51 protein-coding genes and 1 pseudogene (2 of these 52 cut by a window edge) are annotated in these 56235 nt (G+C 64.1%); 34 read left to right on the forward strand and 18 right to left on the reverse strand.

The features are described from left to right. Positions 1–921, forward strand: the 3' portion of a protein-coding gene (locus tag J8G26_RS03175) for a hypothetical protein (RefSeq protein WP_087747703.1). Its footprint begins 279 nt before the window's first position; the window shows 921 of its 1200 coding nt (coding positions 280–1200); its start codon lies off the left edge, out of view; it ends in the stop codon at positions 919–921. A gap of 48 nt (positions 922–969) precedes the next feature. On the opposite strand, the gene J8G26_RS03180 is transcribed toward J8G26_RS03175, so the two are convergent. Continuing rightward, positions 970–1542 (reverse strand): 5-formyltetrahydrofolate cyclo-ligase, encoded by a 573-nt coding sequence (locus J8G26_RS03180; protein ID WP_210567891.1) that lies wholly within the window; start codon positions 1540–1542, stop codon positions 970–972. Positions 1543–1556: 14 nt separating this feature from the next. Here J8G26_RS03180 and J8G26_RS03185 point away from each other — a divergent pair, with 14 nt between their 5' ends. Further along, a complete protein-coding gene (locus J8G26_RS03185) occupies positions 1557–3542 on the forward strand; it encodes a lytic transglycosylase domain-containing protein (RefSeq protein ID WP_210567892.1) in 1986 nt (661 codons plus the stop codon). Positions 3543–3666: 124 nt separating this feature from the next. Here the strand turns inward: J8G26_RS03185 and J8G26_RS03190 are convergent, their stop codons facing one another. Together J8G26_RS03190 and J8G26_RS03195 are read right to left on the reverse strand one after the other, a co-directional pair. Next, complete coding sequence (locus J8G26_RS03190; protein WP_210567893.1) at positions 3667–4593, reverse strand: MBL fold metallo-hydrolase; 927 nt, start codon at positions 4591–4593, stop codon at positions 3667–3669. Positions 4594–4619: 26 nt separating this feature from the next. After that, complete coding sequence (locus tag J8G26_RS03195; protein ID WP_210567894.1) at positions 4620–6305, reverse strand: AMP-binding protein; 1686 nt, start codon at positions 6303–6305, stop codon at positions 4620–4622. A gap of 269 nt (positions 6306–6574) precedes the next feature. Between J8G26_RS03195 and J8G26_RS03200 the strand changes: the two genes are divergently transcribed. After that, entirely contained in the window at positions 6575–7492 is a 918-nt protein-coding gene (locus tag J8G26_RS03200) for an alpha/beta fold hydrolase (protein ID WP_087747698.1), read from the forward strand. Positions 7493–7562: 70 nt separating this feature from the next. Here J8G26_RS03200 and phhA read toward each other — a convergent pair whose 3' ends face one another. Together phhA and hppD are read right to left on the reverse strand one after the other, a co-directional pair. Next, positions 7563–8414 carry a phenylalanine 4-monooxygenase gene (phhA, locus tag J8G26_RS03205; protein ID WP_210567895.1) on the reverse strand — a complete coding sequence of 284 codons (852 nt, stop codon included), beginning with the start codon at positions 8412–8414 and terminating at the stop codon, positions 7563–7565. Between the two features lie 13 nt (positions 8415–8427). Beyond that, positions 8428–9549, reverse strand: coding sequence for a 4-hydroxyphenylpyruvate dioxygenase (hppD, locus tag J8G26_RS03210; RefSeq protein WP_210567896.1), 1122 nt, complete (start codon positions 9547–9549; stop codon positions 8428–8430). A 252-nt stretch (positions 9550–9801) separates the two neighbouring features. On the opposite strand from hppD, the gene J8G26_RS03215 reads away from it, so the two are divergent. The 6 genes from J8G26_RS03215 (at position 9802) to fabB (ending at position 15733) form a co-directional block, all read left to right on the forward strand. Beyond that, positions 9802–10284, forward strand: coding sequence for an Lrp/AsnC family transcriptional regulator (locus J8G26_RS03215; RefSeq protein WP_087747695.1), 483 nt, complete (start codon positions 9802–9804; stop codon positions 10282–10284). 180 nt (positions 10285–10464) lie between these two features. Beyond that, a complete protein-coding gene (locus J8G26_RS03220) occupies positions 10465–11193 on the forward strand; it encodes a GNAT family N-acetyltransferase (RefSeq protein WP_210567897.1) in 729 nt (242 codons plus the stop codon). A gap of 100 nt (positions 11194–11293) precedes the next feature. Continuing rightward, positions 11294–12169 (forward strand): transporter associated domain-containing protein, encoded by an 876-nt coding sequence (locus J8G26_RS03225; protein ID WP_210567898.1) that lies wholly within the window; start codon positions 11294–11296, stop codon positions 12167–12169. Further along, entirely contained in the window at positions 12169–13761 is a 1593-nt protein-coding gene (gene lnt, locus J8G26_RS03230) for an apolipoprotein N-acyltransferase (protein ID WP_210567899.1), read from the forward strand. The genes J8G26_RS03225 and lnt overlap by 1 nt, the downstream gene beginning before the upstream one ends. 215 nt (positions 13762–13976) lie before the next feature. Further along, positions 13977–14519, forward strand: a complete 543-nt coding sequence (gene fabA, locus J8G26_RS03235) for a 3-hydroxyacyl-[acyl-carrier-protein] dehydratase FabA (protein WP_210567900.1) — start codon at positions 13977–13979, stop codon at positions 14517–14519. Continuing rightward, on the forward strand, positions 14516–15733 hold the full coding sequence (gene fabB / locus J8G26_RS03240) for a beta-ketoacyl-ACP synthase I (protein WP_210567901.1): 1218 nt from the start codon (positions 14516–14518) through the stop codon (positions 15731–15733). The genes fabA and fabB overlap by 4 nt, the downstream gene beginning before the upstream one ends. 107 nt (positions 15734–15840) lie before the next feature. Here fabB and J8G26_RS03245 read toward each other — a convergent pair whose 3' ends face one another. The 5 genes from J8G26_RS03245 to J8G26_RS03260 all read right to left on the reverse strand — a co-directional run bounded on the left by J8G26_RS03245 (position 15841) and on the right by J8G26_RS03260 (position 20294). Then, positions 15841–16794 (reverse strand): N-carbamoyl-D-amino-acid hydrolase, encoded by a 954-nt coding sequence (locus J8G26_RS03245; RefSeq protein ID WP_210567902.1) that lies wholly within the window; start codon positions 16792–16794, stop codon positions 15841–15843. Between the two features lie 92 nt (positions 16795–16886). Then, positions 16887–17894, reverse strand: a complete 1008-nt coding sequence (locus tag J8G26_RS03250; RefSeq protein WP_349238298.1) for a hydantoinase/carbamoylase family amidase — start codon at positions 17892–17894, stop codon at positions 16887–16889. After that, positions 17794–18126, reverse strand: coding sequence for a hypothetical protein (locus J8G26_RS19620; protein WP_349238299.1), 333 nt, complete (start codon positions 18124–18126; stop codon positions 17794–17796). The genes J8G26_RS03250 and J8G26_RS19620 overlap by 101 nt, the downstream gene beginning before the upstream one ends. Continuing rightward, the gene (locus tag J8G26_RS03255; protein ID WP_210567903.1) at positions 18123–19355 is read right to left on the reverse strand and encodes a diaminopropionate ammonia-lyase; all 1233 of its coding nucleotides are present in this window, start codon (positions 19353–19355) and stop codon (positions 18123–18125) included. The genes J8G26_RS19620 and J8G26_RS03255 overlap by 4 nt, the downstream gene beginning before the upstream one ends. Positions 19356–19421: 66 nt before the next feature. After that, positions 19422–20294, reverse strand: a complete 873-nt coding sequence (locus J8G26_RS03260; protein WP_210567904.1) for a MurR/RpiR family transcriptional regulator — start codon at positions 20292–20294, stop codon at positions 19422–19424. A 334-nt stretch (positions 20295–20628) separates the two neighbouring features. On the opposite strand from J8G26_RS03260, the gene J8G26_RS03265 reads away from it, so the two are divergent. The 4 genes from J8G26_RS03265 (at position 20629) to J8G26_RS03280 (ending at position 23718) form a co-directional block, all read left to right on the forward strand. After that, positions 20629–21429, forward strand: a complete 801-nt coding sequence (locus tag J8G26_RS03265) for a transporter substrate-binding domain-containing protein (RefSeq protein ID WP_210567905.1) — start codon at positions 20629–20631, stop codon at positions 21427–21429. A 111-nt stretch (positions 21430–21540) separates the two neighbouring features. Beyond that, positions 21541–22203, forward strand: a complete 663-nt coding sequence (locus J8G26_RS03270) for an amino acid ABC transporter permease (RefSeq protein WP_210567906.1) — start codon at positions 21541–21543, stop codon at positions 22201–22203. Positions 22204–22217: 14 nt separating this feature from the next. Then, entirely contained in the window at positions 22218–22868 is a 651-nt protein-coding gene (locus J8G26_RS03275; RefSeq protein ID WP_087747686.1) for an amino acid ABC transporter permease, read from the forward strand. Positions 22869–22926: 58 nt separating this feature from the next. Beyond that, positions 22927–23718 (forward strand): amino acid ABC transporter ATP-binding protein, encoded by a 792-nt coding sequence (locus tag J8G26_RS03280; protein ID WP_282598122.1) that lies wholly within the window; start codon positions 22927–22929, stop codon positions 23716–23718. Positions 23719–23913: 195 nt separating this feature from the next. Here the strand turns inward: J8G26_RS03280 and J8G26_RS03285 are convergent, their stop codons facing one another. Together J8G26_RS03285 and J8G26_RS03290 are read right to left on the reverse strand one after the other, a co-directional pair. After that, complete coding sequence (locus J8G26_RS03285) at positions 23914–25833, reverse strand: choice-of-anchor I family protein (RefSeq protein ID WP_210567907.1); 1920 nt, start codon at positions 25831–25833, stop codon at positions 23914–23916. Positions 25834–25881: 48 nt separating this feature from the next. Continuing rightward, on the reverse strand, positions 25882–26091 hold the full coding sequence (locus J8G26_RS03290) for a hypothetical protein (protein ID WP_143218318.1): 210 nt from the start codon (positions 26089–26091) through the stop codon (positions 25882–25884). Here J8G26_RS03290 and glyQ point away from each other — a divergent pair. The 8 genes and pseudogenes from glyQ to J8G26_RS03325 all read left to right on the forward strand — a co-directional run bounded on the left by glyQ (position 26090) and on the right by J8G26_RS03325 (position 33725). After that, complete coding sequence (gene glyQ / locus J8G26_RS03295) at positions 26090–27010, forward strand: glycine--tRNA ligase subunit alpha (protein WP_210567908.1); 921 nt, start codon at positions 26090–26092, stop codon at positions 27008–27010. The genes J8G26_RS03290 and glyQ overlap by 2 nt on opposite strands. 20 nt (positions 27011–27030) lie before the next feature. Then, on the forward strand, positions 27031–29172 hold the full coding sequence (gene glyS / locus J8G26_RS03300; RefSeq protein WP_210567909.1) for a glycine--tRNA ligase subunit beta: 2142 nt from the start codon (positions 27031–27033) through the stop codon (positions 29170–29172). 42 nt (positions 29173–29214) lie between these two features. Continuing rightward, entirely contained in the window at positions 29215–29832 is a 618-nt protein-coding gene (gene gmhB / locus J8G26_RS03305; RefSeq protein ID WP_210567910.1) for a D-glycero-beta-D-manno-heptose 1,7-bisphosphate 7-phosphatase, read from the forward strand. Positions 29833–29899: 67 nt separating this feature from the next. Continuing rightward, the gene (locus tag J8G26_RS03310; RefSeq protein ID WP_210567911.1) at positions 29900–30646 is read left to right on the forward strand and encodes a lysophospholipid acyltransferase family protein; all 747 of its coding nucleotides are present in this window, start codon (positions 29900–29902) and stop codon (positions 30644–30646) included. 10 nt (positions 30647–30656) lie between these two features. Then, positions 30657–31643, forward strand: a complete 987-nt coding sequence (locus tag J8G26_RS03315; RefSeq protein ID WP_210568038.1) for a SprT family zinc-dependent metalloprotease — start codon at positions 30657–30659, stop codon at positions 31641–31643. Positions 31644–31728: 85 nt separating this feature from the next. Next, positions 31729–32442: pseudogene (locus tag J8G26_RS19285) on the forward strand (MBL fold metallo-hydrolase); the annotation flags it as partial. Further along, positions 32440–32850: a rhodanese-like domain-containing protein gene (locus tag J8G26_RS19290; protein ID WP_349238302.1), complete on the forward strand. Its 411-nt coding sequence runs from the start codon at positions 32440–32442 to the stop codon at positions 32848–32850. The pseudogene J8G26_RS19285 and the gene J8G26_RS19290, both read left to right, overlap by 3 nt. A gap of 110 nt (positions 32851–32960) precedes the next feature. Then, entirely contained in the window at positions 32961–33725 is a 765-nt protein-coding gene (locus tag J8G26_RS03325) for a type III pantothenate kinase (RefSeq protein WP_210567913.1), read from the forward strand. Between the two features lie 33 nt (positions 33726–33758). Here the strand turns inward: J8G26_RS03325 and J8G26_RS03330 are convergent, their stop codons facing one another. The 3 genes from J8G26_RS03330 to J8G26_RS03340 all read right to left on the reverse strand — a co-directional run bounded on the left by J8G26_RS03330 (position 33759) and on the right by J8G26_RS03340 (position 36111). After that, the gene (locus J8G26_RS03330; protein ID WP_210567914.1) at positions 33759–34541 is read right to left on the reverse strand and encodes a hypothetical protein; all 783 of its coding nucleotides are present in this window, start codon (positions 34539–34541) and stop codon (positions 33759–33761) included. 39 nt (positions 34542–34580) lie between these two features. After that, positions 34581–35243 (reverse strand): TetR/AcrR family transcriptional regulator, encoded by a 663-nt coding sequence (locus tag J8G26_RS03335; protein ID WP_210567915.1) that lies wholly within the window; start codon positions 35241–35243, stop codon positions 34581–34583. A gap of 277 nt (positions 35244–35520) precedes the next feature. After that, positions 35521–36111, reverse strand: a complete 591-nt coding sequence (locus J8G26_RS03340; RefSeq protein ID WP_210567916.1) for a phasin family protein — start codon at positions 36109–36111, stop codon at positions 35521–35523. 224 nt (positions 36112–36335) lie between these two features. Here J8G26_RS03340 and J8G26_RS03345 point away from each other — a divergent pair, with 224 nt between their 5' ends. The 7 genes from J8G26_RS03345 (at position 36336) to J8G26_RS03375 (ending at position 44329) form a co-directional block, all read left to right on the forward strand. Next, complete coding sequence (locus J8G26_RS03345; RefSeq protein WP_210567917.1) at positions 36336–38321, forward strand: SDR family oxidoreductase; 1986 nt, start codon at positions 36336–36338, stop codon at positions 38319–38321. Between the two features lie 111 nt (positions 38322–38432). After that, positions 38433–39521 (forward strand): dTDP-glucose 4,6-dehydratase, encoded by a 1089-nt coding sequence (gene rfbB, locus J8G26_RS03350; RefSeq protein WP_210567918.1) that lies wholly within the window; start codon positions 38433–38435, stop codon positions 39519–39521. Then, positions 39518–40408: a dTDP-4-dehydrorhamnose reductase gene (gene rfbD / locus J8G26_RS03355; protein ID WP_210567919.1), complete on the forward strand. Its 891-nt coding sequence runs from the start codon at positions 39518–39520 to the stop codon at positions 40406–40408. The genes rfbB and rfbD overlap by 4 nt, the downstream gene beginning before the upstream one ends. A 10-nt stretch (positions 40409–40418) precedes the next feature. Then, complete coding sequence (gene rfbA / locus J8G26_RS03360; RefSeq protein ID WP_210567920.1) at positions 40419–41303, forward strand: glucose-1-phosphate thymidylyltransferase RfbA; 885 nt, start codon at positions 40419–40421, stop codon at positions 41301–41303. A gap of 2 nt (positions 41304–41305) precedes the next feature. Continuing rightward, on the forward strand, positions 41306–41860 hold the full coding sequence (rfbC, locus tag J8G26_RS03365) for a dTDP-4-dehydrorhamnose 3,5-epimerase (RefSeq protein WP_210567921.1): 555 nt from the start codon (positions 41306–41308) through the stop codon (positions 41858–41860). 178 nt (positions 41861–42038) lie between these two features. Further along, positions 42039–43202, forward strand: a complete 1164-nt coding sequence (locus J8G26_RS03370) for a glycosyltransferase family 1 protein (protein WP_210567922.1) — start codon at positions 42039–42041, stop codon at positions 43200–43202. Then, the gene (locus tag J8G26_RS03375; RefSeq protein ID WP_210567923.1) at positions 43199–44329 is read left to right on the forward strand and encodes a glycosyltransferase; all 1131 of its coding nucleotides are present in this window, start codon (positions 43199–43201) and stop codon (positions 44327–44329) included. Before J8G26_RS03370 ends, J8G26_RS03375 begins: the two co-directional genes overlap by 4 nt. 181 nt (positions 44330–44510) lie before the next feature. On the opposite strand, the gene J8G26_RS03380 is transcribed toward J8G26_RS03375, so the two are convergent. The 3 genes from J8G26_RS03380 to gmd are packed head-to-tail and all read right to left on the reverse strand — an operon-like array spanning position 44511 to position 47991. Beyond that, a complete protein-coding gene (locus J8G26_RS03380) occupies positions 44511–45986 on the reverse strand; it encodes a mannose-1-phosphate guanylyltransferase/mannose-6-phosphate isomerase (protein ID WP_210567924.1) in 1476 nt (491 codons plus the stop codon). A 30-nt stretch (positions 45987–46016) separates the two neighbouring features. After that, positions 46017–46961 carry a GDP-mannose 4,6-dehydratase gene (locus J8G26_RS03385; RefSeq protein WP_210567925.1) on the reverse strand — a complete coding sequence of 315 codons (945 nt, stop codon included), beginning with the start codon at positions 46959–46961 and terminating at the stop codon, positions 46017–46019. After that, positions 46939–47991, reverse strand: coding sequence for a GDP-mannose 4,6-dehydratase (gene gmd, locus J8G26_RS03390; RefSeq protein ID WP_210568039.1), 1053 nt, complete (start codon positions 47989–47991; stop codon positions 46939–46941). The genes J8G26_RS03385 and gmd overlap by 23 nt, the downstream gene beginning before the upstream one ends. A gap of 82 nt (positions 47992–48073) precedes the next feature. On the opposite strand from gmd, the gene J8G26_RS03395 reads away from it, so the two are divergent. The 6 genes from J8G26_RS03395 to J8G26_RS03420 form a co-directional block, all read left to right on the forward strand. Beyond that, a complete protein-coding gene (locus J8G26_RS03395) occupies positions 48074–49426 on the forward strand; it encodes a glycosyltransferase family 1 protein (protein WP_210567926.1) in 1353 nt (450 codons plus the stop codon). 23 nt (positions 49427–49449) lie between these two features. Then, positions 49450–50244 carry an ABC transporter permease gene (locus J8G26_RS03400; protein WP_210567927.1) on the forward strand — a complete coding sequence of 265 codons (795 nt, stop codon included), beginning with the start codon at positions 49450–49452 and terminating at the stop codon, positions 50242–50244. Positions 50245–50269: 25 nt separating this feature from the next. Beyond that, entirely contained in the window at positions 50270–51517 is a 1248-nt protein-coding gene (locus J8G26_RS03405) for an ABC transporter ATP-binding protein (protein ID WP_210567928.1), read from the forward strand. Beyond that, positions 51514–52551 carry a class I SAM-dependent methyltransferase gene (locus tag J8G26_RS03410; protein WP_210567929.1) on the forward strand — a complete coding sequence of 346 codons (1038 nt, stop codon included), beginning with the start codon at positions 51514–51516 and terminating at the stop codon, positions 52549–52551. Before J8G26_RS03405 ends, J8G26_RS03410 begins: the two co-directional genes overlap by 4 nt. Continuing rightward, the gene (locus tag J8G26_RS03415; RefSeq protein ID WP_210567930.1) at positions 52548–55118 is read left to right on the forward strand and encodes a glycosyltransferase; all 2571 of its coding nucleotides are present in this window, start codon (positions 52548–52550) and stop codon (positions 55116–55118) included. The genes J8G26_RS03410 and J8G26_RS03415 overlap by 4 nt, the downstream gene beginning before the upstream one ends. 145 nt (positions 55119–55263) lie before the next feature. After that, positions 55264–56235, forward strand: the beginning of a protein-coding gene (locus J8G26_RS03420; RefSeq protein ID WP_210567931.1) for a DUF4214 domain-containing protein. It continues 10890 nt past the right edge of the window; the window shows 972 of its 11862 coding nt (coding positions 1–972); the start codon lies at positions 55264–55266; the stop codon falls past the right edge of the window.

The raw sequence follows: 56235 nt of genomic DNA on the forward strand, positions 1-56235 counted from the left end.
TATCTGCACGAGCGGCTGCAGCGCAAGGGCTTGTCGGCGGCCCAGCAAAAATCGGTGCGCGGCCTGGTGCAGAGCCTGTTGCTGGTCGTGCAGCAGGAAATGGACGAGGCGCAGTGGACGGCGTTGCATGCGCAGTACTTTCCGCCCGAGGCCCAGGCGCAGCAGGCGCAGGAACTTCAGGACGCCAAGCAGCAGGTGCTGAATGCAATGGAGCAGTTTCTGGGGCGACCGCTGGATCTGGATGGCGTTGACGACCTGGATTCGCCCCAAGACTTGCTCGAAGCCGTGATGCGCCAGGTGCAGGCCGACCGGGAGGCCGAGCAAGCGCGCCAGGCCGAGCGCAAAGCCAAGCGCCCGCCCACTGAAAAGCAGCGCAAGGCCGAGCAGCACGCGCTGGATGCCAAGGCCGCCATGCGCGCCATTTACCGGCAACTGGCCAGCGCCTTGCACCCGGACCGCGAGACCGACCCCGCAGAGCGCCAGCGCAAGAGCGCGCTGATGGCCCAGGCCAACGCCGCCAACGAGCGTGGCGACCTGGTCACGCTGCTGCGCCTGCAACTGCAGGCCGAGCAGGTGGACGAGGCCCACATTGCCCGCATGGCCGACGAAAAGCTGGCGGCGCTGTCGCTGCTCTTGAAGGAGCAAGTGGCGGTGCTGGAGTACGAGGTGGCCGAGGCGGAAATGCGGCTCAGCGATGAATTGGGCGTGATGGTGACCGCCACCACGAAGGCGCCTGTGCTGGCAGCGCATCTGCAACAGCTGCAGCATGAGATGGCCCACACCGCACAGACCATGCAGCAGGATCTGGAGCGCGTGCGCGACGACGCCGAACTCAAGCGCTGGTTGCGCGAACAGGCGGCCCTGGCCCGACAGCAAGAGCGCGAAGAGGCCATGCTCATGCGTTTTGGCGGGTTGTATTGAACCTGGGTTTGAACCGGCTTGCGCCGCGCCCGCGTGCTGCGGCGCCGGCTACACCGGCCAGACCACGCCGTTGTCGTTCAGGATGGCGTCGAGCGGCAGGTCGAACGCTTCGGGCTCGAAGTCGTCCAGGTAGCCGTGCGTGTACCCCAGGCCCACGGTGAAGGGCCTGGGTTGCAGCGTGGCCAGCGTGCGGTCGTAAAAGCCGCCGCCATAGCCCAGGCGGTAGCCGCCGGGGGCATAGCCCACGCAGGGCACAAACAGCAGCGTGGGCACGATGACCTCGGTGTCCTTGGGCTTGGGGATGCCATAGGCGTCTTCTTCCATGGGGCAGCCGGGGTGCCAGGCATGAAAGGTGAGTGTTTTGTGCTGCTTGTTGACCACCGGCAGGCCGATGCGCCGACGCAGGGGCTCGTCCAGCAGTTCGCCGTCTTCCTTCCAGCGGTGCAGGGCGGGCAGGGGGTCGAACTCGCCCTTGATGGGCCAGTAGGCGCCGATCACGGTGTCGGGCCGGTTCACCAGCCAGATGCGCATCACCTGCTGTAACAGGTCGGCGCGCTGTAGGCGATCGGGCAGGTTGAGGCGTTCTTCTATCAATGCGCGCCGAAGGGCTGCTTTGTCCATCAGATAATTCCCCCATGCAATTACTCAGAGCCATTCTGACACCCCTTGTCGCCGCCGCCGTGCTGGCCACTGCTGCGCCCCTTGTCCAGGCGCAAAACCGGGGCGACGACACCCTGCTGGAGATGCAGCAGGCGTTCCGCAAGGGCGACCGCAACAAGCTCGCGCAGCTGCTGCCCGCCGCGCGCGGCCACGCGCTCGAGCCCTGGGCCGCCTATTGGGAGCTGAAACTGCGCCTGGACGAGGCCCCGCCGCAGGAAGTGCAGGCGTTTTTGCAACGCTACGCCGGCACCTACCAGGAAGACCGCCTGCGCAACGACTGGCTGCTGCTGCTGGGCCAGCGGCGCGACTGGGCGCAGTTTGCCGAGCAGCACCCCAGCTACCGCATGTCGGACGACCGCGAGGTGCACTGCTACGCCCTGCTGATCGACCAGATCAAAGGCACGGCCCCCGCCAGCGCCGCCGCCGATGTGCGCCGCAACTGGTATGCGCAGCGCGATGCGGACGACGGCTGCACCCACGCGGCCAGCGAGTTCTACGGCGACAAGAAGCTCTCGGCCCTGGACGTCTGGCGCAAGGCTCGCCTGGGCGCCGAGGCCAACCGCCCGCGCGTGGTGCGGGCCGCGGTGGAGATCGTTGCGCCCGAGGCGCTGGGGCAGCTCAAGGAGGCGCTGGACGCGCCCAGCAAATACCTGCTGTCGCGCAACACGGCCGGTAGCCGGGTGCGCCAGGAGCTGGTGCTGCTCGCACTGATCAGGCTGGCCGCCGCCGACCCCGACGGTGCGGCGTACCAGCTCGACAGCAAATGGAGCGAGTACTTCTCGGCCGAAGAACGCAACTGGGCCTGGGGTGTCATTGGCAAATCCGCCGCGCAAAAGCTCTCGGGCAGCGCACATGGTTATTTCTCCAACGTGACGCGCAACAGCCACCTGAACGACGACCTGCTGGGCTGGAAGGTGCGCGCCGCGTTGCGCGCCGGCCAGTGGAAAGCTGTGGGCAACACCGTGGACGCCATGAGCGACGAGGCCCGTCAGGAAAGCACCTGGGTGTACTGGAAAGCCCGCGCCCTGCTGGCCGCCAAGCCCAGCGAGGCCGAGCGCGCCCAAGCGCGGCAATGGCTGGAGGGCATTGCCGGAACGCGTGGCTTTTATGAACAGCTGGCGCTGGAAGAGCTGGGCCAGCGCATCACAACGCCGCCCGCGCCCGCGCCGCTGACCGCCGAGGAAAAGGCCGCGGCCCGCGCCAACCCCGGCCTTAACCGCGGCCTTTACGCCATTGTGCTGGGCCTGCGCAGCGAAGGCGTGCGTGAGTGGAACTACACCACCAACCTGCACACCCCCGGCGGCATGGCCGACCGCGAGCTGCTGGCCGCCGCCGACCTGGCCTGCCAGCGCGAGGTGTGGGACCGCTGCATCAACACCAGCGAGCGCACCAAGGCCGTCACCGACACCGCGCAGCGCTTTCCCACGCCGTTTCGCAACGCCGTGGTCGAGCGCGCCCAGGGCATCGGGCTCGACCCGGCTTACGTCTATGGCCTGATCCGCCAGGAAAGCCGCTTCGTGATGGATGCGCGCTCGGGCGTGGGCGCTTCGGGCCTCATGCAGGTGATGCCGGCCACGGCCCGCTGGACGGCCCGCAAGATCGGGCTGACCGGCTTCACGCCCGACCAGATCACCGACCGCGACACCAACATCACCATCGGCACGGCCTACCTCAAGCTGGCGCTCGATGATTTCGCCGGCTCCATGCCCATGGCCGCCGCGGCCTACAACGCCGGCCCCGGCCGCCCGCGCAGCTGGCGCAACGGCCCGGTGCTCGACGCGGCCATCTGGGCCGAAAACGTGCCCTTTGCCGAAACGCGCGACTACGTGAAAAAGGTGCTGGCCAACACCACCAATTACGCCGCCATGCTGACGGGCCAGCCGCAGTCGCTCAAAAGCCGCCTGGGCACGGTCGGCCCGCGCGAAGCCGCTGCACCTGAAGTCAACAAGGATCTGCCGTGATGCCCCGCGCGCTGGCATGTGGCGGTTGTTTGCTATTGATTAAATAGCTGCTGGCGCTTTCTGTATAAGCGCTAGCGCCTGTTTTGGCGTGCAAAGCGGATATGGATGAAAGACTTTCAGTCTCTCAGGCGTTGTGCAGCCACTCGCCCTGGCGCACGGCAGCACCAGACCGCACCAGATCGTCGGCCAGGCTGTGCAGCCACGGGGCCTCGGCCTGGTCGGCAAAGTAGCGGGCGTGCAGCATGCCGAAATATGGCGTGGTCTGCGCCCAGGCGAGCAAGTCTGCCAGGGCAATTTTCTGCCACTCCAGCAGCTTGTATTTGAGCAGCACCTTGGCGGCGTAGAGCGCATGTTTGGCTGGGTTGCGGGCGAAGCCGTCCAGGCGGCGGCGGGCGCCTTCCAGGGCGTGGTCCGCGTCGGTAAACACCGGCCCGTGGCCCGGGATCACCACCTTGGGCGCGAGCTTCTCGATCACATCCAGCGTGGCGGCCACGTCGGCAAAGGCGCTTTCGCCCTCCAGCTCGGGGAACACCACGCCAAAGCCGTTTTCCCACAGCGCATCGGCCGAGATCAGGATGCCGTTGTGCGGCTCGAACAGCACCACCGAGTGCGGGTCGTGCCCCGGCGCGGCGTGCACCTGCCAGGCCCTGTCGCCCAGCAGCGTGGTGGTGCCGGGCTGCAGCAGGGTGTCGCAGCGAAAGGGTGGGCATTGCTGGCCGGTGGGGGTGTAGCTCAGCGCGTAGGCATCCCAGTGGCGCACATGGGCGGCCTGCCCTGGCGGGATGGCGGTTTCTGCGCCCGGCCAGGCCTGCTGCAGAGCGGCGTTGCCGCCGCAGTGGTCGCTGTGCAGGTGGGTGTTGAGGATGCGGTCGAGCGCGCGGCCCGCCAGCGCGCCGTGCACCAGCGCCACCGTCTGGTCGGCGTGGCTGCAGTAACCCGTGTCCACCACCGCCGTGCCGTGCCGGCCGCTGAAAACAATGTTGTTGGCCGACAGCCAGCCGCGCTCCAGCACTGTGATATCTGGCGGTAGCGCAGGCTGGGTGTGCGGCATCTGCTATGGATAAATGAGTGAGCGAATTATTTGGCCGTGCGCAGCTCGCGCCGCAGGATTTTGCCCACATTGGTCTTGGGCAGGTCGTCGCGGAACTCGATGTACTTCGGCCGTTTGTAGCCGGTGAGGTTGGCGTGGCAGTAGTTGGCCACCTCGTCCTCGGTCAGTGCCGGGTCGCTCCTCACGACGAAGACCTTGATCGCCTCGCCCTGCTTCTCGTCGGCCACGCCCACGGCCGCGCATTCCACCACGCCGGGGCACAGCGAGATGACTTGCTCCAGTTCGTTGGGGAACACGTTGAAGCCGCTCACCAGAATCATGTCCTTTTTGCGGTCGATGATGCGCGTGTAGCCCTGCGCATCCATGATGCCGATGTCGCCCGTGCGCATGAAGCGGTCGGCCGTGAAGGCCAGGGCGTTTTCGGCGGGCTGGTTGTAGTAGCCCGTCATCACGTTGGGGCCGCGGATGCAGATCTCGCCCGATTCGCCGAGCGGCAGATTGCAGCCCGCGTCGTCCTTGATGGCGATGTCGATGCCCGGCAGCGGCAGGCCGATGGTGCCGCTGAACCCGGTGTTGGTCACGGGGTTGTTGGTGCCGATGGCGCAGGTCTCGCTCATGCCCCAGCCCTCGATCATGGTGCTGCCCGTGACCTTTTGCCATTGCTTGGCCGTGCCTTCGCTGGCGGCCATGCCCCCGGCCTGCGATACGCACAGGTGAGAGCAGTCGATCGACTTGAACTGCGGGTTTTGCAGCAGCGCGTTGAACAGCGTGTTGACGGCCGGCAGCATGTGAAAGGGGCGCTTCTTGAGCACCTCGATGAATTTCGGAATGTCGCGCGGGTTGGGAATCAGCGTGAGGCTGGAGCCCTGGCGGATGGCCAGCAGACACAGCGTGAGCGCGAAGATGTGATACAGCGGCAGCGCGGCAATGCTGTTCGCCTTACTCAGGTCGCCCACCTTCGACAAAGCGGGTGTGAACCAGGCCTCGGCCTGCAGCGTGGCGGCCACGATATTGCGGTGGGTCAGCACTGCGCCTTTGGACAGGCCCGTGGTGCCGCCCGTGTATTGCAAGAAGGCGGTGGAATCGAGCGTGGCCTGGCTGGGCGCCAGCGTGCGGCGCTCGCCCAGCGCCAGCGCCTTCTTGAAAGAGACGACCTTGCGCCCGTTGGACAGGGGCAGCTCGTAGGTGGGCACCATCTTGGCCAGATGGCGCACGGCAAAGGTGATCCACGGGCCATACACCGCGCCCAGCAGGTCGCCCATGGACGCCATCACCACCTGCTGTACGGCGGTGTGCTCGATGATCTCGCTCAGGGTGTGGGCAAAGTTCTCCAGGATCACGATGGCCGTGGCGCCCGAGTCCTTGAGCTGGTGCTCCAGCTCGCGGGCGGTGTAGAGCGGGTTCACGTTGACGCAGGTGTAGCCGGCGCGCAGCACGGCGGCCATGGTCACGCCAAACTGGGGCACGTTGGGCAGCATGATCGCCACGCGCGCGCCAGGCTCCAGCCCCAGGCCCTGCAGGTAGGCGCCCAGGGCCGCCGACAGGCGATCGAGTTCGCCGTAGGACATCCACTGGTCCATGCAGACCGAAAACGGGCTCGAGGCGTGCTTGCGAAAGGATTCTTCCAGCAGGTGCGCCACCGAGCGGTATTGCTCGGGCTGCACATCGTGGGGAACCCCCGGGGGGTAGCTTTTGAGCCAAATCTTTTCCATGCGGTGTCCTCGGGTGTTCCGGTGGGCAGGTTCTCGGAACGTGTTCACGATCTAAGGTGTGTGGGCCCAGATTGTCGGAGCAGGGGCGCGGGCTCGGCTACCGGGCTTGTCCTAGGGTGCGCGCCAGTTCCGTCTCGCAGGCGACAGCGCTGGCGCAGGGCGTTCACAGCGGCAATGCCGCCGCGGATGGTGTGGGCGACGTCCATCGCAAGTCCTCCTGGGGCTGGCCGCACAATGCGGACTGTTTCATTGCTACACCCCCTGAATCCATGAACGCACGCTGGCAGCAAGCCGTGGTCCTCTTCAACCTATTGGCCACGATCGCCTGGCTGGCATGGCAATGGCCCCGCTCGCCGCTGATGGCGCTGGCGGGCGTGGCCGTCGCGCTGGCATTGTTCGGGCTGGTGCTGGGGCTGCAGTTCGTGACCATGCTGCGTGTGAACCGCGCTGACCCCGCGCCACGGCCGTCATGGCGGCAGCTGGCATCGGCCTGGTGGGCCGAGGCACGGTTGGCGCTGGCGGTGTTCGGCTGGCGCCAGCCCTTTCGCCACAGCGCCGTGCCCGACTGGCTGCCGCCCCTGGCGCCCGGCCAGCGGGCCACGCGCCGGGGCGTGGTGCTGGTGCATGGCTTTCTGTGCAACCGGGGGTTCTGGTTGCCGTGGCTGGCTGCGCTGCGCGAGCGCGGCCATGCCTATGTGGCGGTCACGCTGGAGCCCGCCTTTGGCTCGATGGACGACTACGCGGCCACCATCGACGCCGCAGTGCAGCGCGTGACCGAGGTCACCGGCATGGCGCCGGTGGTGGTGGGCCACAGCATGGGCGGGCTGGTGGCCCGCGCCTGGCTGCGCTCCTTGCCTGCGGACCGCGCTGCGGCGCGCGTGCACCGGGTCATTACGCTGGGCACACCGCATGGCGGCACCTGGGCCGGGCGCTTCAGTCGCTCGGTCAATGGCCAGCAGATGGCGTTGGGGAGTGACTGGGTGCAGCAGCTACAGCAGGACGAGCCCGCTGCCCGAGCGGCCCGGTTTATTTGCTGGTATTCGAACTGCGACAACATCGTTTTTCCTGCGGGTACGGCGATGTTGATGGGCGCGGATAACCGGTTGGTGGAGGGGGTGGCGCATATGCAGATGGCGTTTGATCCTGCGGTGATGCGGGCGTGTCTGAAGGAGATGGCGCGGGGGTGAGGGTGGTTTTTGGTGTTTTTAGGCTCTAGCGCTTGATGGATATGCGCTCGCAGTCAATTTCATTCAAAATTCAACCCGCAACCACCTCCCGCTCATCCGCCGCAAACTCCGGCAACCCCCGCAGTCGCTCATAGATCGGCGCAAAGTCCGCCGCTGTCATGTCAAACAGCTGCTCAAAACTGTCGATCACAAAATACGTCTGCTGGTAGGTATCGATCTTGTAGCGCGTGCGCATCGTGCGCTCCAGCGCCAGTGGAATGCGCTGCGGCTCCGGGCTCTGCACCGAATACGCCAACTCCCCCGACGAACTCAAAATCCCCGCGCCATACGCCCGCAACCCGCCCGCCTCGCGGATCAAGCCAAACTCGATGGTGTACCAATACAATCGCGAGAGCATCTCGCACGCGCCCAGGCCCTGCGCCTTCAGACCGCCCTGGCCGTAGCGCTGCACGTAGTCCGCAAACACCGGGTTGAACAGCAGCGGCACATGGCCGAACAGGTCGTGGAAGATGTCGGGCTCGACGATGTAGTCAAACTCTGCGGGCGTGCGAATCCAGTCCGTCACCGGGAACTTGCGGTTGGCCAGCAGGGTGAAAAAAGGCACTTCGGGGATCAGGCCCGGCACGCCCACGATCTCCCAGCCTGTGGCCTTGACCAGGCGCTCGTTGATCTCTTCAAAACGCGGAATGTGGTCCTGAATGCCCAGTGCGGGCAGTGCTGCGATGAACGCCTCGCTCGCGAGGCCCGGCAACAGGGCCAACTGGCGTTCGTACAGGCGCCGATAGGTGTCGTGGTCGGCGGCGGTGTAGGCGGCAATGTTCTGCGGACAGGTGTAGTCGGCGCCCGCGCGGCTGTAGTCGCCGCGCGGCGGGCGGGTGCTGGCGCCATACACAACAGGTGTGACAACGGATTCGACGGCCATGGCCTTCTACCGCTCAGGGCTTTTTGGCTTCGAGCACGCCGCGCTCGATCTGGTCGCGCTCCAGCGACTCGAACAGCGCCTTGAAGTTGCCTTCGCCAAAACCGTCGCGGTAGTCGCCCTTGCGCTGGATGAACTCGAAGAACACCGGGCCCAGCATGGGCGTGGAGAATATCTGCAGCAGCAGGCGCGGCGTGCCGTCGGCCGTGGTGCCGTCCAGCAGGATGCCGCGCGCCTGCAGTTCACTGACCCGCTGGCCGTGGCCGGGCAGGCGGGTGTCGAGCATCTGGTAGTAAATGTCGTTGGGGGCGGGCGCCATGGGCACGCCGGCCAGCCCGAGCTTGTCCACCGTGGCCAGGATGTCGTCGCAGATCAGCGCGATGTGCTGGATGCCCTCGCCGTTGAACTGCATCAAAAATTCTTCGATCTGTCCGCCGCCTTGCTTGGATTCTTCGTTGAGCGGGATGCGGATCTTGCCGTCGGGCGCGGTCATGGCCTTGGAGGTCAGGCCGGTGTATTCGCCCTGGATGTCGAAGTAGCGGATCTCGCGGAAGCCAAACAGCTTTTCGTAGAAATTGGCCCAGAAGCCCATCCGGCCGCGGTACACGTTGTGCGTGAGGTGATCGATCTCGTTGAGGCCATGGCCCACGGGGCGGCGGTCCACGCCGTCGATGAATTCAAAGTCGATGTCGTAGATCGACTTGCCGTCTTCAAAGCGGTCGATCAGGTACAGCGGCGCGCCGCCGATGCCCTTGATGGCGGGCAGGCGCAGCTCCATCGGGCCGGTGGGAATCTCGATAGGCTGGGCGCCCAGTTCCAGCGCGCGGTTGTAGGCCTTGTGCGCATCCTTGACGCGAAACGCCAGGCCGCAGGCCGAGGGGCCGTGCTCGGCGCCGAAGTAGGCCGCCTGGCTCTGGGGCTCGCGGTTGAGGATGAAGTTGATGCCGTTCTGGCGGTACAGCACCACGTCCTTGGAGCGGTGCTTGGCCACCAGCGTGAAGCCGAGCTTTTCAAACACTGCCTCCAGCACGCCCGGGGTGGGCGAGGTGAACTCGACGAACTCGAACCCCATCAGGCCCATGGGGTTGTCCCAGGCTTCGATTTGGGCGGCTGTTGGTTGCGGCAGGGCGGCGTTCATGGGGTGTCTCCGGCATTCGTTGTGGATGAATGTCATGGACTTTAGGTGCGGACTGGCTCATGTTTCTGGCGAAATCAAGAGGCTTTTGCCTTTGGTTTGCAGAAATTGTGCGAATGATCAAATGGTGGTGCAGGTTGCCAGCGTTGGGTGGCCTGGCTGTCCACTAGCAGCCGGGGCGTCCAATTCAGGGCATGCCTGGTACCCCGCGCCCTGGGGCGCCGGGCGCAAGCCTTGTTCGTAGAATCCTGCGCAATGAACGACGCCAATGCCCTCGACAAGCTGGACAAGGCCATCCTGCGCCGCTTGCAGGACAACGGGCGCGAAACCTACGACGTGATTGGCGAGCAGGTCGGGTTGTCCCCGAGTGCGGTGCTGCGGCGCGTGAAACGCCTGGAAGACAGCGGCGTGATCGCCCGCTATGTGGCCCTGGTGAAGCCCGAGGCCGTGGGGCTGGGGCTGACGGCCTACCTCAATGTGCGGCTCGAAAAACACACCGAAAGCCATAAGCGCAATCCCATGGACCTGTTTCGTGCCAGCGTGCAGACCTGGCCAGAAGTGGTGGAGTGCGCCGCGCTCACGGGCGAGATGGACTATCTGTTGCGCGTGGTGGTGGCAGACATGGCGCACTACAGCCGCTTCATCATGGACACACTGCTCAAACATCCCAGCGTGCAGGACTGCAAGACGAGCTTTGTGTTGGACCGGGTGAAAGCCACCACCGCAGTGCCGGTGTGAGGGCTGTGGGCGACTGGCTAGACACAATTTTGTAACAAACACTATTGAAACAATAGCATCAAGCGCTTTGTTTAAAAGGGCTAGAGCCTGTTTTGTTTGTTTTTGGTGTGCGCACCCAATTTTGTTGCAGCGCAGCAAATTCGCGGGAAAATATAAGGGATAACCCTTAAGGTGACTTCCATGATCGCAACCAAAGACTGGCTCAAAGCTTCGTGGGACGCAGGCAAGGACATGCTGACGCCCTTTGCCGGCCATTCGCCGGACGATGCCGCCGCGCCCACGCCACTGATGGTGCCCATCCGTGCCTTGGGCCCCTCTTACCGTGAGCGCATCACGCAGCACCTGCTGCAGCTCGATCCGGCAGACCGGTATCTGCGTTTTGGCTATTCGGCCACGGATGAGCAGATCCGGCGCTACACCGAGCAGCTCGATTTTGATCGCGACGAGATCTTCGGCATCTACAACCGCCACCTGGAGCTGATTGCCATGGCCCACCTGGCGTTTGCCGAGCATCCCGAACACCAGCAATGTGCCGAGTTTGGCGTGTCGGTGCTCAAGAAGGCCCGGGGGCGTGGCTTTGGTGCGCGTCTGTTTGACCGGGCCATCATGCATGCCCGCAATGAGGGGGTGAACATGGTGTTCATCCATGCGCTGTCGGAAAACGCGGCCATGCTCAAGATCGCGCGCAAGGCCGGCGCCACGGTGCAGCGCGACGGCTCGGAATCGGAAGCCTATCTACAGATTCCGCCGGCCAGCTTTGACACCCGCATGGCCGAGATCGTCGAGCAGCAATTTGCCGAAATGGACTACCGCCTCAAGCGCCAGGCCAAGCAGTTCTGGGACTTTCTGGCCGGCGTGCAGGAAGTGCGCCAGGGCGTGCGGCACGCCCGCCACCAGTCAGCCGAATAGCGCCAGCATCGCGGTCACGGGCCTGCAATGCAAGCGTTGTCACGACAATCCGCTATCCTAGAGGGCTGTTTCACTACCGCACGTCCTGCACTCCAAGACAGTGTCTGACCCGCACCCCCAGCGCTTGCCCGAAAAGGAAGACAAGCGCACCTTCCTGCAAAAAGTGGCCGAGTTCATCCACCCCGGACCGGATTCCACCGAAGAGCTCATCGAAACCCTGGCCGAGGCCGAAGACAACCAGGTCATCGGCGCCGACTCCCGCGTGATGCTTGAACGCGTCATCCGCATGGCCGACATGACCGCCGGCGATGTGATGGTGGCCGCTCCGCGCATGGACCTCGTCAACATCGAAGCGCCCTTTGACGAGTTGCTGCGCCAGGTGATCAGCACCGCGCACTCGCGCTTTCCGGTGTACCAGGGCGAGCGCGAGAACATCATTGGCATCCTCATGGCCAAAGACCTGCTCAAGCTGCAGCGGGCACCTGAGCTGAACATCCGCGCCTTGCTGCGCCCGGCCGCTTTTGTGCCGGAAACCAAGGGCCTGAATGATCTGCTGCGCGAGTTTCGCGGCAACCGCAACCACCTGGCCATCGTGATCGACGAGTTTGGCCGCGTGGCCGGCCTGGTCACCATCGAGGACGTGCTGGAGCAGATCGTGGGCGAGATCGAAGACGAGTTCGATATCCCCGAAGACGAAGGCGACATTTTCGGCCTGGCAGACCAGACCTTCCGCGTGAGCGGCGACACCCCCATCGAGCGCGTGGCCGAGGCCTTTGGCGTGGCCGTGCAGGGCAGCGATCCCGACGAATCCTTTGACACCATCGGCGGCTTGATCGCCCACGAAATGGGCCATGTTCCCAAGCGGGGCGAGCACCTGCAGCTGTGCGGACTGCACTTTGTGGTGCTGCACACCAAGGGCGGCGCAGTGCGCTGGTTCAAGGTGTCGCGCGTCGATGAAAACAGCGCCGCCGACTGATGGCCCGGCTGCCACGCCTGCCTGGGGCTGCGTTCGCCGTGCGCGCCTGCCTGGCCGCTGCGGCGGGTGTGGCGCAGGCGTTGTCACTGGCATGGCCCGGGAGTGGCGCGCCGCAGTGGTGGCTGCAAATCCTGTCGCTGGCGGTGCTGGCCTGGCTGGTGCGCGGCCCAACGCCCTGGCGCCGCGCAGCCGGCCTGGGCTGGGTGTTTGCCACCGCCTGGCTGGCGGCCACCTTCTGGTGGCTTTTCATCTCCATGCACACCTATGGCGGCCTGGCGGCGCCGCTCGCGGTGGTCGCCGTGCTGGGGTTGGCGGGCTTTCTGGGCAGCTATTACGCTGTCGGTTTGGTGCTTTTTTCGCGTTTTGCGCCCGCCCACCGTGCGCTGGTAGCTATGCTTTTCGGAGCAGTCTGGTTGCTGGCCGAGCTGGCCCGCGGCACGCTGTGGACGGGTTTTCCCTGGGGCGCTGGCGGCTATGCACATGTGCAAGGGCCCTTGAGTGCGCTGGCGCGCACCGTGGGGGTGTATGGCGTCGGGTTCGTGGCCGCGGTGCTGGCCATGCTGCTGGCGCAGGCGCGCACCAGCGATTGGCGCAGCCTGCGCGCCTGGGCACTCGTGTCGGGGGGCGCGCTGGTGCTGGTGGGCGCGGGGCTGCAGCGCCAATGCGCCATCGAGTGGTGCCACACACCGGCGGCGGCGCAGCCTGCCCCCATCAGCCTGGCACTGCTGCAGGGCAATATTCCGCAGGACGAAAAGTTCCAGCCCGGCAGCGGCGTGCCGCTGGCGCTGCGGTGGTATGCCGATGCACTGCTCGCGGCCAAGGCAACCCTCGTCGTGGCGCCTGAAACCGCCATCCCGCTGCTGCCGCAGCAACTCATGCCGGGGTATCTGGAGGGGCTGGCGGCGCATTTCGGCCAAGGGGATCGGGCGGCGCTGCTGGGCATTCCGCTGGGAGACCAGGAGCGCGGCTACACCAATTCGGTGCTGGGCCTGAAGCCCGCCCAGCAGGTGCCGTACCAGTATGACAAGCACCATCTGGTGCCGTTCGGCGAGTTCATCCCGCCGTTCTTCAAGTGGTTCACGGCCATGATGAACATTCCCCTGGGCGACTTCAATCGCGGTGCCGTTGGGCAGCCCTCGTTTGCCTGGGCGGGGCAGCGCATTGCCCCCAACATCTGCTACGAGGACTTGTTTGGCGAAGAGCTGGGCGCACGGTTTGCGGACCCGGCCACCGCCCCCACGCTGTTTGTCAATTTCAGCAACATTGGCTGGTTTGGCGACACCGTCGCCATCGACCAGCATCTGCAGATCAGCCGCATGCGTGCGCTGGAGTTCGAGCGCCCCATGGTGCGCGCAACCAACACCGGGGCCACCGCCATCATCGACCATCGGGGCGTGGTCACCCATGCGCTGGCACGCCACACCCGTGGCGTGCTGACCGGCGAGGTGCACGGGCGCGGGCTCAGCGCACAGCAGGGCTGGGGCATCACGCCGTATGCCTGGTGGGTGGCGCGCTGGGGCCTGGCGCCCTTGTGGGTGGTGGGCGTGTGCGTGGTTGCCGGTGCGGCGTTCGCGCGGCGCTGGCGGCGCTAAACCCAACACCACGGCACGCGGCCGCACGGCATGGCAGGCATTGATCCAGGTCATGCCGTGCGGGGGAGTGGTGGTCGGTCGGCAGGCCAATCGGCGGCTGTGCGGTCGGTCGGCCTGGATGTGCCTTGATAATGGAGCCCTGCAACCGGTAGCAGGGGGTTGCAAATGGTGAATTTTTGAAGCGGCACGGCCGCTGTTCTGGAGCACGACTGAAAATGGCAGATTCCTTTTCCTATGAACAACTGATTGCCTCGGGCGAGGGCCGGCTGTGCGGCGCTGACAGCGGGCGTCTGCCGCTGCCACCCATGCTGATGTTTGACCGCATCACCCACATCGACAGCGATGGCGGCGCCCACGGGCTGGGAAAAATCCGGGCCGAGCTCGATGTGCGTCCTGACCTGTGGTTTTTTGCCTGCCACTTCCAGGGCGATCCGGTCATGCCCGGCTGCCTGGGGCTTGATGCCATGTGGCAGCTCATCGGCTTTTACCTGACCTGGCTGCAGCTGCCCGGTCGCGGCCGCGCCCTGGGTGCGGGCGAGGTCAAGTTCACCGGCGAAGTGGGGCCTGACGTCAAACTCGTCACCTACGAAATCGACATCAAGCGCGTCATCAAGCGCAAGCTGGTCATGGCCATTGGCGATGCCCGCCTGCTGGCCGATGGCAAAGAGATTTACGTGGCCAACGACCTGCGCGTGGGCTTGTTCAAGCGCGAGGAAGACGCGGCAAAAGACGGAGCACCGCAAGGAGAGGCCGCATGAAACGCGTGGTGATCACGGGCTCGGGCATCGTCTCGTGCATTGGCAACGACATGGCGACCGTCACCGCGTCGCTGCGCGAAGGCAAGTCCGGCATCGTGGCCATGCCCGAATTTGCCGAAATGGGCCTGCGCAGCCAGGTGGCTGGAAAACCGCAGGTTGACCTTGACGCACTGATCGACCGCAAACTGCGCCGCTTCATGGGTGACGCGGCCGCCTATGCCTACCTGTCGCTCAAGGACGCGATTGCCCAGGCCGGCCTGACACCTGAACAGGTCTCCAACCCACGCACCGGCCTCATCATGGGTTCGGGCGGGGCATCGTCCGCGAACCAGGTTGAAGCCGCCGACATCCTGCGCAGCAAGGGCATCCGCCGTGTCGGGCCGTACCAGGTCACGCGCTGCATGGGCTCCACCGTGTCGGCCAATTTGTCCACCGCGTTTGCGGTCAAGGGCATCAATTTCTCCATCACCTCGGCCTGCAGCACGTCGGCCCATTGCATCGGCATGGCGGCGCAGCAGATTGCTTTTGGCCTGCAAGACGTGATGTTTGCAGGCGGTGGTGAAGAGTTGAGCTGGCAATTGGCCATGCTGTTTGACGCCATGGGCGCCATGTCCAGCGCCTACAACGATACCCCCGAGACGGCGTCCCGCCCCTACGACGCCAACCGCGACGGTTTTGTGATCGCTGGTGGTGGTGGTGCCATGGTGCTGGAAAGCCTGGAACATGCCCAGGCCCGTGGTGCCACCATCCTGGCCGAGATTGTGGGTTTTGGCCTGTCGTCGGACGGCGTGGATATGGTGGCGCCTTCGGGTGACGGCGCCATTGCCTGCATGCGCCAGGCCATCGAGGGCCTGGACGGCCCCATCGACTACATCAACATGCACGGCACCTCCACCCCGGTGGGTGACCTGCCAGAGCTGCGCGCGCTGCGTGCGGTGTTTGGCGATGCGGTGCCGCCGTTTTCCAGTACCAAGTCGCTCACCGGCCACTCGCAAGGTGCCACGGGAGTGCAAGAGGCCATCTACTGCCTGCTGATGCTGCAAGAGGGCTTTATCGCCGGCTCGGCCCACATCGAGAACCTCGACCCCGCCGCCGAAGGTATGCCCATCGTTCGCGAGGCGCGTGATGCACCGCTGCGCACCGTGTTGTCCAACAGCTTCGGCTTTGGCGGAACCAACGCCAGCCTGGTGCTGCGCCGCTGGGACGGCCAGTAAGCCACGCCCGCGCAGCGCAGCGGGTGGACGGGGATCGCAGAGCGGTTACCCAGCCCATGAAAAGAGAGCCGTCGGCTCTCTTTTTTTATTCCCGCTACCTCGGCCTCTCAGCCCTGCCAGGGGCTGCCATCGGCGGCCAGCGTCTCGCCCTTTTTCTGCACGATCAGCCCATAGCATTCGGGGTGGCGGTGCAGATCAAAGTTGAATGTAGTGCGCTTGTAGATGGCGCAAAAGTCGAGGTCGCAGCGTCCGAGCACCACCTCGTCGTCCTTGGTGGTGCAGCGTGCAACCACTTCGCCCGAGGGCGCCACCAGCAGGCTGCCGGCGATGCTGTCCACGCCTTCTTCGACGCCGCCCTTGGCCACGCTGGCAACCCAGCAGCCGTTTTGGTAGGCGCCGGCCTGCACGGCCAGCTGGTTGTGGAAGAGTGACAGATCGTCGTGCTGCGGTGCCGGCGCGTTGTGCACCGGCGTGTTGTAGCCAATGAAGATCATCTCTGCGCCCTGCAGCGCCATCACGCGGTAGGTCTCGGCCCAGCGGCGGTCGTTGCACAGCGCCATGCCCACGGTGCCGCCAAAGGCCTGGTGCACGTCAAATGATTTGCCCGGCGTGAAATAGCGCTTTTCCAGGTGCTGGAATTTGCGCCAGGGTTCGTGCTCGAAATGGCCCGGCACATGGATCTTGCGGTATTTGCCGACGATGCCGCCCGTGCGGTCCACCAGGATGGCGGTGTTGTACTGCATCAGCCGGCCCGCTTCTTCGGCCAGCTCTGCGTAGCCAAGGTAAAAGCCCACGCCCAGTTCCTTGGCCAATTCGAACAGCGGCTGCGTTTCGGCGCTGGGCATGCTGCGCTCAAAGTAGCGGTGGATCTCGGCCGGGTCTTCCAGGTACCAGCGCGGGAAAAAGGTGGTCAGCGCCAGCTCCGGATAGACGATGACATGTGCGCCCAGGCTGTGCGCCTCGCGCATCATGGTGCACAGGCGTTGGACCACGGCCGTGCGGCTGTCGGTGCGTTGGATCGGGCCCAGTTGGCCCAGCGCTACGTTGACGATGCGAGACATAAGAGGCGGTTGCTTTCTTCAAAAATGATAGCTGCTTGCGCTTGTTGAATAAGCGCTAGAGGCCTTTTTATTCAAATCGTGATGTGCCGGCATCAGGCACGGTTGGCCCGCTCCAGCATCACCTGCAGCAGCACGTTGGCACCTTGCTCCAGCTGCTGCGCGTCGGTGTGCTCGCGCACGTTGTGGCTCAGCCCGCCGGCGCTGGGCACAAACACCATCGCCGTGGGGCACACGCGTGCCAGCATCTGCGCGTCATGGCCGGCGCCGCTGGGCATGCGCAGTGTGGACAGGCCTGCCGCCCGCGCGTGGCGTTCCACGCTCTCAACCAGTGCCGCGTCAAACTGCACCGGCGCAAAGTCGGCCAGCTGGCGGTGGCTGAACTGCACGCCATGCTCGGCCGCCACCCGCCGGGCGTGGGCCAGCATCTCGGCCTGCGCGGCGTGCAGCAGCGCGCCGTCGGTGTTGCGCAGGTCCACGGTCATCACGGCGCGGCTCGGAATCACGTTGATCAGGTTGGGCTGCAGCGTCACTGCACCCACCGTGCCCAGCTGGCGCCCGCCATGGCGCGCCACCAGTTCGTGCACAAAGGCGGCGCAGCGCATGGCAGCCATGCCGGCGTCGCAGCGCAGCGCCATGGGGGTGGTGCCCGCGTGGTTGCTGTGGCCGCTGAAGCTGAACTCCATCCAGCAAATGCCCTGCACGCCTTCCACCACGCCGATGGCAATGCCTTCGCGGTCCAGCACCGGGCCTTGCTCGATGTGCAGCTCGATAAAGCTGTCCACGCGCGGCGCGCCCACGGGGGCCGGGCCGGCGTAACCAATGCGCGCCAGCTCGGCGCCCAGCGCGGCGCCGTTGTCCACCGCCACGCTGGCCAGCGCTTCGGCCAGCGGCATGCCGCCCACATGCACCAGGCTGCCCAGCATGTCGGGCTGAAAGCGCGCGCCTTCCTCGTTGGTGAAAAACGCCACCTGCAGCGGGCGCCGCGTGCGCACACCGGCATCACGCAGCGTGGCCACCACTTCCAGCCCCGCCAGCACGCCATAGTTGCCGTCGTACAGGCCGCCGGTGCGCACGGTGTCGATGTGGCTGCCAGTGGCCACGGGGGGGCAGGTCAGCGGTTCCGGCGTAGGTGGCAAACACGTTGCCGATGGCGTCGATTTCCACGTCCATGTCCAGTGTGCGCATCTGCTGCACGGTCCAGTCGCGTGCCGCACGGTCGGCGTCCGACAGCGCCAGGCGGTTGGTGCCGCCGCCGGGCAGTGCGCCAAACTGGCCCAGTTCGGCGATGCGCTGCATCAGCCGTGCGCCATTGATCGTTGGTGTATCGCTCATGCGCGGGCTCCGGCGCGGGTGGCGACGGCCTCGGCGCTCTCGCCCACCAGCTGCTCGTACAGTTGGGGGTCGGTCGCTGCTTCGCTGCCAAAGAACAGGATGCGGCTGTCGGCCGTGAGCCCCAGCACCTGGCGGGCCGCATCGCTCTGGCACGCGGCCACGGCGGCGGCCACACCGGCAACGGCGGATTCGCCCGCCACGATCACCGGGTCGTTTCCGAGCGGGTGGGCCAGCAGGCGCATGGCCTCGACGGCGGCCTGGTCGTTGATTACGCAAAAGCCATCCGTGCCTTGTTCCAGAATTTCCCAGGCCAGGTGCGATACCTCGCCGCACGCCAGGCCCGCCATGAGCGTGTTGATGTCGCCGGTAACGGCGGTGAGCCGCCCGGCCTTGGCGCTTTGCGTCAGGCAATCGGCGCGGTCGGGTTCCACCACCACAAACACCGGGCGCTCGCTGCCGTCACGCTCCCAAAAATAGCCGCACACCGCAGCGGCGAGACCGCCCACACCGGCCTGCACGAAGATGTGTGTGGGGCGCTGCGCCAGCTGTCGCGCGGCCTCCTGCACCATCAGCTGGTAGCCCTGCATCACGTCGCGTGGCACGTCCATGTAGCCGGGGTACGAGGTGTCCGAGATGACGAAGCGGCCATGCCGTTTGGCGTCGGCATCGGCCTGGCGCACGGCATCGTCGTAGTTGCCCGGCGTGCGCACCACCTCGGCACCGTAATGGGCAATGGCGGCCTGGCGGCCTTCGCTCACCGTGGCGTGGATGTAGATCACGCAGCGGCAGCCAAAGAGTTGCGCACCCCAGGCGACGGACCGACCGTGGTTGCCGTCGGTGGCGCAGGTGACGGTGATGTCGGCGCACAGTGCGCGCAGCTCGGGCGTCAGCAGGTCCTGCGTGGAAAGCGGGCGGCCCAGGCGGGCGCCCAATTCACGGCACAGCAGGCGCGCCACGGCATAGGCGCCACCCAGGGCCTTGAAGCTGCCCAGGCCAAAACGGCTGCCTTCGTCCTTGTAGTGCAAGGCGGCCACGCCCAGCGCCTGCGCCAGCGCGGGCAGGGTGTGCAGTGGCGTGGCCGCATAGCCCTGCCAGCTGGTCAGTTCGCGCTCGGCCAGCGCCAGCGCCGGTGCGCCCAGGATGGCGCTGCGGCGCTCGCCGTAAGGGGTCTGGCGGTCAGCGGCGGGGTTGCGCAGGCATTCAGCGGTGAGTGCGGGAAGTGGGGACATGGTGTCTTTCAGGTCAAACAGAAGGAAAAAGGATCAAGTCAATGGGAGTGGCCACGCGGGGCGCCCTTAAAGCTGCGGCTCCAGGTCGCCCAGTACCACATGCAACTGTTCGATGCGCTGCAAGCGCGCGTGGGTGCCGGTCTTGGACTGCGCGGCAAACGCGCCGGCCAGAAAGTTCATCAGGCTGATGGCGCAGACATAGGAGTCAAACAGTCCATCGGGGGCGCTGGCGCCGCAACGCAAGACCACCTGGGCCTGCATGGCCAGGGCAGAGACTGGCGCATCGGTCAGCAGAACCACTTGCGCACCCATGCTGCGCGCCGCTGCCAGCACCACGGGCAGGCGGGTGCTGCGGCGGCGAAAGTCCACGGCCAGCACTACGTCCCTGTCGCTGGCGGTGGCCAGCAGCTCCGCTTCGCGGCCACTGGCGTCATTGAGGCTGGCCACATCGCTGCGCACCTGGGCCAGCAGGGCCTGGGCATAGCCAGCCGTGACCTGGCTGTGGCGGTAGCCCACCACCCACACCTTGCGCGCCTTGGACAGCAGGGCCAGTGCGCCCTGCACCTGCGCATCGGGCAGGGCATCGGCCCAGCCGGCGAGGCGCTGGGCGTCCTGGCGCAGATGGGTGTGCAGCTGCTGGGCCAGGCTGTCCTTGCGCTGCACCTGCGCCATGCGGGCCAGCGGTGACTGGCGCGTGTGGTGGGCGCGCACCTGCTGGCGAAACTCGTCAAAACCGGCAAACCCCGCACGGCGAAAGAAGCGCGCCGCCGTGGACTTGGATGTGCCAGCCAGCTGCGCCAGCTCGGTGGCGGTGTAGCCCAGCAATTCATCCTGCCGGGCCAGCACCACATCGGCCAGCTTGCGCTCGGCTTCCGAGAGATCGCCATACATATGGCGCACGCGGGCCTCCATGGACGACGGTACATCGGGCAAGGCCATGGGTGTCTGCTCCCTGTGTTTGTGCGTTGCGCCCCAGCTTGGGGCGGTGGTGCACGGTTGTGAAACATGTGTGCCGGAATTCTGGAACAAAGAAACTATTGTTTCAATCGGCATGCACCCTGCACAGCAAAAAAGGTGCCCGCACGCTGCGCTGTGCCGTTGGCGCTTCAGGTCGTTCTCTAGAGAGAAAAGGCCGTGGGGCGCGGGCGTCTCTGCCTGGCAATGGGGCGTGGGTGTGGTGCCCGCCGGATGCCATGCAACGGCTGTTTCAGCCTGGCACGCAATGTGCTGATGAGGTGGCACACAACCTCTTTTCCTTTTCTCGGAGTGCCTCATGAAATTCAGTCGCAGAGCTTTCGCCGCCGGTGCCGTTGTCGCCGTTGCCATGACCCTGTCGTTCGGTGCCAGTGCGCAGCAAGATGGCTCGCTCAAGGCCGTGATGGACAAGGGAAGCATCTCCCTGGGCATTCCCACCGACTACCCGCCTTATGGTTTCATGGGTCCTGACTTCAAGCCCACCGGTGTGGACGTCGCTGTCGCGCAGCTGATTGCCGACAAGCTGGGCGTCAAGGCCGACCTGGTGCCGGTCAGCACGCCCAACCGCATTCCCTACCTGCAGTCCAAAAAGATCGACGTCATCGTCTCTGCACTGGGCAAGAACGAAGAGCGCCAGAAGGTCATCGATTTCTCCACGTCCTATGCGCCGTTCTTCCAGGCCGTGTTCGGCCCGAAGAACGTGGAGCTCAAGAGCTTTGACGATCTGGCCGGAAAGACCCTGGCTGTGACGCGCGGCACCATCCAGGACGACGCCTTGGTGCAACTGGCGCCCAAGAGCCTGAAGATCCAGCGCTTCGAGGACGACAACGCCACCATGGCCGCCTTCATGACGCAGCAGACCCAGTTTGTCGCAGTGGGCGCTGCCGTGGCCGCTGCTGCGCTGCAAAAAAATCCCAAAGTGCAGGCCGAATACAAGCTGCTGATCAAGGACTCGCCCAACTACACCGGCGTGCGCAAGGGCGAGACCACGTTGCTGAACAAGATCAACGAGATCCTGCGCACCGCCAAGAAGGACGGCACGCTCGAGTCGTACTCGCAAAAGTGGCTGGGCCGCGGCACGGGCAACCTGCCGGACTAAAGGCCGCGTTCAACGGGTCCGTGTCACTGCGCGGAAGACGGCGGGCCTGTGCCCGCAAATGCCGCACCGTTGCCCAGGGCTTCTTTCTTTTTCTGATCACGGACTGCACGCATGGCAATGGATTTCGCAACGGTGCTGGGCCAATGGCCCATGCTCCTCAAAGGGCTGGTGCTGACGGCGGTGCTGACCGGCATCGCCATTCCGCTGGGCGTTCTGCTGGGCATTGCCTGCGCCTGGTCCCGGCTGTACGGTGGGGCAGCGCTGCGCTTTGGGGTGGCCGCCTATGTCGAGGTGTTTCGCAACACGCCGTTCATCATCCAGCTGTACTTTTTGTTCTTCGGCCTGCCGTCCATGGGCGTGCGCCTCTCGCCCGAGGTGGCCAGCATTTTGGCCATGACGCTGAACCTGGGCGCCTATGCCTGCGAGCAGATCCGCTCCGGCATCGAGGCCACACCGCATGGACAGATCGAGGCCGCGCAGTGCCTTGCACTGTCGCCGTGGCAAACCTTCACCCGCGTAGTGCTGCCACCGTCGCTGGGCCGCGTGTGGCCGTCGCTGGTGGGGCAGACCATCATCGTCATGCTGGGCTCCTCGGTGTGCAGCCAGATCTCGACCGAGGAGATCTCGTACGCCGCCAACCTCATCTCCAGCCGCACCTTCCGCAGTTTCGAGTCCTACATCCTCGTCACCGTGGTCTATCTCGGCCTGGCCGTGCTGCTGCGCCAGTTGCTCAACTGGATCGGCCCGCGCTGGGTGTTTGGCCGCCGCGCCTGAAGGAGTGACGCACCATGGTTGATTTCACTTTCTGGGACATTGCCAAACAGCTGCTGCTGGCCCTGCGCTGGACGGTGGGCTTGTCCGTCATTGCTTTCGTCTGCGGCAGCGTGCTGGGCATGGCCCTGCTGGTGTTGCGCCTGGCCAAGCTGCCGGGGGCGCAGCGCTTTGTTGCCACCTATGTGCAGGTGTTTCAGGGCACGCCGCTATTGATGCAACTCTTTCTGACCTATTTCGGTATGGCCATGGTGGGCATCGACACCTCGCCGCTGCTGGCGGCCTGCGTGTGTCTCACGCTCTACTCCAGCGCCTATCTGTGCGAGATCTGGCGTGGCTGCGTGGAGTCCGTTCCCAAAGGCCAGTGGGAGGCATCGGCCAGCCTGGCAATGGGTTTTACCGAGCAACTGCGTCACGTAATCCTGCCGCAGGCGCTGCGCATGGGCATTGCGCCCACGGCCGGCTTCAGCGTGCAGATCGTCAAGGGCACGGCGCTGACCAGCGTGATCGGCTTTATCGAAATCACCAAGGCTGGCCAGCTGATCGCCAATGCCACCTTTGAACCTTTCCTGATCTACGGCTGCGTGGCAGCGCTGTACTTTGCCCTGTGTTTTCCGCTGTCGCTATGGAGCCAGCGGCTGGAGCGGCGCTTGCGCCCGAGGCGCTGACTGCCCGCAATGTTCCGTTTGCTCGCCTGATTTGTTGACCTGACCTGGATTGCCTGCCATGACCACCGCCTCTGCTGCCTCTTTTTCCCCCGCATCCACCGCCCCAGCGCCAGGCATCTTTCCGCTGGTGCAGATAAAAGGTCTGCGCAAACGCTATGGCGACAACGAAGTGCTCAAGGGCGTTGACTTGCAGGTGCAGCGCGGCGAGGTGATTTCCATCATCGGCAAAAGCGGCTCGGGCAAGTCCACGCTGCTGCGCTGCATCAACGGGCTGGAGCAGTTTCAGCAAGGCGAGCTGAGCGTGCACGGCCAGCCCTTGAAGGCCGGTGACGCCCACGCTCTGCGCGAGTTGCGCAAGAACGTGGGCATGATCTTTCAGAACTTCAACCTGTTTCCGCACCTCACGGTGGGCCGCAATGTGATGCTGGCGCCCACACTCGTCACCAGCCAGCCCAAGGACGTGGCGCGCCAGAATGCCCAGCGCCTGCTGGCGCGCGTCGGTCTGGCGGAAAAGTTCGATGCCATGCCCGATCAGCTCTCGGGCGGCCAACAGCAGCGCGTGGCCATCGCCCGTGCGCTGGCCATGAACCCGGAGATCCTGCTGTGCGACGAGGTGACATCCGCGCTCGACCCGGAGCTGGTCGGCGAGGTGTTGCAAGTGGTCGAAGGCCTCGCTGACCAGGGCATGACGCTGATCATGGTCACCCACGAAATGGGCTTTGCCCGCAAGGTGAGCGACCGCGTGGTCTTCATGCACCAGGGCCGGGTGCACGAAATGGGCGCGCCCGAGCAGCTATTTGGCGCCCCGCAGACACCGGAGCTGCGCCAGTTTCTGGGTCAGCTGCATTGACGTCTAGGGTTGAGGCGAAAACAGCCTCTAGCGCTTATTGGATAAGCGGAGGCTGCTATCAAAATTGAGAAGGGTAAGGAGTAGGCAAAAGTCAGCGGCACCGAAACCGTGGCGCGGGTCGCTTCCCCAACCTGGCTCCTGCCCCGCCAGAAGACCACCAGTGATCTGCTGACGGGGCTTTTGCTCAATGCTCGGTCAATAGCCCAGGTTGAGCTGAATCACCGCGGTGCTGCCGCTCACCTCGTTGCCCACCAGCAGCAAGGGCTTGCCGTTGGGCGACTGCTTGGCGGGGATGAACGCCAGGCCTTCAGGGCCCAGGTCGCCCACCTTGGACAGATCGGGCGGCGTCTTGTCGCTGAAGCTCGCGGTCCAGTCTTCACGGGTGTTGATGTAGTCCACGCGCTGGGGGGCCTTGGGGTCGGTGATGTCGAACACCAGCACGCCGCCCATGCGCTCCAGGCCCACAAAGGCGAAGGTCTTGTTGCCGATGGTGCCAACGGTCAGGCCTTCGGGCTCGGGTCCTTTGGCGGAGCTGCGGGCGTCCAGCGTAGCGGTCTCGTCGTGGCCGGTGTTGAAGTAGGTTTTGCAGGCGATGTCGCGCTTGGAGCCCAGCTTGCATTCATCGCTGGCCAGGAACTGCTCAATGGCAGCACCCGAATCCCACACCTGGGCGCCCTTGTCGTTCCAGATGGAGATGGAGCGCCCGCCGTAGGCGTACAGCTTGTCGTACATCAGGCGGTTGCCGGCGGCGTCGGCCACGCCCTTGGCGTTGTACCACTTGGGGCTGCCGTCGGCGTTGGTCTGGTAGCCCTGGGTCCAGGTGACCTTCAGGCGGCCGAGCTGGTCGTCATCGCGGCAGGTCTTGGGGTCGCCCGCGATGGCGCCGCACCAGCCGAAGTTGTCGGGGTTGAGCAGCGCGCCGCCGTCGCCCTTGGCCAGAGCGATCAGGTGGGCGGGCAGGTCGTCGTCGGCACGGCGCAGGAAGCCGCTCTTATGCACCAGGTTCTTGACGCGCCATTCCTCCACAAAGCCCTTGGTCACGTCGCCCTGGCCCCCGGCACCGTTGCCAAAGTAGGCGGGCGTGTTCTCGCCCCAGGCGCGCGCGTCGCCCTCGTTGGCCGTCACCAGGTAGGTCTGGCCGTCGGTTGCCTTGTAGGCAGAGATGGCGTCGGGCATGTACATGCCCAGCACGTTGGGGGCTACGGCGATGTTGATGACGGGGTTCTTGCCGTCGCTGTCGGCAACGTCCAGTGCATTGGCGGCCAAGCTGTGGTCCTTGTAGCCCAGCGCCACGATGTCGGTGACCGTGGCCTTGGCGATGTCCACGATGGCCATCGCATTGTTTTCCTGCAGCGTGACCCAGGCGGTTTTGCCGTCGGCTGCCACAGCGATGTATTCAGGCTCCAGGTCTTGCGCGACGGTGGCCTTGCCGGTGTTGTTGGCGTTGGGGCCAAACAGGCGCACGCCCTTGGCCAGCAGCTCGGCAGCGCGGCTGTTGAAAGCCTTGAAGTCGGCGGTGCTCACCTTGGGGCTGGCAGGGTTGCTCACGTCCACGATGCTGATCGAGCCCTCGGGGTCCACCTGGTAGTCGTCGCTGGGTTCGGCTTCGTTGGCCACCAGCACGGTCTTGCCGTCGGGCGTGAAGGTCAGCATATCGGGCAGTGCGCCCACGGTGGCCGAGCCCAGCAGCTTCAGGTCAGACGCCTGGTAGATCGCGATGCTGCCGAGGGCGGTTTTGGGCTTGGCCTGGATGGCGATGGCCACCAGGCCATCTTTCACGGCCACGCTGTTGACCTCGCCATTTGCGAGCACCTTGGTGCCGTCAACTTCGTCCACTTTCTTGGGGTTCTTGGGGTCGCTCAGGTCCAGCACGTCGAGCTTGCCCGACTGGGCGTTGACCACGAAGGCGCGCTTGGAGGCTGCGTCGAAGGCGGGGATTTCCGCTGCGCTCTTGAGGAACGTGCCGGAGGAATACCCGCCGATTTTCTCCAGCTTGAGGGTGCTGGGCGTGGGCTCGAAATCGTCATCGCCGCCGCCGCAGGCGGACAGGGCTGCTGCAGCCACCAGGGAGAGACAGAAAAGATTCCGGCGGGAGGAGGTGAAGAATGAAGTCATGCGCAAGAGTTGGTGGTGATACACAAAAGGACAAACCGGCATTGAATGTCACGACTGTGACGAATTGGTGAAGGTGCAGGGCGTGAAAGGGTCTAGCAGCCCTTCGCATCCGCGTCTTTGCGCGTCGGCACAGGCGGCCGGGCGTTTCTTGCCCGCATCCGCACGGGCGGCGCCGTAAAATCGACGTTTGGGCAGCGCTGACTGCCCCTCTTTTTCATCGGCGCAGGCCCGGCCTGCGGCAAGCCAGAATCGATTCATGCTGACCTTCCAACAAATCATCTTGAAGCTGCAGTCCTACTGGGACGCCCAGGGCTGCGCGCTGTTGCAACCCTATGACATGGAAGTGGGCGCCGGTACATCGCACACTGCTACGTTTTTAAGAGCGATTGGCCCCGAGCCCTGGAAGGCCGCCTACGTGCAGCCCAGCCGCCGCCCCAAGGACGGCCGCTACGGCGAGAACCCCAACCGCCTGCAGCACTACTACCAGTTCCAGGTGGTGCTCAAGCCCGCGCCAGCCAACATCCTGGAGCTGTACCTGGGCTCGCTCGAAGCCCTGGGCTTCGATCTCAAAAAAAACGACATCCGCTTTGTCGAAGACGACTGGGAAAACCCCACGCTCGGCGCCTGGGGCCTGGGCTGGGAGGTCTGGCTCAACGGCATGGAGGTGACGCAGTTCACCTATTTCCAGCAAGTGGGCGGCATCGACTGCAAGCCCGCCACGGGTGAAATCACCTACGGCCTGGAGCGCCTGGCCATGTACCTGCAAGGCGTGGACAACGTCTATAACCTGACCTGGACCGAAGGCGCCGACGGCTCCCGGCTGAGCTACGGCGACGTGTACAAGCAAAACGAGGTCGAGCAGTCCACCTACAACTTCGAGCACAGCGACGCCGACTTTTTGTTCACCGCCTTCAACGCGCACGAAAAGCAGGCCAAGTACCTCATGGAGCAGCAACTGGCCTTGCCCGCCTATGAGCAGGTGCTCAAGGCCGCGCACAGCTTCAACCTGCTGGACGCGCGCGGCGCCATCAGCGTGACCGAGCGCGCCGCCTACATCGGCCGCATCCGCAACCTGGCCCGCGCCGTGGCGCAAAGCTACTACGAAAGCCGCGAGCGCCTGGGGTTCCCCATGGCGCCGCGTGAGTGGGTCGAACAGATGGTCAAAAAGGCAGCGTGAACGAGCGAAAGAACAAGAACATGACGACCCAAAACCTCCTCGTTGAACTGTTTGTCGAAGAACTGCCCCCCAAGGCGCTGCAAAAGCTGGGCGATGCGTTTGCCTCCGTGCTGGGCGACCAGCTCAAGGCCCAGGGCCTGGCGACGGCCGCCTCGGTGATCACGCCCTTTGCCTCGCCCCGCCGCCTGGCCGCGCACGTAACCGCCGTGGCCGACAAGGCCGCCGACAAGGCCGTGCAGCAAAAGCTGATGCCGGTGACCGTGGGCCTGGACGCCAGCGGCAACGCCACGCCCGCGCTGCTGAAAAAGCTGCAGGCGCTGGGGGCCGATGTGTCCAACCCCGCAGCCGCCGTGGCCGCGCTCAAGCGCGCACAGGATGGCAAGGCCGAAGCGCTGTTCTACGACAGCGTGGTGCCCGGCGCCACGCTGGCGGGTGGCCTGCAAAAGGCGCTGGATGAAGCCATCGCCAAGCTGCCCATCCCCAAGGTCATGAGCTACCAGCTCGAAACCGACTGCGAGCTACCTGGCTGGAGCAGCGTGAACTTTGTGCGCCCCGCGCACGGCCTGGTGGCGCTGCATGGCGCTGCCGTGGTGCCCGTCAAGGCGCTGGGCCTGACGGCCGGCAACAGCACGCAAGGACACCGCTTTGAAGCCGCCGTGTCGCCCGTGGTGCTGGCCGACGCCGACAGCTACGCCGCCACGCTGCGCAAAGACGGCGCCGTGATCGCATCGTTTGCCGAGCGCAAGGCCGAGATCGCGCGCCAGCTGGCCGCCGCTGCCGCCCAGGTGGGCAACGGCGCCCGCCCTATCGAAGACGAAGCCCTGCTGGACGAAGTCACCGCGCTGGTCGAACGCCCCAATGTGCTCATCTGCCAGTTTGAGGAGCAGTTTCTGGGCGTGCCGCAGGAATGCCTCATCCTCACGATGAAGGCCAACCAGAAATACTTCCCGCTGCTCGACGCCGCGGGCAAGCTGACCAACCAGTTCCTGGTGGTCAGCAACATCAGCCCCGAAGACACCAGCTTTGTGACCGGTGGCAACGAGCGCGTGGTGCGCCCGCGCCTGGCCGATGCCAAGTTCTTCTTCGACCAGGACCGCAAGAAGACCCTGGCCTCGCGCGTCGAGGGCCTGGGCAAGGTGGTCTATCACAACAAGCTGGGCACGCAGGGCGAGCGCGTGGAGCGCGTGCGCGCGATTGCGAACGCCATCGCCACCCAGTTGGGTGACGCGCAACTGGTGGCCGATGCCGACCTGGCCGCGCTGCTGGCCAAGACCGATCTCGTGACCGACATGGTGGGCGAGTTCCCCGAGCTGCAGGGCACCATGGGCGGCTACTACGCCCTGAACGACGGCCTGGGCGAGACCGTGGCGCACGCCATCGAAGACCATTACAAGCCCCGTTTTGCGGGCGATGCGCTGCCGCGCAACACCGCCGGTGTGGTGGTGGCGCTGGCCGACAAACTGGAAACCCTGGTCGGCATGTTCGGCATTGGCAACCTGCCCACGGGCGACCGCGACCCGTTTGCGCTGCGCCGCCACGCGCTGGGTGTGATCCGCATGCTGGTCGAAAAAGACCTGTCGCTGGATTTGAACGCGCTGCTGGCCGGTGCTGTGCCCGCCTTTGGCGACAAGATCACCGACGCATCGGCTGCGCTGGCCGATTTCATCTACGACCGTCTCGCTGGCAGCCTGCGCGAGCAGGGCTACAGCGCCCAAGAGGTGGACGCCGTGCTGGCCCTGCGCCCGCAACGCCTGGCCCTGGTCGAAAAGCAACTGGCCGCAGTGCGCGCCTTTGCCGCCTTGCCCGAAAGCCCGGCGCTGGCAGCAGCCAACAAGCGCGTCGGCAACATCCTCAAGAAGGCCGAGGTCGAAGGGCCGGTGGATGCCCATGTCAACCCGGTGCTGCTGCAAGAGCAGGCCGAGCAAGACCTGTTTGCCGCCCTGCAGCGCTTTGTGCCCGAGGCCAATGCCCAGTTCGACGCGGGCGACTACACCGCCAGCCTGCAGACCCTGGCCGTGCTGCGCGCGCCGGTGGATGCGTTTTTTGACGACGTGATGGTCAACGCCGAGCAGCTGGACCTGCGCCTGAACCGCCAGGGCCTGCTCAAGACGCTGCACGAAGCCATGAACCGCGTGGCCGACTTGTCCCGTCTGGCGGTCTGAGAGGCTGGTAGGCTGGTGGTTCTCACAAGGCAAACCCCTTCTATGAAACTCGCCATTTTCGACCGCGACGGCACCCTCAACCTGCTGGGCGATGACTTCATCACCTCGCCCGAGGAGTGGAGCGCCCAGCCGGGCGCGCTGGAGGCCGTGGCCCGGCTCAACCATGCGGGCTGGCATGTGGTGGTGGCCACCAACCAGCCGGGGCTGGGGCGGGGGTTGTTCGATGTGGTCTCGCTCAATGCCATCCACGCCAAGATGCTGCGGCAGGTGGCGGCGGCGGGCGGGCGCATCGACGCCGTGTTCTATTGCCCGCACGCGCCCGATGAGGCCTGCCATTGCCGCAAACCCGCGCCCGGCCTGCTCGAGCAAATCTGCGACCGCTATGGCGTGGAGCCCTTCGATGTGCAGGTGGTGGGCAGTTGCGCCGAGCACCTGCAGGCCGGCGCGGCGCTGGGTGCGCAAGTGCATCTGGTGTGCACGGGCCGGTCGGAGCACCTGCAGCCGGGGCAGATATTGCCCATCGAATTCCCCGCCGCCACGCGGGTGCATGCCAGCCTGGCGGCGTTTGTCGAGCAGCTGCTGCCCCCGGCGCCAGCGCCGCAACCCACGCCCGCGCCGGAAACTGCTGCAGTGTCTGGCACGCCACCCCTGGCGTACTGATACTACTTATTTGATAGCTGCTGGCGCTTTGCCAGTAAGCGCCAGAGACTAAAAACACGCAAAAAATATGGCCTTGATCCGTTCCATCGTCCACATGCTCTGGATGGGCATCACCGTGGTGCCCTACACGCTGGCCATCCTGCTGGTGCGGCTTTTTGGCGCCAGCAGCCGCACGCGTTACCGCATCGCGCGGGCCTGGCTCAAGCTCAGTGTCGATGCCGCCCGCGTCATCATGGGCATCCGCCCGCGCATCACCGGCATGGAGCATCTGCCCACGCAGGAAAACCAGGGCGTGGTGTTGCTGGTCAAGCACCAGTCCACCTACGAGACCTTCCTCATGCCGGCCATCATGCCGCGCCCGCTGGCCTATGTGTTCAAGCGGGAGCTGCTGCGCGTGCCCTTTTTCGGCTGGTCGATTGGCAGCCTGGACATGATCCACATCGACCGCGGCCAGGGCGCGCGCGCCTTCGTCAAGGTGGTGCAGCAGGGCCGGGCGCTGCTGGCGCGCGGCACCTGGGTCATCATGTTCCCCGAGGGCACGCGCATCGAGCGCGGGCAGGCGGGCCAATACAAGAGCGGCGGCACGCGGCTGGCCATTGATACCGGGGTGCCCGTGGTGCCGGTGGCCGTCACCTCGGCCCGGGTCTGGCCGCGCAAGGCCTTCATCAAGCGCCCCGGGGTGGTGGATGTGTCGATCGGCCAGCCCATCCCCAGCGTGGGCCGCAAGCCCGACGAACTGATGCAGGAGGTCGAGGCCTGGATCGAAGCCGAAATGCGCCGCCTGGACCCCGAGGCGTATTCCTCTCGCCCGTGAGGGCGCCATGATGCAGCGGCTGGTGCAACTGGCGCTCGACCTGTTCGACCCGCCCGGGCCGCAGGATCGCGCCGCTGGCGCCTCGCCCACGGTGGCAGGGTCGCCGGCCGAGAAAATCAAGCCAAAACTGCCTGTAGCGCTTGTGGATAAAGCGCAAGCAGCTCCTGAAACAGGAGCAAACAACGCGCCCCCCACTGCTGCACCGGCACCGGCCTTGGCGTCGCTGCTGTCCCCTGCCGAGTTCCGCCATCCCCAGGCCAACCGCGAGGTGCTGCTGGGCGATGCCGTGGTGGCCTATGCGCTGCAGCGCGTGCGCCGGCGCAGCATTGGCTTCACGGTGGGGGCCGATGGCCTGGCCGTGCGGGCGCCCAGCTGGGTCACGCTCTCGGCCGTGGAGGCGGCGCTGCGCGAAAAATCGGGCTGGATCCTGCGCAAGCTCGATGAAGCCCGCGCGCGCCAGCAGCGCAGCGAGGGCGGCCGCATTGCCTGGGCCCACGGCGCGCAACTGCCCTACCTGGGCGAGCCGCTCACCGTGGTGCTGGACCCCACCCACGGTTTCACCGGCCAGGGCGGTGCCTTGGTCTCCGCCAGTGAAGGCGCCACGGGTGCCAGCCTGCGCATCGGCCTGCCCCACAGCGCCAGCCCGGCGCAAATCCGCGATGCCGTGCAGGCCTGGCTGATGCGCGATGCGCTCCGCCACTTCACCGCCCGGCTCGACCATTTCGCGCCGCTGCTCGGTGTGCGCTGGACCCGCCTGCGCCTGTCCAGCGCCCAGACCCGCTGGGGCAGCGCCAAGGCCGACGGCTCCATCCGCCTGAACTGGCGCCTGCTGCACTACCGCCCGGCCATCATCGACTATGTGGTGGCGCACGAGCTGGCGCACCTGCGCGTGATGGACCACAGCCCGCGTTTTTGGGGCACCGTGGCCACGGTGGTGCCCGACTACCCGGTGCTGCGCCACGCCCTGCGCGAGCAACCGGCCCCGCTGTGGGAATGAGCGTGCCGATGCGTTGCCCAGCGTTTGAAGGCAAGGGCAGTGCGCGGCACAATGGCCGCACCGTCCGCCCGGATCTATCACCTGGATGCCCACCATGATTCCCCTGCAGCTGTTCGACCCCGCTTCCAGCACCTACACCTACATCCTGCACGACCCCGCCACGCGCGATGCGCTGATCATCGACCCGGTGGACGAGCAGCTGGAGCGCGACCTGGCCGTGCTGCAGTCGCACCAGCTCACGCTGCGCTGGGCCGTGGAGACCCACGCGCACGCCGACCACATCACCAGCGCGGGCCGCCTGGCCGAGCACACCGGGGCGCGCACGGCGGTGCCCGCGGGCTGCGGCATTGGCACGGCGGCGGTGCAGTTGCAAGACGGTGAAACGCTGGCCTTTGGCGGCGAAACCCTGCGCGCCCTGCACACCCCCGGACACACGGCGGGCAGCATGTCGTTCCTGTGGCGCGACCATGTCTTTACCGGCGACACCTTGCTCATCAACGGCTGCGGCCGCACGGATTTCCAGTCGGGCAGCGCGGCCGACCTGTACCGCAGCATCACCGGCGTGCTGTTTGCCTTGCCCGAGGGCACCACCGTCTGGCCCGGCCACGATTACAACGGGCGCAGCCATTCCACCATCGGTGCCGAAAAGGCCGGTAACGCCCGCGTGGCCGGCCGCAGCCAGGAAGAGTTTGTGGCGCTGATGGAGTCGCTGCAGCTGCCGCGCCCGCGCCGCATCGACGAGGCGGTGCCGGCCAACCTGCACTCGGGCCTGCGGCACGACGCCGATGGCGCCAGCCTGCAGGCGCCGCGCGCGGCCGAGGGCTATGCGGGCGATGTGCCGGCGCAGCTGGCCTGGCGATGGGTGCAAGACGGCCAGGCCGTGCTGATCGACGTGCGCAGCGATGCCGAGCGCGAATGGGTGGGGCAGGTGCCCGGCGCCATTGCCGTGGCCTGGAAGCAATGGCCCGGCATGGCGATGAATGCCGATTTCGACGCCCAGCTGCGCGCCGCCGTGCCCGAAGGCGGCCGCGCCGTGCTGCTGTGCCGCAGCGGTGTGCGCTCGATTGCCGCCGCGCGCCGCGCCACCGAGCTGGGCATCACCGCCTACAACATCCTCGAAGGCTTCGAGGGCGACCCCGACAGCCATGCGCAGCGCGGCAAAAAAGGCGGCTGGCGCCGGCAGGGGTTGCCGTGGCGGCAGGGGTGAACGCCGCGCTGTGATTGGCGAGGCCCCTGCGCCGCTTCGGCTGGGGGGCTTGTCACGCGCCTTTGCGGCATGCGAACGGGCCCGCGTGAAAACTCGGGATAATCCGCCGCATGACATTTCTGGCCATCGACGTCGGCAACACGCGTCTCAAATGGGCGTTGTACGACGCTCACCGCCCGGGCGCAGCCTTGCTGGCGCATGGCGCCGAATTTCTGGACAACATCGACCGCCTGGCCGAAGGCTCCTGGGCCAACCTGCCGGTGCCATCCAGAATGCTGGGTTGCGTGGTGGCGGGCGATGCCGTCAAGCGCCGCGTGCAAGACCAGATGGAACTGTGGGATGTGCCGGCGCAGTGGGTGGTGTCGTCGGCACAAGAGGCGGGTGTGGTCAACGGCTACGACCACCCCTCGCGCCTCGGATCGGACCGCTGGGTGGCCATGATCGGCGCCCGCCACCATGTGCTGGCAAAAGGCCCTGCGCGCCCGATCGTGGTGGTGATGGTGGGCACGGCGGTCACCGTGGAATGCCTGGATGCGGACGGGCGGTTTCTGGGCGGGCTGATCCTGCCGGGCCACGGCATCATGCTGCGCGCCCTGGAGGCCGGCACCGCCGGCCTGCATGTGCCCACGGGCGAGGTGCGCCTTTTTCCCACCAACACCAGCGATGCCCTGACCAGTGGCGGCACCTATGCGATTGCCGGTGCGGTCGAGCGCATGGTGCAGCATGTGATGGCCCACTGCGGCACCGAGCCTGCCTGTGTCATGACCGGTGGCGCCGGCTGGAAGATGGCGCCCAGCATGACGCGCCCGTTCGAGCTGCTGGACAACCTCATTTTTGACGGCCTGCTGGAGATCGCCGCGCGGCGTTTCGGCTGAACCGGGGCGCTGGCTTGCGCTGGCGCAGCGAGCTCAGCCTTCCTGCAGTTCAATGCGCGCCATCTCCACGTCGAGGTGCTCTCGCGCATCCAGCGGCTCGCAGGCCGCCGCCTTTTCATACAGCTGCGTGGCCTCCTGCATCTTTGCGTCGCCTTCCAGCATCACCAGTGCATTGGCGTATTCGATCATGCCAATGGCCGAGCCTGGGTGGATGCGCAGGGCTTCCTGAAACAGCTGCAGGCCCAGTTCTTTCTTGGCGCCATAGGTCATCCCGCCAATCAGCGCGCCCACCTTGTCGATCACCTCGGCGTGGAACGTGCCCAGCGCGATGCGGGCATCGGCATGCCGGGGTGACAGGGCCATTGTTTTTTCCAGCGCATTCCTGATCTTGTCGCCCAGCCCCAGCCCCTGCGCCAGCGCCTTGGCCACGCTGATGCCCTGGCTGTAGCGGCCCAGGGCATAGGCATGCCAGTACCAGGCGTTGGCGTTCTCGGGCTCTTGTGCGGCCTGGGCTGCGGCGCGCTCGGCCACCTGCAGGAACAGGTCCAGGCGCGTCTTTTCCTTGGGCTCCAGGTAGTTGGCGTAAATCGCGGTGGCCTTGTTGGCCGCCGTGATGCCGGCGCCGCCTGCGCTCAGGCCCGCCGCCGCGGCTTGCTCGAACTCGCCGTTGTGAAACAGTGCCCAGGCTTGCAGCACGGCGGCATCCGGGGGGCAGGGCTCGGCATCGCCGCTGTGCAGCCGGCTCCATTGCTGCGTGACGCTGGCTGCATTCCACCGGTAGTCACCAGCATGCGGGAAAGGGGACCATTGGGCCATGGTGTGTCTCCTGGGTTTGGGTTGCGTGGGCCGTGCTGGTCAAGCGGTGGCCGGTGTGTCGGCACCCACGATCTGCCGCAGATGCACGCGCTGTGCGTCTTCAAGGTAAGGCATCAGCAAGTGCAGCACATGGTGCGCACCCCGCTGCAGTGCCGCCGGGGCGCTCTCGGGTTCCAGTGCGTGGCGCGGGTCCTGCACGTATTCGAAGCTGAGCCAGTAGGTCAGCACCACCACCATGCTGGTGGCGGTGGCCTCCTGATCGCCGGCGTCCATGCACAAGGCGCCTGCGCGGCCCATGCCATCCAGCATGGCCCGCACCGCGCGGGTCTTGCTTTTCAGGATGGTCTGGAAATGCGTTTCCAGTCGGCGGTTCTTGGACAGCAGGTCATTGAGGTCCCGGTACAAAAAACGGTACTGCCAGATGATCTCAAACAGCGTGTGCATGAAGAACCAGGCGTCTTCCACGTTGCGCACGTTGTCGCTGGCGCCCAGCAATTCGTTCAGCGCGGTTTCATAACGGTCAAACAGCGCATTGATGAGCTCGTCCTTGGCAGGGTAGTGGTAGTAAAGGTTGCCGGGGCTGATGCGCAGCTCAGCCGAGATGAGCGTGGTGGAAACGTTGGGTTCGCCAAACCGGTTGAACAGGTCCAGGGACACTTCCAGGATGCGTTCGGCAGTGCGGCGCGGCGCTTTCTTCACCATGTGTGCGGGCCCCTTCGCGTCGTTGTGTGTCGTTGTTTCGATGTCTCTGGTGGCTACTCTAACCCACGCAGAAATGCTGCAGTGCGACATGAGGCAGGGCGCGGGCCTTCAGCGATTCGCGCCAGATCGTCCCTTGCCTCGCTGCTTACATGGCTGCTTGTATCGCAGCCCGTAGGCTTTCGCAAAACAAAAAAAGGCCGACACGCTGTGGGCGTGTCGGCCTTTGGGCATGGTGCCATGTAATGCGGGCGGGGCCCGAACGGCTACCGGTGCGCGATCAGCTGGCCGAAGGGGCGCTGGTGCCCGTGGCTGCTGCACGGGTTGCGGGCTTCTTGGCGGCAGCCTTCTTGGCCGGTGCGGCCTTGACGGCGGGCTTGGCTGCGGCCTTGCGAGGCGTGGCTACCTTGGCAGCTGCCTTCTTGGCGGGGGCTTTGGCAGCAGGCTTGGCTGTAGCTTTTACCGGGGCCGACTTGCCCTTGGACAAGGCGTCCACGCGGGCGCTCAGTGCTTCCAGGTCGCGTGCAGAAGGAACGCCCAGCTTGGACAAGGCCTTCGCCACGCGGTCTTCAAAGATGTTCTCCAGCTTGTCCCACTGACCTTGGGCCTTGGAGCCAATGTCGCTGGCCATGGTGGTCACGCGGCTGGTGGCTTCGGTGATCTTTTCTTCGGCCACGGCCTGGGTCTTGCGCTGGATGGTCAGGCCTTCCTTGACCAGGGCTTCAAACACCTTGCCGCCTTCTTCCTGGGCTTTGGAGAAGGCGCCCAAGCCAGCCAGCCAGATTTGCTGTGCGGAGTCTTTGACGGTGCTGGACAGTTGGGCGTTGCTCTTTTTCTTGTCGGCGCTGAGTTTCTGCAGTTTCTTGACCATGGGGCCTCCGGTATGCGGGTTGGTTGGGTTTGCCAGGGCGGGCCGCCTCTGACGCATGGCCGCACTTTACGCCGCGATGCGCTGCGGGTGTAGGCGCGCGCTCCTAAAACCGTAGAGCGTCGCACCTAGCCGAAGCAGGCACTTGCCTCATGCTGCGCGGGTTTGTGCTGAATCGGTGCGGCGATGCCTTGCGCAAGAATCAAGAAATCTCAGAGGAGTTTTCCATGCAGTATTTCGTGACGGGAGCAACGGGGTTCATTGGCAAGCGGCTGGTCAAGAAGCTGCTGGAGCGCAAGGGGGCCACCGTGCACTTCCTCATCCGCAGGGAAAGTGCGGACAAGGTGGCCGATCTTCGCCGCTTCTGGGGGGTGAGTGCGGCCCGGGCATTGCCGGTGTTCGGCGACCTCACAGCAAAGAAACTGGGCGTTGCAGGCGAAGACGTCAAAAAGCTCAAAGGGCAGATCGACCATTTCTTTCATCTGGCTGCGGTGTATGACCTGGGTGCCGACGAAGAGACACAGGCCGCCGTGAACATCGAGGGCACGCGCAACACGGTGGATCTGGCCAAAGCCATCGACGCGGGGCATTTTCACCATGTCTCGTCCATCGCCGCTGCCGGCCTGTACGAAGGCGTGTTCCGCGAAGACATGTTCGAGGAGGCCGAAGGCCTGGACCACCCGTACTTCCAGACCAAGCACGAGAGCGAGAAAATTGTGCGCAAGGACTGCAAGGTGCCCTGGACGGTGTACCGCCCCGCCATGGTGGTGGGCGACAGCACCACGGGCGAGATGGACAAGATCGACGGGCCTTACTACTTCTTCAAACTCATCCAGCGCCTGCGCCAGTTGCTGCCGCCCTGGATGCCCACCGTGGGCCTGGAAGGCGGGCGCGTGAACATTGTGCCGGTGGACTTTGTGGTGAACGCGCTCAACGTCATCAGCCACCAGCAGTCCATCACCAAGAAGTGCTTCCATCTGGTGGACCCGGTCGGCTACCGCGTGGGCGATGTTCTCGATATCTTCAGCCGCGCCGCGCATGCGCCGCGCATGAACCTGTTCATCAACGCCGCGCTGCTGGGCTTTATCCCCAAGAGCGTGAAGAAAAGCCTGATGGCCATGGCACCGGTGCGCCGCGTGCGCAATGCCATCATGAAGGATCTGGGCCTGCCCGAGGACATGCTCACCTTCGTGAACTACCCCACGCGCTTTGACTGCCGCGAGACCCTGGCGGCGCTCAAGGGTTCGGGTGTGATTTGCCCCAACCTCAAGGACTATGCCTGGCGACTGTGGGACTACTGGGAGCGCAACCTCGACCCCGAACTGTTCATCGACCGCAGTCTCAAGGGCACGGTGGCGGGCAAGGTGGTGCTGGTCACGGGGGGCTCCTCAGGCATTGGCTTGGCGGCCGCACACAAGTTCGCCGAGGCGGGTGCCACCACTGTCATCTGTGGGCGCGACCAGGCCAAGCTCGACGAGGCATGCGCCGAGGCCCGGACCAAGGGCTACGAGTTCATCGCTTATGCCGCGGACATCGCCGACATGGTGGACTGCGACCGCTTCGTGCAATTGCTCATCGACAACCACGGCGGTGTGGACTTTCTGATCAACAACGCGGGTCGCTCGATCCGCCGCGCCATCGAGTCGAGCTATGACCGCTTCCACGACTACGAGCGCACCATGCAGCTCAACTACTTTGGCTGCCTGCGCGTGACCATGGGCTTTTTGCCCGGCATGGTGGCCAAGCGCAAGGGGCATGTGGTCAATATCAGCTCCATTGGTGTGCTGACCAATGCGCCGCGCTTTTCAGCCTATGTGGCCAGCAAGGCGGCGCTCGATGCCTGGACACGCTGTGCATCGAGCGAGTTCGCTGACCAGGGCATTACCTTCAGTACCATCAACATGCCGCTGGTGCGCACACCCATGATCGCGCCCACCAAGATCTACAACAACGTGCCGACCCTGGCGCCCGAGGAGGCGGCAGACATGATTGCGCAGGCCTGTATCTTCAAGCCCGTGCGCATCGCTACGCGGCTAGGCATTACCGGGCAGGTGTTGCATGCGCTGGTGCCGCGCGTGGCGCAGATCGCCATGAACACCAGCTTTCGCATGTTTCCGGATTCCACTGCCGCCAAGGGCAGCAAGGACGCCAAGCCGCAGCTGTCGGCCGAGGCGGTGGCGCTGCAGCAGATGATGCGCGGCATTCATTTCTGATGGCCTTTCAATCCGCCCCGGCAGGCCCGTGTTGAACTCTGTTACCGGGTAACCGGGCAGGGTGGGATAATCGCGGGTTCTGCCGAGCAGGCATTTCACACAGCCCACCCTATGATTCTGGTTACTGGCGGCGCGGGTTTCATCGGCGCCAACTTCGTTCTTGACTGGTTTGCTGCCTCCAGCGAGCCTGTCGTCAACCTCGACAAGCTCACCTACGCGGGCAATCTGCACAACCTGGACGGGGTCCAGGGCGATGCACGCCACATCTTCGTGCAGGGCGATATCGGCGACACCACCCTGGTGGCCCACCTACTGGCCGAGCACAAGCCGCGCGCCGTGGTGAACTTTGCGGCCGAATCGCATGTGGACCGCTCCATCCACGGGCCGGAAGACTTCATCCAGACCAATATCGTGGGTTCGTTCCGCCTGCTTGAAGCCGTGCGAGCCTACTGGAGCGCGCTGCCCGAAGCCGAGCGGGACGCCTTCCGCTTTCTGCACGTCTCCACCGACGAGGTGTATGGATCGCTGGCACCCACTGACCCGGCCTTTGCGGAGACGCGCGGTTTCGAGCCCAACAGCCCCTACAGCGCCAGCAAAGCGGCCAGCGACCACTTGGTGCGAGCTTGGCACCACACCTACGGCCTGCCGGTGCTCACCACCAACTGCAGTAACAACTACGGGCCTTACCACTTCCCCGAAAAGCTCATCCCGCTGATGATCGTCAACGCCCTGGCTGGCAAGAACCTGCCGGTCTACGGCGACGGCATGCAGGTGCGCGACTGGCTCTATGTGAAGGACCATTGCAGCGCCATCCGCCGCGTGCTGGAAGCCGGTGCCCCCGGTGAGACCTACAACGTGGGCGGCTGGAACGAAATGCCCAACATCGATATCGTGAACCGGGTGTGTGCGCTGCTCGACGAACTGCGCCCGCGCGCGGACGGGCAAAGCTACGCCGGCCAGATCACCTACATCCAGGACCGCCCGGGCCACGACCGCCGCTACGCCATCGACGCGCGCAAGATCGAGCGCGAACTGGGCTGGAAGCCCGCCGAAACCTTTGAGACCGGCATCCGCAAGACGGTGCAGTGGTACCTGGACAATCCCCAGTGGGTGGCCCATGTGCAGACCGGTGCTTACCGCGACTGGGTGCAGACCCAGTATGCGCAAGAGCCCGCCGCCGTTGCGGACGCCAGCGCATGAACATCCTGCTTCTGGGCAAAAACGGCCAGGTCGGCTGGGAGCTGCAGCGCAGCCTGTCGGTGCTGGGCACCGTCACCGCGCTGGACTTCGACAGCACGGAGTATTGCGGTGACTTTTCCAATCCTGCGGGCGTAGCCGACACCGTGCGCGCCCTGCGCCCTGATGTGATCGTCAATGCCGCAGCCCACACGGCCGTGGACAAGGCGGAGAGCGAGGCCGATGTCGCGCGCACCCTGAACGCCACCACTCCGGGCACCATCGCCCAGGAGGCTGCCAAGCTGGGCGCCTGGCTGGTGCACTACAGCACCGACTACGTGTTCGATGGCAGCGGCAGCCGCCCCTGGGTCGAAACCGACACGCCCGCTCCCTTGAGCGTGTACGGCCGCACCAAGCTCGAAGGGGAACAACTCATTGCGCAGTCGGGTGCAAAGCACCTGATCCTGCGCACCAGCTGGGTCTATGCCGCACGTGGCGGCAATTTCGCCAAGACCATGCTGCGCCTGGCGCAGGAGCGCGAGCGCCTCACCGTCATCGACGACCAGTGGGGCGCACCCACCGGCGCAGACCTGCTGGCCGATGTCACGGCCCACGCCATCCGCCACCTGCATCAGCGCCCCAACGATGGCGGCCTTTTCCACTGCGTGGCTGGGGGGGAAACCAACTGGAATTTGTATGCAAAAGAGGTTCTAGCCCTTGCTGTGCAAGCGCAACCAGCTATCAAAATCAAAGCAAAAGAGGTAGCGCCCGTGCCCACCAGTGCCTTCCCCACACCGGCCACACGACCCCACAACTCGCGCCTGAACACGGCCAAACTGCAATCCACCTTTGGCCTGACCTTGCCGCACTGGCAAGCCGGCGTGGCGCGCATGCTCACCGAAATCCTCTGAAGCACACACCATGACTGCACGCAAAGGCATCATCCTCGCCGGAGGCTCCGGCACCCGCCTGCACCCGGCCACGCTGGCCATCAGCAAACAACTGCTGCCGGTGTACGACAAACCCATGATCTATTACCCGCTCAGCACCCTCATGCTGGCGGGCATCCGCGACATCCTGGTCATCAGCACGCCCCAGGACACGCCGCGTTTCGAGCAGCTGCTGGGCGACGGCAGCCAGTGGGGCATCCACCTGCAATATGCGGTGCAGCCCAGCCCGGACGGCCTGGCGCAGGCCTTCATCATCGGCGAGTCGTTCGTGGGGGATTCACCCAGCGCGCTGGTGCTGGGTGACAACATCTTTTATGGCCACGATTTCCACGAACTGCTGGGCAATGCCTCCCAGCGCACCGAGGGCGCCAGTGTCTTTGCCTACCATGTGCACGACCCCGAGCGCTACGGCGTGGCTGAGTTCGATGCCAGCGGCAAAGTGCTGAGTCTGGAAGAAAAACCTGCTGTGCCTAAAAGCAACTACGCCGTCACCGGCCTGTATTTCTACGACCACCAGGTCGTGGAGCTGGCCAAAAGCCTCAAGCCCTCAGCGCGCGGCGAACTCGAAATCACCGACCTCAACCGCCTGTACCTGGAGCAGGGCCAGCTCAGTGTCGAAATCATGGGGCGGGGTTACGCTTGGCTGGATACGGGCACACATGAAAGCCTCTTGGAAGCAGGCCAATTCATTGCCACCATTGAAAAGCGGCAGGGGCTTAAAATCGCCTGTCCCGAAGAAATTGCCTATCGCCTGGGCTGGATCAATGCGGCACAAGTGGAGCAATTGGCCGCACCATTGATTAAAAACGGCTACGGCCAATATTTGTTGGCCATGTTGAAAGACCGTGTTTTTTGAATATGCAAGTAACCTCTACGGCCATTCCTGATGTGCTCATCATCGAACCCAAGGTGTTTGCTGATGCGCGGGGGTGCTTTTTCGAAAGCTTCAATCAGCAAGCCTTTCATCAGGCCACAGGAACCCATTACCAGTTCGTCCAGGATAATCACAGCCATAGCAGCCAGGGCGTATTGCGTGGCCTGCATTACCAGTTGCCGTCCAAAGCACAGGGGAAACTGGTCCGTGTGGTACGCGGAATGGTCTTTGACGTGGCGGTGGATATCCGGAAAAGTTCACCGACTTATGGGAAATGGGTGGGTGTGGAGCTGAGTGATGTGAATCGCAGGCAGCTCTGGATTCCTCCAGGATTTGCGCATGGATTTTTGACCTGTAGTGAATCTGCCGATTTTCTTTACAAGACAACGGACTATTACAGCCCGGAGCACGAACGCTCCATTGTCTGGAATGATCCCGCTCTTGCCATCGATTGGCCCCGTCTGCCGATGGCCTATCGCCTGTCTCCCAAAGATGAAGCAGCACCGTGTTTGCGCTTTGGGGACGATGGGTTTGAGTGATTTTCTGAATCCTTTCATGGCCTCTGGCGACGCATGAGCGCCGGACGCAAGAGTGTGGGGCGGCCACCTGTTCGTCGGCGCCGCACCGGCGCTGTTTCTCGCGCGCGACATGGGCAGAAATTGAAACCACTGCCGTGGCCGCATTGCCACGAGCTCTGTGGAGGCAGGTGATTGCAAGATGAAGGTCTTGGTCAACGGAACACCCCTGCTGGCGCCCTTGACAGGCATCGGTCAATACATCCGGCACCTGTTTACGGCCATGGACAGGTTGGCGCTGGTCGATTTGTGCACGGTGTATGGCATACGGATTGAAGACGGGTTTCAGCTGCCAGCTGCTACCAGCGCGCACACGGCCCAGAGACTGAACCGCCTGCTGCAGCGCTGGATGCCGTTTCCGAGGGCGACCCGCCATGTGCTTCAGCAAGCCCTGTTCCGCTACCGCAGCAAGGCTGGTTTGAAGGGGGCGATTTATCACGAGCCCAACTACCTGCCCATGCCCTTCGATGGTCCTTTGGTGCTGACGATTTGCGACATGTCATGCTTCGACCATCCGGAAACGCATCCGGTTGAACGGGTGCATGTCATGGAGAAGCGTCTGCCGGCAGCCATCGAGCGCGCAGACCACATCCTGGTGATTTCCGAGGACTCCAAGCACGCGCTGCAGCGCTGGTTTGATGTGCCGGATGACAAGATCACCGTCACCTATCTGGCGGCTGATGCACGCTTTCGGCCCCGGGACAACGCTCAACTGCAGCCTGTCCTGTCAGAGCTGGGGCTGGATCCACAGGGGTACTTGCTGTGCGTGGGAACCTTGGAGCCCCGCAAAAATCTGCAGACGCTGTTTACGGCCTATGCCGGTATGCCACCGGCACTTCGCCAGCGTTTCCCCCTGGTGGTGGCAGGAATGAGCGGCTGGAACACCGGTGCCCTGATGAAGGATGCGCAAAACCTCATCCATCAAGGTCAATTGCGTTTGCTGGGTTATGTGAAAGATGAGCAGATTCCATCCCTGTATGCCGGCGCCGCAGCCTTTTGCTATCCATCCCGGTATGAAGGGTTTGGCTTGCCTGCACTGGAAGCAATGGCGTCTGGTGTGCCGGTCGTGGTGGCGAATCGCACCTCATTGCCAGAGGTGGTGGGGCCAGCGGGCATGATGGTGGACCCGGACGATGTGGATGCCATGCGCGAAAGCCTGCTCACGCTGCTGGAAGATGGATCTGTGGCCAGCCGTCTCGCCAATCTCGGCCTGCAACGTGCCGCGACATTTAGCTGGGAGCGCTGCGCAAGGGAAACGGTCCAGGTATATGAGCACATCGCTCAAGTCAGAGGTCTCGAAGGATGAAGATCTTGCAGGTGTTGCACATTTACCGGGCCTATTTCCCCGAATCGCAAGGCGGGCTCGAGGAGTCCATTCGTCAGCTCTGTATGGCCACGCAGGCATTCGGGGTGAAAAACACGGTATTTGCCTTGGCCCGCCACCCGCACCCGTCCCATCTTGAACTGCCAGAAGGTGAACTGATTCGCGCGCGCTCCTGGGCGGAAATTGCATCGTGCAATATAGGGGCGTGGGACGCTGTGCGGCAATGCCGGGCTGCTGCATCCAACGCGGATGTGATTCAAATGCATTACCCTTGGCCGTTCGCCGATGTCTTGTTGCCGCTGGTGCGTCGCCGGCATCAGCCATTGCTGGTGACTTATGTGTCGGACATCGTGCGCCAGCGTGGGTTGGGCGTGGCATATGCGCCATTGCGGAAATACTTGCTACACAGCGCTGATCGCATCGTCGTTTCTTCTCCCAATTACGCCGCTACCAGCGAGGTATTGAAAAGCTACCAGGAGAAACTGGTGCAAATACCCCATTGCCTCAATGAACAACCCGTATCGGACCCCGCCTTGGTCCAGCGCTGGCGGGCTGAACTGGGCGACGATTTCTTTTTATTCGTAGGCGTTTTCCGTTATTACAAAGGCTTGTCATTTTTGCTGGACGCAGCGCGTTTGTTCAGTGGCACCATTGTCTTGATTGGCGATGGACCAGAGGGCGCAGCCCTGCGTTCCCAGGCTCGGCAGATGGGGCTGTGCAATGTACGGTTCCTGGGGGCTTTGCCAGACGCGGACAAGCACGCCATTCTGAGCCTGTCGCGCGGGGTGGTCTTCCCGTCGCATCTGCGGTCAGAGGCTTTTGGGATCACCCTCCTGGAAGGGGCTCAGGCGAGCAAACCCCTGGTGAGCTGTGAAATTGGTACGGGCACGACCTGGATCAACCGGCACGGGGAAACCGGCCTGGTTGTGCCGCCCGAGAATCCGCCGGCACTGGCAAAGGCACTCGAAACACTGGCTGGCAACCGGGACTTATGCGCCCGCTACGGCGCAGCATCTCGCGCCCGATGGGAGCAATTGTTTTCCCCGCAAGTTGTTGGCCGTGCCTACCGATCACTCTACGAGCAATTGACGCACACCCCCGTCGAATGACGTGGGGCCACCGGTCCGAATGAGACTTTTCCGGGCGGTGGCCTCGGGGCGCATCCCTGCCTCGGGTGGTCTGCGGCGTTGCCCATCCTCACCATGGCACCGGCCCATGGCTGCGGTGGGCGCCTTGCATCCCCTCCCCATGCCGGGCGCGCGCCATCGCGGGGACTCATTCAGCGTTGCCTTAAGGAGTGCGGCCATAGGAGTCGTCCAGCCGCACAATGTCATCTTCGCCCAGGTAGTTGCCGGATTGAACCTCAATGATTTCCAGCGGGATTTTTCCAGGGTTGCTCAGGCGGTGAACGTGACCCAGCGGGATATAGGTGGACTCGTTTTCTGACAACAGAAACGTTTTCTCTCCGTTCGTTACCGCGGCGGTGCCTTTCACCACAATCCAATGCTCGGCGCGATGGTGGTGCATCTGCAAGCTCAGGCTGGCGCCCGGTTTGACGACAATGCGCTTGACCTGAAACCGCTCGCCCCTGTCGATGGAGTCGTACCAGCCCCAGGGTCTCGGGGTCTTTCGGTGCGTATCGGCCAGGCTGCGGGCACGCGACTTCAACTCCGCCACCACACGCTTGACATCCTGCACCTGGGTCATGTCGGAAACCAGCACCGCATCGGGCGTCTCCACCACAACCAGGCCGTGCAGGCCAATACCGGCTACAAGTCGGCTGGTGCTGTAGAGCAACGACTGCTCACACCCCACCTGCAATACGTCTCCGTGCAAGGCATTGCCTGAGGCATCCTGGGGCAGCACTTCCCACACTGCATTCCAGGCCCCCAGGTCCGACCACCCTGCGTCCAGCGCGACCACCTGCAGATCTGTGCCCAATGCAGTTGCAGCAGGCAGCTTCTCCATGACGGCATAGTCGATCGACTCTGCCGCACATGCGGCAAAAACGGTCGCATCGGGCCGCACGAAATCCGCATCCCGTGTGCCTTGCAGCATCGCCTGCTGACAGGTTTGCAGAATATCGGGCCGAAAATGTGCCACCGCATCCAGCCACGTCTGGGCTTTCAGCATGAACATGCCGCTATTCCACAGATACTCACCACTCTCCAGCATCTGTCGGGCTGCAGCAGCATCGGGTTTCTCTCGAAAGCTTTTCACAGCGTAGACGCCTTCAACGGCCGCGGTGCATCCCCTGTGGATGTAGCCGTAGCCGGTTTCTGGCCGGTCTGGACAAATGCCAAAAGTCACCACCTTTCCCGCCAGGGCCAACGGCCAGGCTTTGGCGACCGCGGCGTGAAACCGTGCAGTGTCCAGAAGCACATGGTCCGCCGGCATCACCATCATCACCGGTGATTCCGTTGCGCCCGCAGCCTGTGCATCGGTGACAGCCTGCAACGCCGCCAGCGTCAGCGCGGGAGCCGTATTCCTGCCCATAGGCTCCAGCACCACCGTGGCGCCCTGCTGGGGGAGCAGTGTTTCCACTTGCGTCGCCACCAGGAAACGGTGTTCCCTGTTGGCCACCAGAAGCGGTGGTGCCGCCGCCGGCAAGGGCGCAGGCAAACCCTGCAGCCGCAAAAGTGCCTGTTGCAGCAAGCTGGTGTCACCATGCAGCGACAGAAACTGTTTCGGTTCACTCTCGCGGGACAGCGGCCACAGCCGTGTGCCCGAGCCCCCGCACAGTACAACGGGAATCAATGGAATCATCACATACCCAGTCAATGAAGGCTTGTCCGGTTAATTGGTCGGCAAAGCCGCAGCAATATCCCCAGCGTTGCCGTGGAGCATCCATTTCAATGTATCTGCCAGCTCAAAATCAGGCAGATGTGGCACAAAATTCTGCAACTTCGCCGGGTTGCCCCTCAAGCGTGTAATCTCGTGCTGCCGCACAAAGGCAGGGTTCACGCGGACTTCCATGGTGTGACCCGTCAGGTCCGTCATGGTGCGTAGAACTTGTCGCAGGGAATACAAACGCCCGGAGCACACATGGAACAACTCCCCGGGTGCAGGCGCTGACAGCAGTGCCTCGTAAGCAGCCACCACCCGCCGCACATCTGAGAAATCCCGCTCCACATCCAGATTGCCCAGTTCGATCACAGATGCACGCCGCCGAAAATGCTCCACAATCTTGGGCAGTACAAAACGGCTGTCCTGACCTAGGCCTGTGTAATTGAAAGGCCGCACCACCGTGATGGGCAACCGATCCAGCCACAACCGCGCCATGTGCTCCATCGCCAACTTGCTGACACCATAGTCATTGCCTGGGCAGGGCTGTGCTGTTTCATCTAGCACTTCCAACGCAGTCTGTCCAAAAATATTGCCGCTACTGGCCAGCAGAACAGCAGCCGGTGGCTCAGGCAAACGGCCCAGCGCCTGCAACAGATGGCGGGAACCCAGCAGATTGACGGCATAAATGGTATCCGCGTTACCGTGTGCCACAAACGAGATGGCGGCCAGATGTGCCACCACCCTGGGTCGAACCCGCTGAACTATGGCATCAAGAGCATCTGCGTCCAGCAGGTCTGCCGCAAAACAATGTTCGTTCGCGTCCGATTCAGCCTGCACGGTGCCGTAAACGTCATAGCCCGCATGGCGCAACGTCCTGGCCAAATGTCGGCCCGTAAAGCCGCCAATCCCTGTAATCAGCGCACGGCCTTTGTCAGAATGACCAGCCACGTTCATTCCGTTTCAGATCGGCCTCTACCATCATCTCGCACAACTGCTCCAGTGTCGTTGTCGGGGTCCAGCCCAGCTTTTCGTGTGCTTTGGCGGGGTCACCAATCAGCAAATCCACCTCGGCAGGGCGATAAAACTTCGGGTTCACCCGCGCGACGCAGCGCCCCGTGGCCGCATCCATGGCGACCTCCGAGTCGCCGTTGCCCGAGAACGCCAGTTCCACCCCCGCCGCTTTGAAAGCCATGCGCAGAAAGTCTCGCACCGTTTCTGTCCGGTTCGTCGCCAGCACAAAGGTCTCAGGCGTATCCACCTGCAACATGCGCCACATTCCGTCAACGTAGTCCTTGGCAAACCCCCAATCCCGCTTGGCATCCAGGTTTCCAAGCTCCAGGCAGTCCAGTTGCCCCAGCCGGATCTTGGCCACACTGTCCGTAATCTTGCGCGTCACAAACTCCCGGCCGCGCAGGGGCGACTCATGGTTGAACAAGATTCCGCTCGCACCAAAAATGCCATAGCTTTCGCGGTAATTCACCGTCATCCAGTGCGCATAAAGCTTGGCCACGCCATACGGGCTGCGCGGATAAAACGGCGTGTCCTCGGTTTGTGGCACCGTCTGCACCTTGCCAAACATCTCCGACGTGCTCGCCTGATAAAACCGGATGCTGGTATTCACCTGCCGAATCGCCTCCAGCAAATTCAGGGCGCCCAGCCCTGTGATGTGCGCAGTGGTTGAAGGCTGCTCAAAACTCACGCCCACAAAACTCTGTGCTGCCAAGTTGTACACCTCATCGGGTTGCACCTGCTGCAGCAAGCGCACCGAAGCGCCCAGATCCGTCAGGTCATACTCCACCAGCGTCAGGTTCGGGTGAGCCTCCACCCCCAGTTCTTGCAGCCGCCAAAAATTCACGGAACTTGTGCGGCGGTACGTGCCCCACACCGCATACCCTTTGGCCAGAAGCAACTCGGCCAGATAGGCGCCGTCCTGCCCCGTGATGCCCGTGATGATTGCCTTTTTCACAATTGACTCTCCACTCATGTCGTGGTGGGTATCATACAATTTAAGGTTTTGTTTCCATCGGGGGTGGCAGCCGATCGACGGGGGCTTACCGGAACCGAACATGCGTTACTACATCGAATGTACCCATACAGCCGGTACCCAATACAACACTGGCATTCAACGCGTCGTCCGCAACGTTATCAACACTTCGCTGGCTGAGCCGGCCGCCGGTCGTCACATCACTCCCGTAATTTTCGATGCAGGGCGTTTTCAGCCGCTCGCCGGGCCTCTCCCGTATCCCGCCCCAAAGTCCGAGGAGCAGAACGCCGGGCGCCCTCCTGCTGCAAAAGCCAAGTTCCATCCAGCCACCTATGCGCAGGGTGTCTATCGCGCCTTGCGCCAACTGGCTGCGGCACTCCTGCCCTGGCAGCCCTGGGTGGATTTTCTGAACGCACCTGCCACGGCTCCTGGGCTTTCCAGGCTGCTTACCACGCCCGTGCGCTGGCTGCGAAAGAAGCCAGCCACACCCGTCGATCCCCCGCAGCCGGCTCCTGCCGTCACTTTTCATCCAGGTGATGTGCTGATTCTGCTCGACTCCTCCTGGCATCTCAGCCTGTGGGATGAAGTCAGAACGCTCCAAAGCCAGGGCGTGCAGGTCGTCTGCATCGTGTACGACCTCATACCCTACATTTGCCCTCAGTATTGCGAGTCCAAAACCAAGTACTACTACTGCCAATGGATGGCCGAGGCCTTCAGCACGGCAGATGCCTTTTTGTGTATCTCGCAAACCGTTGCTGAGGAAATTCAGGAGACCTTGCCGCGCATCGTAGAGCGAACAAAACCCTTGCGCGTTAACTATTTCTGGCTTGGAAGTGAACTCGATGGCCAGCACCTGCCAACCGGCACCAGTACGGTCCACCAAACCATTGCCAGCATCATTCAGTCACCGAAGCCGGTGTATTTGTACGTCAGCACCATCGAGCCGCGTAAAAACCACGCCTACGCGCTCGATGCCTTCGAGCGCCTGTGGGCACAGGGCCACCAGGCCCAATTCATCATCGTAGGCAGGGTGGGGTGGTTGTGCGCCGACTTGATTCAGCGCGTCCGCACCCATCCCCAATATGGCAGGCAGCTGTTCATGTTCAACCAGGCCGGTGACGACATTCTTGCCCAGCTCTATGGCCGGGCCAACGGCCTGCTCTTCACCTCCCACGCCGAAGGCTTTGGCCTCCCCATGGTCGAAGCCTTGCAGCGCGGTTTGCCCGTCTTTGCCAGCAACATACCCGTCTTCCGCGAGCTGGGAGCAGAGGGCGTCACGTTTGTGGACCTCACCAACCCCGCGCATCTTGCCAACGCCCTGGCCCGGCACATTGAAGCAGGTGCTCCGCGCCTGCCAGCGCCCATCCCCTGGCTCAACTGGCGCCAAAGCACCCAGCAATTCTGGGACCGGGTCGATCAATGTCTCCAGTCATAACCTTACCGGCACCTACGCTGCTCATGATCAAACACCTGCGCCCCGTCTGGGCCTACCGCAGTTTCGTACTGGGCAGCGTCAAACGCGAATTCCAGCTCAAATACCGCAACTCCCTATTCGGCGCCGCCTGGAACATCATCAACCCCTTGGCGATGATTCTGGTCTACACCCTCATCTTCTCCCAGGTCATGCAAGCCAAGCTGCCCGGACTCGGCGGCGCTTACGTATACAGCATCTATCTCTGTGCAGGCATCCTCAGCTGGGGGCTGTTCGACGAAATCGTCTCCCGCTCCAAAAACATGTTCCTCGAACATGCCAACCTGCTCAAAAAAATCAGCTTTCCACGGCTGTGCATTCCTGTCACCATCACCCTCAGTGCAAGCCTCAATTTCAGCATCGTCTTTGGACTGTTCACCGTCTTCTTGCTGCTGACGGGCAACTTTCCCGGCATCGCCTACGCGGCCCTGGTGCCAGTCCTGGGCTTAGTGGTGCTGTTGGGCGTCGGGCTTGGCATGGTGCTCGGGGTGCTGAACGTCTTCTTCCGGGACATCGGCCACTTCGCGGGCCTCTTCATCACCTTCTGGTTCTGGCTCACCCCCATCGTCTACCCCGCCAGCATCCTGCCTGACGAAGCGCGGCCCTTGCTTGCTTTGAATCCCATGGCCGCCCCCATCGCCGCAGTGCAAGGCATCGTGGTACAGAGCCAGTGGCCCCAGTGGGGCAGCCTCATCTACCCTGCCGCCACCGCGCTCATGCTTTGTGCACTGGGCGCGCACTTTTTCCGGCGTCGTGCCGGTGAAATGGTCGACGAACTCTGAGCCCCCAGACAGGCTCCAATCCCCCATGGGTACCATCACAGTCAAACACCTCGGCAAAGCCTACAAACACTATCCTGGCCACTGGGCCCGGCTCGCCGAATGGCTCGACCCCCGAGGCCGGCCACGCCACCAGCTGCACTGGGTGCTGCAAGACATTCAATTCACCGTCAACCCAGGTGAAGCCGTCGGCATAATTGGCATCAACGGCGCTGGCAAAAGCACCCTGCTCAAAATCATCACCGGCACTACGCGCCCCAGTACTGGCAGTGTGCATACCACCGGGCGCATTGCAGCGCTGCTCGAACTCGGCATGGGGTTCCATCCCGACTTCACAGGCCGCCAGAACGCATACATGGCAGGCCAGCTACTGGGCTACAGCGTTGCTGAAATGACCCAGCTAATGCCCGGCATTGAAGCCTTCGCCGAACTCGGTGACTACATCGACCAGCCCGTACGCATCTACAGCAGCGGAATGCAAATGCGCCTCGCCTTCAGCGTGGCAACCGCCCGCCGGCCCGATGTTCTGATCGTGGACGAAGCACTCTCCGTCGGCGACGCCTACTTTCAGCACAAAAGCTTCGACCGCATCCGCGCATACCGACAGCAAGGCACCACACTATTGTTCGTCAGCCATGACAAGCAAGCGATCCAGACCCTCTGCGACCGCGCCATCCTCATCAACGGCGGCAAGCTCGCCATGCAAGGCCCGCCCGAAGCCGTCATGGACTACTACAACGCCCTCCTGGCGGAGCGGCCTGGCCAGCACATCCAGCAGCAACTCACCCCGCAGGGCAAACTGCAGACCATCTCCGGCAACGGGCATGCCACCATCGAGCAAGTGCGCTTGCTCAACACCGCCGGGCAAGCCCTCGAAACACTCACTGTCGGGCAAGACGTCACCCTGCAAATCAGCGTCAGGGTTCACCATGCTGTCCCCGAACTCGTTCTGGGCTTCATGATCAAAGACCAGCTCGGCCACCCCATTTTCGGCACCAACACCCACCACCTGCAAAACACCCTGCACCAGGTGCAGCCCGGCAGCCACTGGGAATTCAACTTGCATTGGCAAGCCAACATCGGCCCCGGTGACTACTCCATTGCCGTCGCCCTGCATGCAGGCCACGACCACATCGCTGCCAACTACGAATGGCGCGACCTCGCCCTCATCTTCAAAGTCCTCAACACCCAGCACCCCAGCTTCCTCGGTGCAGCATGGTTGCCACTCCAGACCACCATACGGCAGCAAGGGCAGGGCGGCGCCAGCACACCATGAGTGACACCTTCTACCAAGCCCTGGAAGACCAGCACCGAGGCAGCCGCGAGCTCATCCAGAGCCGCCTCGCCGTCTACTGGCCCTGGGTCCACACACTTCACAGCAGTCACCCCCAAATGCACGTGCTGGACCTCGGCTGTGGCCGTGGCGAATGGCTCCAGCTACTGGCGCACCACGGCGTCACCGCCCACGGCATCGACACCAGCCCAGCCATGGTCCAGGCATGCCAGCAGCACGGCCTGAGCGCCAGCCAGGCCGAAGCCATCGCCTACCTCCAGGCCCAACCCAGCCACAGCCTGCACGCCATCAGCGCCTTCCACCTCATCGAGCACCTGCCCTTCAGCACCCTGCACACCCTCCTGGAGCAGGCCCGGCGCGTCCTTGTGCCTGGCGGTCTCTTGTTGCTAGAGACACCCAACCCTGAGAACCTCTGCGTCGCAGGCAACCACTTCTATATTGACCCCACCCACCAGCGTCCGCTGCCCCAGCAGCTCATGCACACGCTGCTGGCCTATCACGGCTACCAGGGCATCCAGACCCTGCGCCTGCAAGAAGAGCCGCGCCTGCGCCAAGGCCCTGTCAGTTTGCACGACGTACTCTCCGGCGTCAGTCCCGATTACGGCCTTGCCGCCTGCACCCCCGGCGGCCCCGCACAGAACTGGCCCCAACCTGCCGCAGGCCTGCAACTGCACCAGCTGGCCCAGCGCTACGACCAGGCCCAGCACCAGCACCAGCAGGAACTACAGCACGCCCTGGCGCAACTAGGCCAGCAAATCAGCCAGGCCCAGCACCAAGCAACACAGGCCCAGCAGCAAGCTGCCCAGGCCGAAAAGCAGGCGGCGCAAGCCCGGCAGCAAGCAACCCAGGCAGAACAGCAAGCCGCTCAGGCCCTGCTGCAAACCGCCCAAACGGGGCAGCAAGCCCAGCAACTCGCCGAACAACTCGCCGCCGTCTACCAAAGCCGCTCCTGGCGCATCACCGCGCCCTTGCGCCACATCGCCCGGCAACTCCAGCGCATCACACGCAAACCATGATGACCAACGCCCGCACAGCCATCCTCACCATCGTCTCCAACAACTACCTCCACTTTGCACGCACCCTCATGCAAAGCGTGGCCCGGCACCATCCCGAAGCGCACCGCTACGTCGCCATCGTTGACGCAGACCTCGCACCCGCCCAGGCCCTGGCAGACGAATTCACAGCCATACCACTCGAACAACTCCCCTTGCCCGACGGCGACGCCTTCCTCTACCGCTACAACATTCTTGAACTCAACACCGCCGTCAAACCCTGGGCACTCCAGCATCTCCTCGACCAAGGCTACCAGCACGTTCTCTACATCGACCCCGACATTCGTCTGTACCAGCCGCTGACCCACGCCATCCAAAGCCTGGAGCAAGGCGCCCACCTCGTCCTCACCCCCCACCTGCTGGCCCCCATCGCCGACGACCTGCGCCCCACCGAACTCGACATCCGCCGCGCCGGCACCTACAACCTCGGGTTTTGCGCGCTGACCGATACCGCCAACACCCGGGACATACTGGCGTGGTGGCAAAGCAAACTCCGCCACCACTGCATCATTGCCCACGACCAAGGCATCTTTGTCGACCAAAGCTGGATGGACCTCGTCCCCGGCCTTTTTCCCCACATCTGCATCCTGCGCCACCCCGGCTACAACGTCGCCTACTGGAACCTCGCCCAGCGCAATGTGGAACGGGACGCAGACGGCCAATACCAGGTCAACGGCCAGCCGCTCGCCTTTTTCCACTACAGCGGCCTCAACCCGCAGAAACCCGAACCCTTCTCCAAACACCAAAACCGCTACACATACAGCACCCTGCCGCCCGCCGTGCGGCAACTCGCCCACGACTACTGCCAAACCGTCATCGGCAATGGCCTGCCGCACTACCTCACCCTGCCATACAGCTACGGCACATACCGTGATGGCACGCCCATCACCGACGAACAGCGCATCCAGTTCCGGCAGCACACCCCGGCGCAGCAACTCGCCCGGGCCGCAGCAAACACCCCCTTCTGCCCGCCCGTGCCGCCGCAACCCGTGGCGGCAGCGGCCGCAAGCCCCGCAGAACCTGCAAGCCCCGCAGAACCCATCCAGCCAGCCCGGCCCCATGCCGACCCAGAAGCGCAGCAGCTCGAAAACCTCTACCGCCACTACCTCGGACGCAGACCCGACGCCAGCGGCCTCCAGGCCTACCAGCCCCACATCCGCCGGGGTGCCAGATTTCGCGTTGCACTCAGCCTGGCCCTCTCCGCCGAAGCCCGTGCCCGCCCCCGCTGGTGGCTCCGGCTGCTCACCCCGCCAAAGCCAGGCCAGGCAACGGCAGAACCCCCGGTGCCCGCCGCACCACCAGCACCTCCAGCGCCCGCCGTGCCCCCAGTCGCCGTCCCAGACACCGCCCCTCTGCTCCCGCCAGAGCAACTCGCCCAGCAACAGCCCCCCGGCATCAACCTCATCGGCTACCTCACGGCAGAGCTCGGCATCGGCGAAGCCGCACGCTCCCTGGCGCGCGCCTGCATGGCGGCACAAATCCCCTACAGCGCCATCGACGTCGGCCACCAAACCAGCAACCGCAAAACCGACACCAGCATCCTCCCCTACGCCGTCCACCAAGACTTTCCGGTCGATCTCCTCTACGTCAACCACGACCAAACCCCCGTCACCGCCCAGTGGCTCCAGCAACAGGGCAGGCCCCGCGCACCCTACCGCATCGCCTACTGGCACTGGGAACAGCCCCAACTCCCCCCGGCGGCACTGCCCGCATTTCAGCAAGTCGATGAAATCTGGGTCCCCTCCACCTTCGTCCACGACGCCGTGGCTGCAGTGGCACCCGTCCCCGTCTTCAAAATCCCCCACGCCATCCACTGCCAGCCCACACCAGGTAGCACCCGCGCCCAGCTCGGCCTGCCCGACGACGACCGCATCCTCGTGCTCGTCATGTACGACTTCCACTCCTACCAGCACCGCAAAAACCCCCAGGCCGCCATCGAAGCCTTCCAGCGCGCCGCCGCCAACCGCCCTGGCGTCCAGCTCGTCATCAAAACCATCAACGGCAACCACTACCCTGAGGCCTGCGAGGCCCTGCGCCAAAGCGTCTCTGGCACCACCAACATCCAGTTCATCGACGCCTTCTACACCCGCCAGCAAACCTGGGACCTCCAATCCCACTGCGACATCCTCCTGTCCCTGCACCGTGCGGAAGGATTCGGCCTCGCACTGGCAGAAATGATGAGCCTCGGCAAAGCCGTCATCGGCACCGGCTGGTCCGCCAACATGGACTTCATGACCCCCGCCAACAGCATGCCCGTGCACTACCAGCTCCAGCCCCTGACGCAAGACATAGGCGTCTACCGCGCAGGCCTGCCCTGGGCCGAAGCCGACACACAACACGCAGCCCAATGCCTCGACACCCTGATCCGGCAGCCCGACCTGCGCCAGGCCATAGGCCGACAAGCCGCGCAAGACATCCAGCGCCAGCTCGGCCCCCAGGCCGTGGGCCAGCAACTGCGCCAACGTCTCGCCAGCATCAGCTACTGGCATCCCGGCGCCCGCAGAAGCCCCCCCGAAAAAGCCACTCTGTAGCAAAACCGACACACAGTTTCCCCTGATGCTGTGCATTACTCCACATACACCCGTACACAGCCACAAAAAGCCAGTGCAAATCTGATAAAGTGGCCCAGCGTGCATTTGAATGGCACACGAGTAACCATCCACAAGGAGAGATTCCATGGCAAGTCAAGACTTCCTCAATAAAGCCTACCTGGCTTATTTCGGTCGCCCCGTAGATCCGGTGGGCGCCTACGCATTCAAGGATTCGACCGAAGTTGAGGTGTACGAAGCCTTCTTTGCCTCGCCCGAGTCCCAACGTCTCTACGGCACCGATTTCGGTGCCGAGCAAATCAACCGCATCTACAACATGCTTTTCGGCCGCGACGCCGAGCAAGAAGGCATTGACTACTGGCTGCACCAGATCGAACTGGGCTATCTCACCCCCGCCGGTGCAGCGCTCGGCATCATGAATGGCGCCCTGAATGCGGACAAGGTTGCCGTCGCCAACAAGCTGGCCGCATCGGCCATGTTCACCGCCTCCCTTGACACCCAGGAAGAAGCCGGCGCCTACGTGGGCGACGCAGCAGCCCAGCACGCCCGCGAATTCCTGCAGTCCGTCGGCACCCTGCCCAAAACCCAGGCACAGATCGACGCCGCCATCAACCAGCTCGTCGAAATCAACGAGCCCGGCGTCATCGGCAAGCCCAATGTCTTCACCCTGACCGAAAACGTGCTCGTTACCGAGGCAGTGCTGGCCAACTTTGAGCCCACCGTCAAGAACGTCACCTACATCGGCTTCAACCCCCACGCCCATGGCGAGACCGGGGTCGACAACCTCGACGGCAACAACCCCGACGGCAACGACAACAACCTCACCAACGAAACCATCACCGATGGTGGTGTGCCGCTGTACGATGTCTATGAAGGTAATGTCCTTTTGCAAAAGGGTTTCTTCTCCTACATCGCAGACATTACCGGCCTGAACTTCGTCGAGTTGGGCCTGATCAATGTGGGTGATGAAGTCGGTACCCTCACCGACGCGCTCAACGGCGTGGTCGATATTGGCGACATCACCGGCGACGGCAACACCACCACCGTCACGGTCACGGCTGCCGACGGCACCGTTCACACCGCCGAAGTCGACATCAGC

Origin of the sequence: Acidovorax sp. JG5, assembly GCF_017939685.1 — a bacterium.
In the GTDB taxonomy this organism is placed as follows: Bacteria; Pseudomonadota; Gammaproteobacteria; order Burkholderiales; family Burkholderiaceae_C; genus Acidovorax.

What these genes read in the sequence shown, in the direction of transcription:
- J8G26_RS03180 (WP_210567891.1), bottom strand. Translation starts at nt 1,542, where the DNA reads ATGGACAAAGCAGCCCTTCGGCGCGCATTGATAGAAGAACGCCTCAAC.
- J8G26_RS03185 (WP_210567892.1), top strand. Translation starts at nt 1,557, where the DNA reads ATGCAATTACTCAGAGCCATTCTGACACCCCTTGTCGCCGCCGCCGTG.
- J8G26_RS03190 (WP_210567893.1), bottom strand. Translation starts at nt 4,593, where the DNA reads ATGCCGCACACCCAGCCTGCGCTACCGCCAGATATCACAGTGCTGGAG.
- J8G26_RS03195 (WP_210567894.1), bottom strand. Translation starts at nt 6,305, where the DNA reads ATGGAAAAGATTTGGCTCAAAAGCTACCCCCCGGGGGTTCCCCACGAT.
- J8G26_RS03200 (WP_087747698.1), top strand. Translation starts at nt 6,575, where the DNA reads ATGAACGCACGCTGGCAGCAAGCCGTGGTCCTCTTCAACCTATTGGCC.
- phhA (WP_210567895.1), bottom strand. Translation starts at nt 8,414, where the DNA reads ATGGCCGTCGAATCCGTTGTCACACCTGTTGTGTATGGCGCCAGCACC.
- hppD (WP_210567896.1), bottom strand. Translation starts at nt 9,549, where the DNA reads ATGAACGCCGCCCTGCCGCAACCAACAGCCGCCCAAATCGAAGCCTGG.
- J8G26_RS03215 (WP_087747695.1), top strand. Translation starts at nt 9,802, where the DNA reads ATGAACGACGCCAATGCCCTCGACAAGCTGGACAAGGCCATCCTGCGC.
- J8G26_RS03220 (WP_210567897.1), top strand. Translation starts at nt 10,465, where the DNA reads ATGATCGCAACCAAAGACTGGCTCAAAGCTTCGTGGGACGCAGGCAAG.
- lnt (WP_210567899.1), top strand. Translation starts at nt 12,169, where the DNA reads ATGGCCCGGCTGCCACGCCTGCCTGGGGCTGCGTTCGCCGTGCGCGCC.
- fabA (WP_210567900.1), top strand. Translation starts at nt 13,977, where the DNA reads ATGGCAGATTCCTTTTCCTATGAACAACTGATTGCCTCGGGCGAGGGC.
- fabB (WP_210567901.1), top strand. Translation starts at nt 14,516, where the DNA reads ATGAAACGCGTGGTGATCACGGGCTCGGGCATCGTCTCGTGCATTGGC.
- J8G26_RS03245 (WP_210567902.1), bottom strand. Translation starts at nt 16,794, where the DNA reads ATGTCTCGCATCGTCAACGTAGCGCTGGGCCAACTGGGCCCGATCCAA.
- J8G26_RS19620 (WP_349238299.1), bottom strand. Translation starts at nt 18,126, where the DNA reads ATGAGCGATACACCAACGATCAATGGCGCACGGCTGATGCAGCGCATC.
- J8G26_RS03255 (WP_210567903.1), bottom strand. Translation starts at nt 19,355, where the DNA reads ATGTCCCCACTTCCCGCACTCACCGCTGAATGCCTGCGCAACCCCGCC.
- J8G26_RS03260 (WP_210567904.1), bottom strand. Translation starts at nt 20,294, where the DNA reads ATGGCCTTGCCCGATGTACCGTCGTCCATGGAGGCCCGCGTGCGCCAT.
- J8G26_RS03265 (WP_210567905.1), top strand. Translation starts at nt 20,629, where the DNA reads ATGAAATTCAGTCGCAGAGCTTTCGCCGCCGGTGCCGTTGTCGCCGTT.
- J8G26_RS03270 (WP_210567906.1), top strand. Translation starts at nt 21,541, where the DNA reads ATGGCAATGGATTTCGCAACGGTGCTGGGCCAATGGCCCATGCTCCTC.
- J8G26_RS03275 (WP_087747686.1), top strand. Translation starts at nt 22,218, where the DNA reads ATGGTTGATTTCACTTTCTGGGACATTGCCAAACAGCTGCTGCTGGCC.
- J8G26_RS03280 (WP_282598122.1), top strand. Translation starts at nt 22,927, where the DNA reads ATGACCACCGCCTCTGCTGCCTCTTTTTCCCCCGCATCCACCGCCCCA.
- J8G26_RS03285 (WP_210567907.1), bottom strand. Translation starts at nt 25,833, where the DNA reads ATGACTTCATTCTTCACCTCCTCCCGCCGGAATCTTTTCTGTCTCTCC.
- glyQ (WP_210567908.1), top strand. Translation starts at nt 26,090, where the DNA reads ATGCTGACCTTCCAACAAATCATCTTGAAGCTGCAGTCCTACTGGGAC.
- J8G26_RS03290 (WP_143218318.1), bottom strand. Translation starts at nt 26,091, where the DNA reads ATGAATCGATTCTGGCTTGCCGCAGGCCGGGCCTGCGCCGATGAAAAA.
- glyS (WP_210567909.1), top strand. Translation starts at nt 27,031, where the DNA reads ATGACGACCCAAAACCTCCTCGTTGAACTGTTTGTCGAAGAACTGCCC.
- gmhB (WP_210567910.1), top strand. Translation starts at nt 29,215, where the DNA reads ATGAAACTCGCCATTTTCGACCGCGACGGCACCCTCAACCTGCTGGGC.
- J8G26_RS03310 (WP_210567911.1), top strand. Translation starts at nt 29,900, where the DNA reads ATGGCCTTGATCCGTTCCATCGTCCACATGCTCTGGATGGGCATCACC.
- J8G26_RS03315 (WP_210568038.1), top strand. Translation starts at nt 30,657, where the DNA reads ATGCAGCGGCTGGTGCAACTGGCGCTCGACCTGTTCGACCCGCCCGGG.
- J8G26_RS03325 (WP_210567913.1), top strand. Translation starts at nt 32,961, where the DNA reads ATGACATTTCTGGCCATCGACGTCGGCAACACGCGTCTCAAATGGGCG.
- J8G26_RS03330 (WP_210567914.1), bottom strand. Translation starts at nt 34,541, where the DNA reads ATGGCCCAATGGTCCCCTTTCCCGCATGCTGGTGACTACCGGTGGAAT.
- J8G26_RS03335 (WP_210567915.1), bottom strand. Translation starts at nt 35,243, where the DNA reads ATGGTGAAGAAAGCGCCGCGCCGCACTGCCGAACGCATCCTGGAAGTG.
- J8G26_RS03340 (WP_210567916.1), bottom strand. Translation starts at nt 36,111, where the DNA reads ATGGTCAAGAAACTGCAGAAACTCAGCGCCGACAAGAAAAAGAGCAAC.
- J8G26_RS03345 (WP_210567917.1), top strand. Translation starts at nt 36,336, where the DNA reads ATGCAGTATTTCGTGACGGGAGCAACGGGGTTCATTGGCAAGCGGCTG.
- rfbB (WP_210567918.1), top strand. Translation starts at nt 38,433, where the DNA reads ATGATTCTGGTTACTGGCGGCGCGGGTTTCATCGGCGCCAACTTCGTT.
- rfbD (WP_210567919.1), top strand. Translation starts at nt 39,518, where the DNA reads ATGAACATCCTGCTTCTGGGCAAAAACGGCCAGGTCGGCTGGGAGCTG.
- rfbA (WP_210567920.1), top strand. Translation starts at nt 40,419, where the DNA reads ATGACTGCACGCAAAGGCATCATCCTCGCCGGAGGCTCCGGCACCCGC.
- rfbC (WP_210567921.1), top strand. Translation starts at nt 41,306, where the DNA reads ATGCAAGTAACCTCTACGGCCATTCCTGATGTGCTCATCATCGAACCC.
- J8G26_RS03370 (WP_210567922.1), top strand. Translation starts at nt 42,039, where the DNA reads ATGAAGGTCTTGGTCAACGGAACACCCCTGCTGGCGCCCTTGACAGGC.
- J8G26_RS03375 (WP_210567923.1), top strand. Translation starts at nt 43,199, where the DNA reads ATGAAGATCTTGCAGGTGTTGCACATTTACCGGGCCTATTTCCCCGAA.
- J8G26_RS03380 (WP_210567924.1), bottom strand. Translation starts at nt 45,986, where the DNA reads ATGATTCCATTGATTCCCGTTGTACTGTGCGGGGGCTCGGGCACACGG.
- J8G26_RS03385 (WP_210567925.1), bottom strand. Translation starts at nt 46,961, where the DNA reads ATGAACGTGGCTGGTCATTCTGACAAAGGCCGTGCGCTGATTACAGGG.
- gmd (WP_210568039.1), bottom strand. Translation starts at nt 47,991, where the DNA reads ATGAGTGGAGAGTCAATTGTGAAAAAGGCAATCATCACGGGCATCACG.
- J8G26_RS03395 (WP_210567926.1), top strand. Translation starts at nt 48,074, where the DNA reads ATGCGTTACTACATCGAATGTACCCATACAGCCGGTACCCAATACAAC.
- J8G26_RS03400 (WP_210567927.1), top strand. Translation starts at nt 49,450, where the DNA reads ATGATCAAACACCTGCGCCCCGTCTGGGCCTACCGCAGTTTCGTACTG.
- J8G26_RS03405 (WP_210567928.1), top strand. Translation starts at nt 50,270, where the DNA reads ATGGGTACCATCACAGTCAAACACCTCGGCAAAGCCTACAAACACTAT.
- J8G26_RS03410 (WP_210567929.1), top strand. Translation starts at nt 51,514, where the DNA reads ATGAGTGACACCTTCTACCAAGCCCTGGAAGACCAGCACCGAGGCAGC.
- J8G26_RS03415 (WP_210567930.1), top strand. Translation starts at nt 52,548, where the DNA reads ATGATGACCAACGCCCGCACAGCCATCCTCACCATCGTCTCCAACAAC.